This window comes from Photorhabdus kleinii (genome assembly GCF_025384885.1).
GTDB lineage: Bacteria > Pseudomonadota > Gammaproteobacteria > Enterobacterales > Enterobacteriaceae > Photorhabdus > Photorhabdus kayaii.
The window spans coordinates 1-57671 of the sequence record NZ_JAJAFY010000013.1 but is presented as its reverse complement, the minus strand read 5'-3'; the positions used below and the strand labels follow the sequence as shown (position 1 = coordinate 57671).

The 57671-nt window shown below is 43.7% G+C and carries 36 protein-coding genes and 4 pseudogenes; 27 read left to right on the top strand and 13 right to left on the bottom strand.

Annotated features, from left to right (window positions below; translation table 11 throughout):
- Positions 1–893: 893 nt before the first annotated feature.
- From flhD to cheZ, 12 genes are all read left to right on the top strand, one after another.
- Entirely contained in the window at positions 894–1244 is a 351-nt protein-coding gene (gene flhD, locus LG003_RS09060) for a flagellar transcriptional regulator FlhD (protein WP_112877894.1), read from the top strand.
- A gap of 3 nt (positions 1245–1247) precedes the next feature.
- On the top strand, positions 1248–1829 hold the full coding sequence (gene flhC, locus LG003_RS09055; protein ID WP_262980573.1) for a flagellar transcriptional regulator FlhC: 582 nt from the start codon (positions 1248–1250) through the stop codon (positions 1827–1829).
- A gap of 135 nt (positions 1830–1964) precedes the next feature.
- Entirely contained in the window at positions 1965–2852 is an 888-nt protein-coding gene (gene motA / locus LG003_RS09050) for a flagellar motor stator protein MotA (protein ID WP_112877918.1), read from the top strand.
- Complete coding sequence (motB, locus tag LG003_RS09045; protein WP_112877896.1) at positions 2849–3850, top strand: flagellar motor protein MotB; 1002 nt, start codon at positions 2849–2851, stop codon at positions 3848–3850. Before motA ends, motB begins: the two co-directional genes overlap by 4 nt.
- 2 nt (positions 3851–3852) lie before the next feature.
- Positions 3853–5898, top strand: coding sequence for a chemotaxis protein CheA (cheA, locus tag LG003_RS09040; RefSeq protein ID WP_112877897.1), 2046 nt, complete (start codon positions 3853–3855; stop codon positions 5896–5898).
- Positions 5899–5949: 51 nt separating this feature from the next.
- Positions 5950–6447 carry a chemotaxis protein CheW gene (gene cheW, locus LG003_RS09035; protein ID WP_011146122.1) on the top strand — a complete coding sequence of 166 codons (498 nt, stop codon included), beginning with the start codon at positions 5950–5952 and terminating at the stop codon, positions 6445–6447.
- Positions 6448–6617: 170 nt separating this feature from the next.
- A complete protein-coding gene (locus tag LG003_RS09030) occupies positions 6618–8312 on the top strand; it encodes a methyl-accepting chemotaxis protein (protein ID WP_262980572.1) in 1695 nt (564 codons plus the stop codon).
- A gap of 53 nt (positions 8313–8365) precedes the next feature.
- Positions 8366–10000 (top strand): methyl-accepting chemotaxis protein, encoded by a 1635-nt coding sequence (locus LG003_RS09025; protein WP_262980571.1) that lies wholly within the window; start codon positions 8366–8368, stop codon positions 9998–10000.
- Between the two features lie 6 nt (positions 10001–10006).
- Positions 10007–10894, top strand: coding sequence for a protein-glutamate O-methyltransferase CheR (gene cheR / locus LG003_RS09020; protein ID WP_262980570.1), 888 nt, complete (start codon positions 10007–10009; stop codon positions 10892–10894).
- Positions 10887–11939 (top strand): protein-glutamate methylesterase/protein-glutamine glutaminase, encoded by a 1053-nt coding sequence (locus LG003_RS09015; protein ID WP_262980569.1) that lies wholly within the window; start codon positions 10887–10889, stop codon positions 11937–11939. Before cheR ends, LG003_RS09015 begins: the two co-directional genes overlap by 8 nt.
- A 194-nt stretch (positions 11940–12133) precedes the next feature.
- Positions 12134–12523: a chemotaxis response regulator CheY gene (gene cheY / locus LG003_RS09010; RefSeq protein ID WP_011146127.1), complete on the top strand. Its 390-nt coding sequence runs from the start codon at positions 12134–12136 to the stop codon at positions 12521–12523.
- A 9-nt stretch (positions 12524–12532) separates the two neighbouring features.
- Positions 12533–13183, top strand: a complete 651-nt coding sequence (cheZ, locus tag LG003_RS09005) for a protein phosphatase CheZ (RefSeq protein ID WP_112877902.1) — start codon at positions 12533–12535, stop codon at positions 13181–13183.
- Positions 13184–13497: 314 nt separating this feature from the next.
- On the opposite strand, the gene LG003_RS09000 is transcribed toward cheZ, so the two are convergent.
- The 5 genes from LG003_RS09000 to LG003_RS08980 all read right to left on the bottom strand — a co-directional run bounded on the left by LG003_RS09000 (position 13498) and on the right by LG003_RS08980 (position 31779).
- A complete protein-coding gene (locus tag LG003_RS09000; RefSeq protein ID WP_112877903.1) occupies positions 13498–13857 on the bottom strand; it encodes a nuclear transport factor 2 family protein in 360 nt (119 codons plus the stop codon).
- A gap of 51 nt (positions 13858–13908) precedes the next feature.
- Entirely contained in the window at positions 13909–17106 is a 3198-nt protein-coding gene (locus tag LG003_RS08995) for an amino acid adenylation domain-containing protein (protein WP_262980568.1), read from the bottom strand.
- A 28-nt stretch (positions 17107–17134) separates the two neighbouring features.
- Entirely contained in the window at positions 17135–18400 is a 1266-nt protein-coding gene (locus LG003_RS08990; RefSeq protein ID WP_262980567.1) for an MFS transporter, read from the bottom strand.
- The gene (locus LG003_RS08985) at positions 18397–30867 is read right to left on the bottom strand and encodes a hybrid non-ribosomal peptide synthetase/type I polyketide synthase (RefSeq protein ID WP_262980566.1); all 12471 of its coding nucleotides are present in this window, start codon (positions 30865–30867) and stop codon (positions 18397–18399) included. The genes LG003_RS08990 and LG003_RS08985 overlap by 4 nt, the downstream gene beginning before the upstream one ends.
- A 93-nt stretch (positions 30868–30960) precedes the next feature.
- Complete coding sequence (locus tag LG003_RS08980) at positions 30961–31779, bottom strand: 2OG-Fe dioxygenase family protein (protein WP_112877906.1); 819 nt, start codon at positions 31777–31779, stop codon at positions 30961–30963.
- A gap of 1300 nt (positions 31780–33079) precedes the next feature.
- Here LG003_RS08980 and LG003_RS23625 point away from each other — a divergent pair.
- A pseudogene (locus LG003_RS23625) lies at positions 33080–33281 on the top strand (transposase); the annotation flags it as partial.
- Positions 33282–33356: 75 nt separating this feature from the next.
- On the opposite strand, the gene LG003_RS08975 reads toward LG003_RS23625, so the two are convergent.
- Positions 33357–33656, bottom strand: coding sequence for a helix-turn-helix domain-containing protein (locus tag LG003_RS08975; RefSeq protein ID WP_112877908.1), 300 nt, complete (start codon positions 33654–33656; stop codon positions 33357–33359).
- Positions 33657–33755: 99 nt separating this feature from the next.
- A complete protein-coding gene (locus LG003_RS08970; RefSeq protein WP_262980565.1) occupies positions 33756–35162 on the bottom strand; it encodes a carbohydrate porin in 1407 nt (468 codons plus the stop codon).
- A gap of 1502 nt (positions 35163–36664) precedes the next feature.
- On the opposite strand from LG003_RS08970, the gene LG003_RS08965 reads away from it, so the two are divergent.
- From LG003_RS08965 to LG003_RS08950, 4 genes are all read left to right on the top strand, one after another.
- A complete protein-coding gene (locus tag LG003_RS08965) occupies positions 36665–38662 on the top strand; it encodes a dehydrogenase E1 component subunit alpha/beta (protein ID WP_228900291.1) in 1998 nt (665 codons plus the stop codon).
- 9 nt (positions 38663–38671) lie between these two features.
- Positions 38672–40219 carry a biotin/lipoyl-containing protein gene (locus tag LG003_RS08960; RefSeq protein ID WP_112877912.1) on the top strand — a complete coding sequence of 516 codons (1548 nt, stop codon included), beginning with the start codon at positions 38672–38674 and terminating at the stop codon, positions 40217–40219.
- Positions 40212–42062 (top strand): type I polyketide synthase, encoded by a 1851-nt coding sequence (locus LG003_RS08955; protein WP_262980564.1) that lies wholly within the window; start codon positions 40212–40214, stop codon positions 42060–42062. The genes LG003_RS08960 and LG003_RS08955 overlap by 8 nt, the downstream gene beginning before the upstream one ends.
- A gap of 805 nt (positions 42063–42867) precedes the next feature.
- Positions 42868–43290: a cupin domain-containing protein gene (locus tag LG003_RS08950; protein WP_112879201.1), complete on the top strand. Its 423-nt coding sequence runs from the start codon at positions 42868–42870 to the stop codon at positions 43288–43290.
- 391 nt (positions 43291–43681) lie between these two features.
- Here the strand turns inward: LG003_RS08950 and LG003_RS08945 are convergent.
- Positions 43682–43853 (bottom strand): annotated as a pseudogene (locus LG003_RS08945) (IS982 family transposase); the annotation flags it as partial.
- A 107-nt stretch (positions 43854–43960) separates the two neighbouring features.
- Here LG003_RS08945 and LG003_RS08940 point away from each other — a divergent pair.
- On the top strand, positions 43961–44164 hold the full coding sequence (locus LG003_RS08940; protein ID WP_205068666.1) for a DUF4160 domain-containing protein: 204 nt from the start codon (positions 43961–43963) through the stop codon (positions 44162–44164).
- Between the two features lie 84 nt (positions 44165–44248).
- Positions 44249–44500 (top strand): DUF2442 domain-containing protein, encoded by a 252-nt coding sequence (locus LG003_RS08935; RefSeq protein ID WP_262980563.1) that lies wholly within the window; start codon positions 44249–44251, stop codon positions 44498–44500.
- 261 nt (positions 44501–44761) lie between these two features.
- Here LG003_RS08935 and LG003_RS08930 read toward each other — a convergent pair whose 3' ends face one another.
- The 5 genes and pseudogenes from LG003_RS08930 to LG003_RS08910 form a co-directional block, all read right to left on the bottom strand.
- Complete coding sequence (locus tag LG003_RS08930) at positions 44762–45229, bottom strand: DUF6392 family protein (RefSeq protein ID WP_112879199.1); 468 nt, start codon at positions 45227–45229, stop codon at positions 44762–44764.
- A 107-nt stretch (positions 45230–45336) separates the two neighbouring features.
- Complete coding sequence (locus LG003_RS08925) at positions 45337–45804, bottom strand: DUF6392 family protein (RefSeq protein ID WP_262980562.1); 468 nt, start codon at positions 45802–45804, stop codon at positions 45337–45339.
- 106 nt (positions 45805–45910) lie between these two features.
- The gene (locus LG003_RS08920) at positions 45911–46378 is read right to left on the bottom strand and encodes a DUF6392 family protein (RefSeq protein ID WP_262980561.1); all 468 of its coding nucleotides are present in this window, start codon (positions 46376–46378) and stop codon (positions 45911–45913) included.
- Between the two features lie 356 nt (positions 46379–46734).
- The gene (locus tag LG003_RS08915; protein WP_262980560.1) at positions 46735–46923 is read right to left on the bottom strand and encodes a CPCC family cysteine-rich protein; all 189 of its coding nucleotides are present in this window, start codon (positions 46921–46923) and stop codon (positions 46735–46737) included.
- Positions 46920–47660: pseudogene (locus LG003_RS08910) on the bottom strand (S-type pyocin domain-containing protein); the annotation flags it as partial. The gene LG003_RS08915 and the pseudogene LG003_RS08910, both read right to left, overlap by 4 nt.
- Before the next feature lie 215 nt (positions 47661–47875).
- On the opposite strand from LG003_RS08910, the gene flhB reads away from it, so the two are divergent.
- From flhB to LG003_RS08870, 8 genes and pseudogenes are all read left to right on the top strand, one after another.
- On the top strand, positions 47876–49027 hold the full coding sequence (gene flhB, locus LG003_RS08905; RefSeq protein WP_262980559.1) for a flagellar biosynthesis protein FlhB: 1152 nt from the start codon (positions 47876–47878) through the stop codon (positions 49025–49027).
- Positions 49020–51101, top strand: a complete 2082-nt coding sequence (gene flhA, locus LG003_RS08900) for a flagellar biosynthesis protein FlhA (protein ID WP_262980558.1) — start codon at positions 49020–49022, stop codon at positions 51099–51101. The genes flhB and flhA overlap by 8 nt, the downstream gene beginning before the upstream one ends.
- Positions 51102–51609: 508 nt before the next feature.
- Complete coding sequence (locus LG003_RS08895; RefSeq protein ID WP_262980557.1) at positions 51610–52029, top strand: hypothetical protein; 420 nt, start codon at positions 51610–51612, stop codon at positions 52027–52029.
- 863 nt (positions 52030–52892) lie between these two features.
- A complete protein-coding gene (locus tag LG003_RS08890) occupies positions 52893–53336 on the top strand; it encodes a hypothetical protein (RefSeq protein ID WP_112879191.1) in 444 nt (147 codons plus the stop codon).
- A 179-nt stretch (positions 53337–53515) separates the two neighbouring features.
- The gene (locus tag LG003_RS08885; RefSeq protein ID WP_112879190.1) at positions 53516–55087 is read left to right on the top strand and encodes a hypothetical protein; all 1572 of its coding nucleotides are present in this window, start codon (positions 53516–53518) and stop codon (positions 55085–55087) included.
- A gap of 18 nt (positions 55088–55105) precedes the next feature.
- Positions 55106–55528 carry a hypothetical protein gene (locus LG003_RS08880; protein WP_112879189.1) on the top strand — a complete coding sequence of 141 codons (423 nt, stop codon included), beginning with the start codon at positions 55106–55108 and terminating at the stop codon, positions 55526–55528.
- 35 nt (positions 55529–55563) lie between these two features.
- Entirely contained in the window at positions 55564–57078 is a 1515-nt protein-coding gene (locus LG003_RS08875) for a hypothetical protein (RefSeq protein ID WP_112879188.1), read from the top strand.
- 91 nt (positions 57079–57169) lie between these two features.
- Positions 57170–57671, top strand: a pseudogene (locus tag LG003_RS08870) (hypothetical protein); the annotation flags it as partial.

Sequence of the window (57671 nt, the reverse complement as noted above, 5' to 3'; positions counted from 1 at the left end):
TTTGGGTTGTCAGGAGTCGAAATAGACCGATTTTTCTGGCTATCTCTGTGCTGGATATTGATTGTTATGCAATCAATAAAATGTTGTTATAGTTGTTTTTTTATTCATTATCTTACTGTATTTTATGCTATTTTTGTATGGTTAGTGTTATCTGTGCATTGAGGTATGCATTTTTAGTTAAACCTTTTGGTTAAAGAAAGTACAAATCTAAACGAAAAGTGATCATACCAGTATCTTTTTTACAACCAAATTTTACATAAACCCAATCTGTTTTATCGTACAAATGGAGATTCTGGATCTCAGAATAAGATTATTGTTTACACTTATTACTCAGGGATAAAACTGTCTTTTTTAGTGTTAGTTTGACTCAGGATAGGATTTTTTATCGTTATTTTAAATTTATAAGTTTAATAGATCGTATAAAATCAAAAAATATATCTAATATTTTTATTTAGATAATTTAACTTATTAAAATTGAGAATTCGGATTTTATTTAATTGTTTGAATAGTTAATGAGCAATTCATCGATTAAATGCATATTAAAAGCCCTTGTTTTTGTGAGTTATGTCACATAGTATTTAAAATTGCGCCCTCTTTCCGTTGTATAAGTTGATGATTCAGGAGTAAAGTTGTTCTGCATTAAGAATATTCTTAATCGCTAATGAAAAATGTTATATCAGGTAACGCAATAATACTTTTGCAGCTCACTACCGCAATATTTTTGAAGTTGGATGAATCAAAAGTAATACAAAGGATGGTTACTGCTCTGACTAAGCCTGTATATTTTAGTTATGTAAGAGATTATTAATCCCTAAGCTATTTTAGGAATTTTGTCACGAGTGGTTTTTCGAACACTTAACTGATTTTTTAATGTAATCGGACGGGATAGAGAAATGAGTACGGTTGAATTGCTCAAACATATTTATGACATAAATTTATCGTATTTGCTTTTAGCTCAGCGATTAATTAACCATGAAAAAGCGTCAGCGATGTTCCGTTTAGGTATTAGCGATTCTATGGCTGATACGTTGTCTGAATTGTCATTACCTCAGTTGGTCAAGCTCGCTGAGACTAATCAATTAGTCTGTAATTTCCGGTTCGAAGACAGTGAGACTATTCAGCAGCTTACTAGGGAATCTCGAGTGGATGATTTACAACAAATACATACAGGCATTTTGTTATCTACTCATTTATTTCAGAAGTTATCTTCGAAAGACGATACGTCAGTGAAAAAAAGAGCATAAGAGATGGTCGAGAAAAGTATAGTTCAAGAAGCTAAGGATATACAGTTGGCGATGGAACTCATCACTTTGGGGGCACGGTTACAAATGCTTGAAAGTGAAACGCAATTGAGCAGAGGGCGACTAATTAAACTTTATAAAGAATTGAGGGGGAGTCCTCCGCCAAAGGGGATGCTGCCTTTTTCAACAGATTGGTTTATGACGTGGGAACAGAATATTCATTCATCGATGTTCTATAATGCCTATCGTTTTTTACTCAAGAGTGGTTATTGTGAAGGTGTAGAGGCTGTTGTTAAAGCGTATCGACTCTATCTTGAACAATGTCCTCCTGTTGAAGGGGACGCACCGGTTTTGGCGTTGACTCGTGCCTGGACGTTGGTACGTTTTGTGGACAGTGGCATGTTGCAACCTTCACAATGTCGGACCTGTGGTGGAACTTTTATTACTCATGCTCATCAACCTGTGAATAGCTTTGTTTGTAGCCTTTGCCAACCGCCATCACGTGCAGTAAAAAAACGTAAACTTTCCTCTGAGTCTGCCGATACTAATTCACAACTGCTGGATGGACTTGCTCAGCACGCAGTGTGAATTTAAATGGGAAAATTATTCCTACAGGTTACAGATTTTACTTTTTCTCCTGTAACCTGTATTGAAACCACAACCATTCTGGATTCAAACTGCTCAACTTCCCATCCGCTCACCAACTTAGCTAAAGGATATCGCGTGTTAGTACTTTTAGGATATATCGTAGTTTTTGGTGCGGTAATCGGTGGTTACCTGATTGTAGGTGGTCATTTGGGCGCACTTTATCAACCCGCTGAATTTTTAATTATCACTGGTGCTGGTATCGGTGCTTTCATTGTTGGTAACAACGGAAAAGCGATTAAGGCAACATTACGTGTTTTGCCAAAGGTAATGCGTAGATCTAAATATAACAAGGTGATGTATATGGATCTGATGGCGTTGCTTTTTCGATTGTTAGCAAAATCTCGCATGCAGGGTCTCTTAGCATTAGAGCGAGATATCGAACATCCTCAGCAGAGCGATATTTTCACCCAGTATCCGCGTTTGCTTAAGGATAAGCATTTGATGGATTTTATCACTGACTACATGCGATTGATTGTCAGCGGCAATATGAATCCCCATGAAATTGAAGCTTTGATGGATGAAGAAATTGAAACTTATGAGCAGGAAAGCGAGATTCCGGCAACTAGCTTGATGATGGTTGGAGATTCTCTTCCTGCTTTTGGTATTGTCGCTGCTGTTATGGGGGTTGTTAATGCTTTGGGTTCGGCAGATCGCCCGGCAGGAGAACTTGGCGTGCTGATTGCTCATGCAATGGTTGGGACATTCCTCGGTATTTTGCTGGCATATGGTTTTATCTCGCCATTGGCAACATTGTTACGTCAGCGCAGCGGTGAACATCTTAAAATGATGCAATGCATTAAAGTGACATTATTATCCAGCCTGAATGGTTATGCTCCGCAAATTGCGGTTGAATTTGGCCGTAAGACACTGTATCTCACAGATCGCCCTTCTTTCACTGAGTTGGAAGAACATGTTCGCCGGGTAAAATCACCTGTTCAACAAGAAACTGAAGAACAGGCATGAAGGCGCGTAACGTCTCTGTCATTAGGGTAAAAAGACGTAAAAGGAATGGCATCAAACATCATGGTGGTTCATGGAAAATTGCTTATGCTGATTTTATGACCGCCATGATGGCATTTTTTCTGGTTATGTGGTTGTTGGCAATTTCCAGCCCACAAGAATTGACCCGAATTGCAGAATATTTTCGTACCCCGTTACAAGTTGCAATCAATAAAGGGGAGCGTAGCAGTGATAGCTCGAATCCTATTCCCGGAGGGGGGGAAGATGTGCTTCATCAGGAAGGCGATATTTTGCGTCAGGTTGAAGTCGTTGAAGCTAATGATGAGGCTCGCAAGTTAAATAGGCTGCGTGAGCAACTCGATCAGTTGATCATTACTGATCCTCGCCTTAAAGCATTACGTCCACATCTGTTGATTGACATGATGGATGAAGGGTTACGTATCCAGATTATTGACCGGGAAAACCGGCCAATGTTTATGGTTGGCAGTGCAAAAGTTGAAAGTTACATGAGTGACATTTTGCGGGCTATTGCACCAATCTTGAACGATATTCCCAATAAAATCAGCCTATCAGGTCATACTGATGACTTGAAATATGCTAATGGTGAGCGTGGTTACAGTAACTGGGAACTCTCCGCAGATCGGGCGAATGCATCAAGGAGAGAGCTGTTGATAGGTGGGCTGGATGAAGTAAAGATATTGCGGGTGGTTGGTATGGCTTCAACGGTTCGTCTGAAACAGGAAGATGCCAGCGCACCGGTTAACCGTCGCATCAGTATTTTAGTGCTCAATAAACAAGCGGAAGAGCGGATTGAACAGCAAAACACCGGCAGCGATTCCTTGATTATTAATGATAGTAAGGAAATTCACGAGGTGATTGGAAAGGATTCAGCTGAAAGTAGGCCAACACAACAGTCCAATGAAATCACAGTATTGGCCCAGCCAGCACCAGCGTCGTTGAGTGCTGAGCCTAATCGTGTACCGACCAAGGTGACAAAGTAACGATGGATATTACCGCGTTTTATCAGACTTTTTTTGATGAAGCAGACGAATTGCTGGAGGATATGGAGCAGCATCTATTGCAGCTCGATCCTGATGCGCCAGATCAGGAGCAATTGAATGCTATTTTTCGTAGTGCTCACTCAATAAAAGGTGGCGCTGCGACTTTTGGTTTTATCAAACTACAGCAAACCACGCATGTTCTGGAAAATTTGCTGGACAGTGCCAGACGAGATGAAATGAGTCTGACGACTGATATTATCAACCTGTTTTTAGAAGCGAAAGATATTATGCAGCAACAGTTGGATGCCTATAAAAGTTCTCAGGAGCCGGATGAAAGTGCGTTTACCTACATCTGTGAGACTTTGCGCCAGCTTGCATTGGAAGTACAGAGAGAGAATGAAGGCGGGGTTGAGTCTGTCATAGATGCGGTGATGCCAGAGGTGACTGAATCTGAACCAGAATTAAAATCGGAGCCTGTTGCGACTGAAAATCAGCAAGGTAGAGTTCGGGTTCATCTTTCTGGTCTGAAAGAGCGTGAAGTTTCTCTGATGCTTGATGAGCTGAGTAATCTGGGGGAGGTTTATGATGCTGAACAGACTAGGGATAGTGTTGAAGCATCATTGGTAACATCAGCCACAGAGGATGATATCACGGCAGTTCTCTGTTTTGTTATTGAACCGGAACAGATCACTTTCTTGCCGGTAGCTGAACCCAAAGACAAAGTTAAAAATAAAGATACAGCTAAAGTCGTTAAAACAACTACGCCGGAGAAAGGTTCCACACCGCCTGCCGGGCGTCCTGCGCCGATACCACCGGCTGGATCGCCACGTCAACGGGCAGAATCTTCCAGTATTCGGGTTGCGGTTGAGAAGGTTGATCAACTGATAAATCTGGTTGGTGAACTGGTTATTACTCAATCTATGTTGGCTCAGCACTGTAACGCTCTTGAACCGACTTTGCATGGCGATTTGCTAAATTGCATGGTTCAGTTACAGAGAAATTCCAGAGATTTGCAAGAATCTGTGATGTCTATCCGTATGATGCCGATGGAATATGTGTTCAGCCGTTACCCGCGTTTAGTCAGGGATCTTGCTAGCAAGCTGAATAAAAAAGTGGATCTCACTTTGGTTGGCAGTTCCACAGAATTGGATAAGAGTTTAATCGAGCGCATTATTGATCCGCTGACTCATCTAGTCCGTAACAGTCTAGATCATGGTATTGAAGAACCAGAAGCTCGGCTTGCTGTGGGTAAACCTGAAACGGGCAACTTGACACTTTCTGCTGAACATCAGGGCGGGAATATTTGTATTGAAGTTGTAGATGATGGCGCCGGGTTGAACCGTGAAAAGATTCTGGCCAAAGCGACATCACAAGGGCTTTCAGTCAGTGAAAACATGAGTAACGAAGAGGTTGCGATGTTGATTTTCGCGCCTGGTTTTTCCACGGCTGAAGTTGTAACAGATGTATCTGGCCGCGGTGTAGGAATGGACGTAGTTAAGCGAAATATTCAGGAAATGGGAGGGCAAATCCAAATTAACTTCCAGGCAGGTAAAGGGACAGTGACGCGGATTTTGTTACCTCTGACACTGGCAATCCTTGATGGTATGTCAGTGAAAGTGAATGACGAAGTGTTTATTTTGCCGTTAAGTGCAGTAGTAAGTTCTCTTCAACCGCAGGAAGAAGATATTTATCCCTTGGCGGGAGATGAAAAATTATTGCATGTCAGAGGAGAATACTTGCCACTCATTAAGTTATATCGAGTTTTTGATATTCCTGATGCAAAGACAGATCCGACGAAAGGGATTATTGTGATTGTACAAAGTGCCGGCCGTCGTTATGCCTTGCTGGTTGATCAATTAGTTGGGCAGCATCAAGTGGTTGTGAAAAATATCGAAAGTAACTATCGCAAGGTACCCGGGATCTCCGCTGCCACAATTATGGGTGATGGCAGTGTGGCGTTGATTATTGATATTTCTGCCTTGCAGCAACTCAATCATGACCAATTGGCACTCAACAAAGCTGAGTTATTAGCAAAAAATAAGCACTGAATGGGGGGATCCCCATGAAAAATCGTCAATCTCACAGTAAAAGGTAAGATCATGTCGGCCATAGAAGCGTTTAATAAATTGTCAGGAGAAACTGCCGGGGAAGGATATTTAGTTTTTACCCTAGGTGATGAAGAGTATGGTATCGAAATACTGAAAGTACAGGAGATACGGGGCTATGATCAGGTTACCCGTATTGCAAATACGCCGGCATTCATTAAAGGGATAACCAATCTGCGTGGCGTTATTGTGCCTATCATTGACCTGAGAATTAAATTTGCTCAGGAAACGGTTACCTATAATGATAATACCGTTGTTATTGTTTTGAATCTGTTAAACCGGGTGGTAGGTATTGTAGTTGATGGTGTTTCGGATGTTTTATCGCTCAAAGCTGAGCAAATCTGTCCGGCGCCTGAATTTGCAGTAACATTATCTACCGAATATCTAACAGGATTGGGTTCACTTGATGATCGCATGCTGATTTTGGTGGATATTGAGAAGTTGCTTAACAGTGAAGAGATGGCTCTGGTAGATTCAGTAGCTAAAAGTTAATCATTAAATATCACTGCCATCATCGACATCGACAGATGGCAGCTACTTTTTGTCTATCCCTCGTTAATTTCGTCAGAAAAAATATTCAAATTTCTTTTATACGACCAGTAAAGTTTCCTTTGATGATGCCGATAACAGAGCCATGCTGATCTATTGTAAAAAGGGAAAACATGTTTAACCGAATGAAAATAGTGACCGGACTGATGGCGGTCATCATATTATTTGGTGCTCTGCAATTTATATCTGGAGGGCTTTTCTTCCATGAGTTGAAAAGTAACAAGGAAAATCTAGAAATACTGGATAAAATGCGGGAACAGCAGACATTTTTGAATGACACTTGGGTTAATTTGTTACAGGCCCGTAACAACTTGAACCGTGCTGGCATTCGTTACATGATGAAAAAAGATGAGGGAGTCGATAATTACTACACATTGGAGCAGTTACTGACAGATGCCAGAAGTAACCTCTCTATCGCAGAGCAGCGTTTTGAACAATACGAACAGACCGCTAAATTGCCTATTCATGAATCAGAAAGTCTTAATCGCCTTAAAAAAGCCTATGATGTTTATATTTCAGCGCTTCATGAGCTTATTGTTCTGCTTGAACATGATCGGGCGGTAGAATTTTTCAACCAGCCAACGGGCAAATATCAGAGTGCTTTTGAGGAAGAATATAACTTCTATTTGACCCAAAACGATCATCTCTATTCTGATGTGGTATTTGATGCAAGTATCTCTTACAGAAATGCGGTGATTATGTTGGGTATTATCATGCTGATTCTGGTTTCAGCCATGATTTTTAGTTGGGTTAGCATTAAACATAGTTTGCTGAATCCGTTAAACAAATTATTGGAGAATATTAAGGCACTTTCTACCGGTGATTTAACACAAAATGTGACTGTTTCAGGCAGAAATGAGATGAGTACGCTGGCTGTTGGCTTGAAGCATATGCAAAAAGAATTTATCACTACTGTCAGTAGTGTTCGTCAAAGCAGTGAAAGTATTTATAACGGAACCAGTGAAATTGCTGCTGGAAATAATGATCTTTCTTCTCGCACTGAGGAACAAGTTGCTTCTTTGGAAGAAACCGCCGCCAGTATGGAGCAATTGACAGCAACTGTACGCCAAAATGCGGAAAATGCTCGTCAGGCAAGTAACTTAGCTGATAGTGCTTCTGAAGTTGCACGCCAGGGTGGAAAAGTCGTGGCGAATGTTGTACAGACAATGCGTGAAATTGCCGGTAGTTCTCAGAAGATTTCCGATATTACCAGTGTTATTGATGCTATTGCGTTCCAGACTAACATTTTGGCGTTGAATGCCGCAGTGGAAGCAGCACGTGCCGGTGAACATGGGCGAGGTTTTGCTGTTGTGGCAGGAGAAGTGCGTAACCTTGCACAGCGTAGTGCTGAGGCGGCAAAAGAGATCAAAGCATTAATAGAAGATTCAGTAAGCCGCGCAGATACCGGTTCTGTCTTGGTTGAAAGCGCTGGTGAAACCATGAATAACATTGTCAGTTCAGTCACCCGTGTCACTGACATTATGGGTGAAATTGCATCTGCATCCGATGAACAAAGCAGAGGGATAACTCAGGTTGGCCTGGCTATCTCCGAAATGGATCGTGTAACACAGCAAAATGCTGCTTTAGTTGAGCAATCCGCGGCAGCAGCGGCTGCACTGGAAGATCAAGCTGCTGGATTGAAGAAACTAGTTTCTCTGTTCCAATTGCCGAATCTTGACGATAAATCTCAACCCGAAATGAAAATTGAGCATTTACCTGTGGCTAAGACTCCTCCTGCTAAATTGAATCCACTGGTGTTGAAGAAAGCGAACAATGTGGAAGAACAAGCTAATTGGGAAACATTTTAAAACACTAAGCGATAACTACGGCTGCACATGCAGCCGTTAACAGAGGTGATTACATGTTAGGCAGGCTTCGTATATCAACCAGTTTATATCTGTTACTGATGATGTTTTGTGTAATGCAGATAATCTCAAGTGGTTTATCACTTGGAATCATTCACGCAGATCAGTCTTATATTGAACGGATTGATCTGGGAACACAGAAGAGGGATACCTTAGGGTTGAGCTGGGCAGCTCTGCTGCAATCGCGTAATACACTTAATCGAATCGCTGTAGGGAAAACGCTGCAACAATCTGAGGATCATATTGGCAGTATGGTTGCTAATGTTAAGGAGACCTTAGATAGGGCTGAGATGCATTTTGCTGAGTTTATTGCGCTGCCTAAATTGAATGACGAGGATGGTAGTAGTGTATTGCTGGCCTCGGTAGAAACCAGTTATAAGGAATATATCAAAGCGCTTAGAGAACTCTCGGCTTTTTTAGAAAGTGGTAATTATGATGCATTCTTAGACCAGCCGACAGAAAAGTATCAGCAGCAACTTGAATCTGATTTCAATCATTATATGCAATATATCGGTGAGGAGATTACCACCGCCGTTCAAGATGGTCGTCTTTATTACCAAATTTCAGTTGCCATGTTTGCAGGTGCGATATTAATGGTACTGGTTGTTGCCTGGGCGGCTCATTGGTGGTTGAAAAAGAATCTGCTCAGACCTTTTGCCAATATGCGTAGCCACTTCCAGAATGTTGCGGAAGGAAAACTCAATAAAGAAGTTTCTGTTTTCACTCAAGATGAAATTGGTGAAGTGTTCCTAAAATTACGTGAAATGCAACGTTCACTGGTTAATTCCATTACTTTGGTAAAAGAGAATACTAACTTGATGTATAACGGTATTCAGGAAATTACTCAGGGTAATACCGATCTCTCTTCCCGCACTGAAGAGCAAGCTGCATCACTGGAAGAAACGGCAGCCAGTATGGAACAACTGACTGCAACTGTACGTCAGAATGCGGAAAATGCTCGCCAGGCCAGTGAATTGGCGGTATCTGCATCGAAAACAGCCTCTAAAGGGGGCGAACTGACAGTTGATGTTGTGGAAACAATGGATGCAATTGCCAATAGCTCACAGAAAATCAGTGCCATTATCAGCGTCATTGATGGTATTGCATTTCAGACCAACATTTTGGCATTGAATGCGGCAGTAGAAGCCGCACGGGCAGGTGAACAAGGCCGAGGTTTCTCTGTTGTTGCTGGTGAAGTGAGGGATCTCGCTCAGCGAAGTGCCGAAGCAGCGAAAGAGATTAAGACATTAATTAGTGAATCCGTTCAGCGGGTAAGCCAAGGTTCCGAGTTGGTTAGTCATGCAGGGAAGACCATGAATGAATTGGTCGTTTCTGTAAACCAGGTTACGGATCTGATGGCTGAAATTGCTGCGGCATCTGATGAACAAAGTCGGGGAATTCATCAAGTAGCACAAGCTGTTACACAGATGGATCAGGTTACTCAGCAGAACGCGGCATTGGTTGAACAGTCAGCGGCGGCGGCGGCGGCACTTGAAGACCAGGCCGATATTTTGGTGCAAATAGTGGCACAATTTGAGTTACCCAATAATTCAGAAAATAAGCTTGAAAATGAACTTTCACTGACGCTGAAGTCTGCGGATAGCGAATGGGCAGTCAATCAGACTCGCTGAGGCCAGATGAAATCAAATTTAATTGCTTCAGTGACAAGTTTGCCATCTTCACCACTGCATCACATGATTCAGCGTTACACCATGTCAGATGCGCATTTTGAGCGCATTTGCCAGCTCATATATCAACGTGCGGGTATTGTGCTGGCTGCACATAAACGGGAGATGGTTTACAACCGTTTAATTCGGCGTTTGCGTACCCTTGAAATACGTGATTTTGGGCAATACCTGTTCGTTCTTGAAAATGACATGAATAGTGAGGAGTGGCAGGAATTTATCAATGCATTGACAACTAACCTGACGGCGTTTTTCAGGGAAGCTCATCATTTTCCTCTGTTAGCTAAACATGCAAGTAAAAAAAATGGATCGTACCGGGTATGGAGTGCAGCGGCATCGACAGGAGAAGAGCCATATTCGATTGCAATGACGCTAAGTGATGTCTTAGGGGAGCATTTTCACCGGGCAAAAATTATTGCCAGTGATATTGATACCCATGTATTGGAAAAAGCACGCAAAGGGGTTTATCGACTGGATGAGTTGCGTCAACTGACCGATCAACAGAGAAAACGTTACTTTTTTAAAGGTATTGGATCTTATGAGGGTTATGCTCGTGTCCGGCCCCAACTTGCTGACATGGTGACATTCCAGCATCTAAACCTGTTAGATCCCAATTGGCCGTTTGAAGAGAAGTTTGATGCCATCTTTTGCCGTAATGTTATGATTTATTTTGATAAAAAGACGCAGGAACGGATACTGCGCCATTTTGTTGCTTTGTTAAAACCCGATGGATTGCTCTTTGCAGGGCATTCTGAAAATGTCACTCAAATAAGCCGGGAATTCTACTTGCAAGGACAGACCGTTTACGGTGTAGGCCGGGCAAGGAGAGGTCATGAATAAAATAACTGTTCTTTGTGTCGATGATTCAGCGCTTATGCGTCAAATCATGCGAGAGATCATCAATAGTCACCCGGATATGGAGGTAGTGGCTTGTGCGCCAGATCCACTGGTAGCACGTGATCTGATTAAAAAGCATAATCCACAAGTGCTCACACTGGATGTTGAAATGCCACGCATGGATGGTATTGATTTTCTGGAAAAATTAATGCGCTTACGGCCAATGCCGGTGGTTATGATCTCTTCTCTAACAGCCAAAGGTTCTGAAATCACATTAAGGGCATTGGAACTTGGTGCTGTTGACTTTGTAACCAAACCTCAATTGGGTATTCGTGAAGGCATGCTGGCTTACAGTGAACTTATCGCGGAGAAAATACGGACAGCAGCACAGGCTAAATTATCTGTACCAATAATCACACCCGTAAGTTCTGCTCCTTTAAGTTTTAAACCTTTGTTATCCAGTGAAAAACTGATAGCAGTAGGCGCTTCTACTGGAGGAACGGAAGCAATAAAGAATTTGTTGCAACCGTTACCTGTCACTAGCCCGGCACTACTTATTACCCAACATATGCCACCTGGTTTTACCCGTTCTTTTGCTGAACGGCTGAATAAACTTAGCCAAATTACTGTAAAAGAGGCTGAAAATGGTGAACGGATTTTGCCGGGGCATGCTTACATTGCTCCGGGTGATCGTCATATGGAACTATGTCGTAATGGTGCTGATTACCAGGTTCTGATCTCCGATGCACCGGCTGTTAATCGTCATCGTCCGTCTGTAGATGTGTTGTTTCGATCAATTGCTAAATTTGCCGGGAAGAATGCTGTCGGAGTGTTACTGACCGGCATGGGCAGTGATGGCGCAGCGGGTTTACTAGAGATGAAGCAAGCGGGAGCGTACACATTGGCGCAGGATGAAGCAAGTTGTGTGGTATTTGGTATGCCAAGAGCGGCAATACAAATGGGGGCGGTGGATGAGGTCATGGATATACTCAAAATGAGCAAGAGCATGCTGGCAAAAATAAGCTCGGGGCAAGCTGTCCGTATTTAACGGCTATCGGATATACCCTATGGATTTCAAGGTGCATCGCGACGGCAAGGGAGCGAATCCCCGGGAGCATAGATAACTATGTGACCGGGGTGAGTGAGCGCAGCCAACAAAGAGGCAACTTGAAAGATGACGGGTATAAATTTAATTTTTTAAGCGGCTCTGCGCTGACTGGTAAATAATTTCAAGGAGTTTTTATGGCGAATAAGGATCTGAGATTTTTGGTGGTTGATGATTTTTCAACCATGCGTCGCATCGTTCGTAACCTTTTAAAAGAATTGGGCTTTAATAATGTAGAAGAAGCTCAAGATGGGGCAGAAGCTCTGGCTAAGATTCGTGCATCGCAATTTGACTTTATCATCTCTGATTGGAATATGCCCAATATGGATGGTTTAGAGTTGCTAAAAATCATTCGTGAAGATGCCCAATTGGCTAAGATACCGGTTTTGATGGTGACCGCAGAAGCGAAGAAAGAAAATATCATTGCAGCCGCACAAGCCGGGGCCAGTGGCTATGTTGTTAAACCTTTTACCGCAGCTACTCTGGAAGAAAAGCTCAACAAAATATTTGAAAAACTGGGCCTCTAAGGAGACATAATGAGTGTAAATCCAGTCATGCCAAGGGATGAGACCATTAGTGCCAGTGAAATTATCAGCCGTATTGGCCAGCTTACGCGTATGTTGCGTGATAGTTTACGTGAATTGGGATTGGATCAAACCATTGCCCAAGCTGCTGAGGCAATACCCGATGCGAGAGAACGCCTGGACTATGTTGTGCAGATGACAGCGCAGGCGGCGGAAAGGGCGCTTAATTGCGTTGAAGCGGCGCAACCTCGTCAGAATGAGTTAGAGTCATCGGCAATATCACTGAAAAAACGTTGGGATGAGTGGTTTGAAAACCCAGTTGAGATGCCTGTGGCACGCTCGTTGGTTATGGATACCCGGAATTACCTCAATTCGGTACCTGAACATACTGCTTTCACTAACGCTCAACTGCTGGAGATCATGATGGCACAAGACTTTCAGGATCTTACCGGTCAAGTTATCAAGCGGATGATGGATGTTATTCAGGAAATAGAAAAACAGTTGGTGATGGTATTAATGGAAAACATGCCGGCTGATCAGATAGCGAAAACTAAGAAAGAGGCTGACAGCTTACTAAATGGTCCGCAGGTGAACCAAAACGGCGTGGGTGTTATTGCTAATCAGGCTCAGGTTGATGATCTACTGGATAGCTTAGGTTTCTGAATAAACGTGGCAGGGGTAAACCTGCCACTCAGGATTAAAGATTTTCCGGAAATATGATTGATGGTATTAATCTTATTCTCTTCACCTTCTCCTTGGAAGCCAGACTAATAAAGCAAGAGCGTAGCGATAATATCTATACCCTTCATCTTTCAAGCTGCTGCTTTGTTGGCTACTTTCACTCACCCCAGTCACATAGTTATCTATGCTCCTAGGGATTCGTTCACTTGCCGCTGCGCTGCAACTCGAAATCTATTAGGTATAAACCAAATACAACATCCAGAGAACACTAAATTTTTATTACAGCGATATCCTACTTAATGAGGCACTGCAAATTTAAAGTAATCGCTGAGGAGAACTATTTTATCGTCCATAATTTCGATTAATGTCACGCCCATATTGCTATAAATATCACTATTTTTACGGCGCCCTTCATTTTCCCAAATAACGCAAGCCTGGTTATTACTAGCAATGAAACCAGTTTGCCTAAAATGTAAATATTCAAAATTTGAGAAAAGCTTCTTGAGAAAAATAATCGACATCTTTTTACCTACCATTGGAGGAAGGCCCGGATAATAAAGTGAAATATCTTCAGAAAAAATATTATCCAGTCGTTTAAGGTCATACTGATTCATTGAGCTAAGAAGTTCTGCGGTTAACTCATCTATTCGGTTCATTATGTTTTGTCCTCTGTTTTATTTACTTGCCAGCATGATCGCGTTAAAAATTTAGGTCTGGCTGATTACTTCATTTTCCTGCTGCAAAACGTTTAATCGTTGCGCCAGTTGTCTAACCCTCGGTGCGTTAAATAGATCGCGTAACGTTATTTCAACGCCGAAGTCACTACGCACTCTTGCTATTACCCGCATTGCAACTAAAGATTCGCCGCCGAGCTCAAAGAAATTATCCTCTGGAGAGATATTTTCTAATCCCAACAACTCGGCAAACAGACGACAAAGCGAGAGTTCCTGTGGGCTGGAGGTGCCACTTTCATTGACTACTACACTGTTCCACGTGGGTTTCGGTAACGCTTTACGATCTAACTTTCCGTTAATGGTCAACGGGAAGTGATCAAGCTGCACTATTGCTGCTGGAATCATCGCTTCCGGCAAGCATGTGGTCAGACTGGACCGTATTAACTGTGATTCAAGCGTAATACCCTTATGAGCAATGACATAACCCACCAACCGCTTCTGTTGACCTTCATCTTCACGCACAATGACCTCAGACTGCACGATATCAGGGTGCGCATTTAACGCTGCCGCCACCTCGCCCAATTCAATACGGAAACCGCGGATTTTAACTTGATCGTCAGTGCGGCCAAGGAAGTCCAGTACTCCATCCCGACGCAATCTTGCCAGGTCACCCGTGCGATACATGCGTGCATCTGTGCCGATAAAAGGATCAGCAATAAAGCGTTCAGCAGTGAGTTCAGGACGATTCAGATAACCACGCGCTACCCCTGCACCTCCCACATATATCTCACCCACAAAACCTACCGGAACCGGGTGCTGAGCCTCATCAAGAATATAAATACCGAGATCATCAATAGGTTCACCAATAAGACTTGAAGCAGGCTGAGCAACGACTTCACGTGAAAGAGGGAAATAGGTCACATGTACAGTGGTTTCAGTAATACCATACATGTTGATCAACTGAGGTGCGTTGTCATCGTGCCTTTGATACCACTCCTCCAGAATATGCGCATTCAGCGCTTCTCCGCCAAAAATCACCGTGCGTAGCACCAAACTCTGCCCAAGCTTAGGGGCTTCGCGATCAGCATGGATCAGCGCCTGAAACGCTGAAGGTGTCTGATTTAACACCGTCACTTTTTCGCTAACTAAAAGCTGCAAAAAATCTGTAGGTGAACGGCTGACTTCCCAGGGAACAATCACCAATCTTCCGCCATTCAACAATGCTCCCCAACACTCCCAGACAGCAAAATCAAAAGCATAAGAGTGAAACATTGTCCAACAATCAGTTTCAGAGAAATTAAACCAGCGCTGAGTACTTTGTAGCAAACGCATCACATTATGATGAGTCACTACCACGCCCTTGGGCACACCGGTGGAGCCAGAAGTGTAAATGATATAAGCAGGATGCGCTGACATCAGCGGTTGCAAGCGCTCTTTGTCAGACAGATCAGCAACACTTTGCATTTCCAGATGGGTGATCAATTCGGGATCATCTAGCAATACCATGGGGGTATTGGTTGTCAGGCGTTGCGCAATTTCACTGCTGGTGATCACACAAGCAGGTTCAGCATCGTCAATCATAAAATTAAGACGACTTTGCGGATAATCCGCCTCCACTGGCACGTAAGCAGCACCAGCCTTGATGATAGCCAGCAGTGTCACCATCATCTCAATAGAACGAGGTAAGCAGACCATAACACGCTGTTCCGGGCCTATTTGCCGTGATACCAGATAGCGCGCCAGTTGGTTAGCACGTTGGTTCAATACCGTATAACTAATATTCTCCTGCTGATAAGTCAGCGCCACACTATCTGGCATTGCAATTGTTTGTTGTTCAAAGCGCGAGGTCAGAGTTTCCTCATTTAATACTGTGCGCCGTGCAGGTAATAGGCTGCCTCCTATGTGCCAACCTGGCAATGTCAGTTCACCAATGGGGCGTGATATATCCGCCAGCAATTCAGTGATGAAATGCTGAAAAAGAGGTTTTTGAAGGTTAATATCGTGGGGAGTGTAGAGGTTATCATTGGTATCGAGCGTAAACTGCAAACTGTCGCCTTCGCCATGATAATAAATGGTCACAGTGAGGTCCTCTACCGGTCCACTGGACAAATTTTTGGTACGCCCCAAATTACCCGCAAAGCTCACATTGCTGTTAAACAGCATCACATTGATATTCTGTGCAAACAAGCGGGGGGCAGAACCATTTCGCTGTAAATCACGATAGATATCTTCAGAACGATACTGCTGATGTTTGAGTAACTGGCGGATTTCCTGGCTGACCTGCTTACTAATGTCACCTATGGAATGAGCAGGATCTATTGTCAAACGCAGAGGTAATACATTGGATACCATACCTGGAATACTACGTAACATACGCCCTGAACGCGCAGTTACTGGCATACCCAAAGTAATATCCTGCTTATCGGTCATACGAGAAATCCAGGAAGCAACGATTGCAATAATAATTTGAGCCATACTACTTCCACTCTCTTCACTCAGAGTACGCAGAATATCATTGACCTTTGCCGGGATTTTACACTGGGTGCAACTGAACGAACCCAAATCGGCGAATTGACCAGGTTTCGCCCCTACGGCAAGGCTCTGTGGCTCACTTCGGCCTGCCATATACTGTGACCACCACTGACGGTCATGTTGAAAATTTTCCGAGCGGCGGTATTCTTCGTCAAAAGCCAACAGATCGCTAAGAGGCCTGAAAGGATTTTCCAGTTCAGCAGCGCCAGTCAATTTCTGGGTATACAGTTCAGCAAGCCGCTGAATCAGCAATGTAGTGCCAAAAGCATCACTAGCCAGATGATGGACACGGATAAACAAAAAATAGTGGTCATCACTGATTTTTAGCAGCGCAAAACCAAACAACGGCCCCTGTGTTAACTCCATCGGCCGCACCAATTCAGCTTTCATCCAGATTTCAGCTTCTGTTAACGCATCCGCATGGTTAGATAAATCAATAAGCGGACATTTCCATTGCGGAGAGGTAACAATCTGTTGTTGTAGTCCTTGTGGGTGCGGTACAACCACCACTCGTAAACATTCAGCTTCATCTATCAACTGGGACAATGCCGAGTTAAGTGTCTCAATATCGATAGCGCCTGAAATATCGATATAACAACCCGTGTTATAAATTCCTGCGCTTACATTTAATTGTTCAGCCAGCCAAATTTCCTGCTGTGCTGCGGTCAGGGGGTAATAGCTCCCTTGATGTTGTTTCATAATTAATCCTCACAGGCTGGTGATATTTTTATTTATATAAATTGCGTAATGTGATGTCTGCCTGAGAACCACGTAGCAAAATCAATATGGCGCAGAAGCAAACAACGACAGCAATAACAAAGGGAAACCCTTGAAAATAGAGAGATTGTCCTTGGCTAGATGAAAAATGCAGCAATAATGCTCCCAACAGCGGTGAAGCAGTGATAGCCAGACCCAACATACAGTTCTGTGCTCCCAGATATTCCCCTTGTCGCTCATTACCGGCACGCAATGAAATCAAAGCACGAAGCGTTGAATCGCTGATCAACGCCAGTGCATGCAAAGCAATTGCACCAGCAACAATAAGTGGTGATACCGCCAGGCTATAAGCGATAAACGCCAACATATAGAGTCCGTAACCGATGATCGCTGTGCGGTATTCGTTACAGTGCGCTACGAACATTTTTAGCAACCAAGTTTGCGTTATGATGATCCCGACGCCGAGCCCGGTGAGAGCCAGACCGTTTTCACGTGGTCCCCAGCCCAAACGCATTTCATTGAGTAAGACAAAACAGGCCAGAAAAATGCCATAAGCCACCATGCCAAGAGCTGAAGCATAAACCAGTCGTCTCAATACCCCATCCGTCGCCAGTAGTTTCAGGCTGCCCAAAGGGTTGGCACGGCGCCAGTCGAACGAACGCCGGTTCTCTTTGGTCAGACTTTCGTTCAGAACGAACATAGCGGCAATAGCGTTCACGGCTGCCAGTGAGCCAGCAATCACAAACGGAAGGCGCGGTGCAATCATGCCCAATAACCCTCCGAAGGCTGGCCCGGCAACCATGCCGAAGCCAAGAACACCACTGACCAGACCGAAACGCGCTGCCCGCTGTGCTTCTGGTGTCACATCTGCTACGTAAGCTGATGCAGCGGAAGTACTGGCGGCAGTGGAGCCTGAAAGAAATATACCGGCTACCAGCCATCCTAATGACGGTGTTGTCGCCACCAGCGTATAGCTCAGCGCTGTGCCAAACAGTGTTGAAAGTAATACCGGCCGCCTTCCCCAAGCGTCGCTAAGCGCCCCTAACAATGGGGCGAAAAGGAACTGTGCAAAAGCATATAGTGAGACAAATAACCCGATTAACGGCACACCCGCTTCCGGTGGTTGAGGGGCAACCTCCCGCAACAGATCGGGTAAAACCGGGAGTACAATCCCGATACCCAAAGCATCCACAGCCAATGTCATTAGGATCACGGCCAATCGGCGTTTATGCTGGCGGTTTTCAGGAAGGTGAACCGTTGGGGAAGAATCATTCATACCTGTCCTCCTTTTATTATTGACGGAAAGTGATGGATTATCGCCCGCGATACATGTGCTACGTGCTCTTCCATCAGGCAGCTATAGTGATTCCCCGGCACTTCTGCGATACGAATGGGAAGGCTGGAGAACTTCTCCCAACCCCAGGCATTGGTCTCGCGGATCTCCGGCACAACAACCCCTTTCGGTAGTGGTTCCACCGCTTTTACTAACAGCATAGGAATTGGCAACTGTACGGGTATTGGACGATATTTCGGTGACATATCCGACGCAGCCCGATAGACATTGAACAATCCGTTAATTGAGCCCATATCATTCTGCGCCTGAATCAACGAGAAACGTTTTAGCTGCTCTTTGATATAGCTTAGTAACGCCTCGCGGGGTAATGCACGCATTTCGTCGTCATCCAAGCTGTCGATCATTTCCAGTCGGTCAGTGTAGTAGGCAAAAATACCAAGAATAACTTTGGCAATATCAGCATCTTCCTGATACGGAACCGGTGCATAGGGTGGCGCGGCAGAGTCGAGTAGCACCAGAGAACCGATGCTTTCTCCCTCAGTATGAAGCTGCCGTGCTATTTCATAAGCCACTTTGCCGCCCAATGAATGACCGCCGATATGATATGGCCCCTGTTTTTGAGCCGAGCGCAAACAGGCAATATAATGTGTTGCTATCTCTTCCACCGATTGGTGCGGCGCAGTTTTTCCATCAAGCCCCAAATATTGCATACCGATAAATGGCAGTTCTCGTGGTAATGCCGCGGCTAGGGGCATAAATTGGGTAACATTGCCTCCCATACCCGGCACACAAAAGAAAGGTGAATAATTACCATTACCGCCGTGATTAATTGGTACCAGGCAGTAGCGGATATGAGCATTTTCAGGAGCCAGGCTCTTTTTATCGTCAGATAGTGAACGGACAACACGTGCCATCGTCGGCTGTTCGAGAAACTCCGCCAGCGTCAGACAGTGCTGGAAATGGTCACGCAAACGGGAGATCATCTGCGTTGCCAACAGCGAATGACCGCCCAGCTCGAAGAAATCATCTTCCAGGTTAATCGTCTCTTCACCCAGTAGCTCATACCACAATTGACGAACTGCTTCCTCTGGGCTGGCAGAATCAGATATCGCCGATGAATTCTGCAATTGTACGCGCCGAACAGGAGTAAATTTACTGACAACGACCTGTGCTTCCCTTCCGGCAATAGCCAGATCGAAAATAGCGCAGCCTTCTTGATTACTGAGACCAATCACACTTTCTTGACGGCGTGCAGCATAATCCACGGCCATACCCACTTCTGCCCAGGTATCCCAGTTAACTGACGTTACCGGTATAGTCTGCTGTCGCCAGTAGTGTGCCACAGCATCAAGATAACGGTTCGCCGCCGCATAGTCTGCCTGACCCATTCCACCTACCAATGAGGCAAGTGAAGAGCACAACAGAACAAAGTCGAGAGAGTCCTGACTCATCGCCGTCATCAATTGCTGTGTACCACTGACTTTTGCCGCCATCACATGCCGCCAATCCTGCGACGTGCCATGCTCCAGCAATCCACTGGCTTCAATACCCGCTGAATGAATCACACCGTTGATAGCACCAAATCTTGCTCTCATCTGTGCCAATGCTTCATTTAATGCCACACCGTCAGCAACATCAGCGCACAGCATCATGATTTCAGCACCAGATTTCCGTAACACATCGAGTAAAGCTTCACTTGCCGCATTAGTTCCCCGGCGGCTCAAAATACCGAGTTTAACCTTACTGCATTTATTGCTGATGTGACGCGCCAGTGACTGACCGATACCTCCCAGCCCACCAGTAATTAGATAAACACCGCCATCACGCAGAATTTGCCGGTGCGGGATCTCATCAAGCTCAGTAAATGTCTGCAATTCACGCTCACCCTGCTTAAGCGTAATGCTGGTAACCGGTATTCCTTCTGTTGCTTCTTCCGGTTGCATATCCGTATACAGTTCCGCAATCAGCGATTGATATGTAGCAATAGTGTCATCATCCAGATCGATATGACGTGCAGAACACCCTGGGTACTCGGCCGCCAATATTCCGATCAAACCAAGCGCGGGTGCGGCATTACAGGCTTCCAGCACCTTGGCTGCCTGTAACCCACGGGAAATTAGGGTAATATTAAAAACCCTGTGATGACCGGTAAGCGCTTTAATTGCAGCCGCCAGTTGTTCAAATGCAGCCTCTGGTTGAGAAATTCCTGCCGCAGTCCAGCACCAGATAATACGTTCTGGTAGCATTTGTTGCTGTATCAGACAATCTATCAGTCGTTGATAATCTTCGGGCTGATCCTTACGCAAACGAAAGCGGTAGGTACTCTGTTGCAGAAATTCATCAGCATCTTCAACAACGATACTGCCGGGCGCCGCCGCTTCCCATAAATCACTCAGCTCAGCGGCTTGGGCACCAAAAATCAACCACGGCGCATGATTCTGTTTTGCTTCGCCTAGAGGCTTCGGCAACCATCGAGGGTAACGACACCACCGTACTACATTCGACTCGCTTGCTGGCTGGAATGGTAAAGAATTGAACTGCCGTAAATTGTAACCGTGGATTTCAACCAGCACCTGCTTGCAATTCTGGCTCTCATCCCAACTAAATAGCGTTATGTCATAAGTCCGTGGAGCCGTTTCAACCGCCAGACTGTAAAATTCGGCGCATAATGGCTGGTGCAGCGTCAGCGAACCATAATGGAACGGTATTGAAGCATCACCCGGCAACAGACAGGCATGTAAGAACACCGTGCCTAAGTCGAGCAAAGCCGGATGTAATGCAATATCAGGCAAATCATCGATAAATGCCTGATTGAGTCGCAACTGTGCCAACGCACAGCGATCACCCATCCACACACCTGCAATGCATTGCCAGCGCGGTCCATAGTCAGCAAATGCCTGATTGAACCGCTCCGGCGCCTCTGCAACTGCTTCAAGCTGCAAATTCCGACGTAACTCATAAGGTGAAGCAATCTCTGCTGGTGGAGAGCATACGGCAGTAACGTTGCCGTTTGCATGAAGTTGCCACATATCATTACCATCATCGCGAGACTCCAGCGTAAAGGCAAAGCTACGATCAATGGTGGTCAAGCTGATGCGTATCTGACGTTCAACACCTGACGATAGTACCAACGGTGAGGGGAAGTAAACTTCACTGAAAGTAGCTGTGCCCCCGGGTTGCAATTCGTGAAAAGCACGGCGCACTAATTCCAGGCAACCTGTGCCCGGTAATACACCTTTCCCTGCGAAAATGCGATGTTCATCAATAAACCAGACATTATCATCTAGCTTACAAATAAACTGTGTGACTCCCTCTCTATCTGATAACTGTGTGAAAGCCGGTAGTGTATTCATTACTGCGGCTGATGTAGTGACAGGAGGTGCCAGCCAGAGATGTTGGCGTTGGAAGGGATACACAGGCAGTATAACCCGATGTAATTTGTGTGAATGACCAAATGCAGCCCAATCGATAGCGACTCCTTGCTGCCATAATTGCCCGATGGTATTGAACAGTACCTCTTCATCCAGTTTCTGCTGGTGAGTATGGCGCATCGTGGTTAGTGTCTGAGCCTGGCCTTTCTGCTGTAGATCTTTCAGCATGCTGGTCAGTGCACGCCCTGGACCGACTTCAAGCAGGATTGGATTGTCAAAATGGTTCAGCAACGTAAGAATACCATCATAAAAGCGTACCGGCCGACGCAGATGATCTCCCCAATAACCAGAATTATCGCGATCTTGTTCACTGAACCAACTGCCACTGATATTGGATATCATCGGAATGGTACTGGATTGTAGCGTGAAGCCTGCGCTGAATTCCCGCATCTGTTGCGCGGCAGCATCCATCAATGAACTATGAAATGCATGTGATGTCGTTAGTCGCCGGCAAGAAATATCTGCCTTGTTGCATTGCTCTTCCAGTACCGCAATATTGTCATGGCTGCCAGTTATCACGCACTGTTCAGGCCCGTTGAGCGCTGCAAATTCACACTCTGGTGCCAGCGAAACCATACGTTCAGATGATGCCTGTACCGCCAGCATTGCCCCTGTGGGCTGGCGCTGCATAATTGCAGCTCGATTTGCTACCAATGCCAGTGCATCTTCCAGCTCAAGCATACCCCCTACACAGGCCGCAACCAGTTCACCGAGGCTATGACCAATCATTGCTTGGGGGGTAATACCCCAAGCTTGTAGCTGGCGGGCCAGCGCATACTCAACAGTGAACAGCGCAGGCTGAGTATAACGTGTAGCATTTAACCGGCTGACAGCATTGTCGCGTTCCGATTGCGGATAAATTAACTGCCTGATATCCAGTTTGATGTGTGGCTGTAGCAGTTCGGCACAGCGATCAAATTGCTGGCGGAATACACCATTACGTAGATAGAGCGATTGACCCATTTCAATAGACTGACTGCCTTGTCCCGGAAACATAAAAATCACCGATCGAGGCTGTTGTTTGCGACTCATAGTCTTAGTCTGTGGTGATAGTCGGCGTAGTTGATTGATTAATTGCTCCCGATCTCTTCCCACAACAAAAGCACGCTCACTGAAAGCGCTGCGTCCTTGTTGCAAAGTCCCGGCAATATCCGCCAATGGCTCATTACCGGTAGTCAGTGCGACTGCCAAGCGTTCCCCTTGCTGAATTAGCGCTTGTGGCGTTTTCGCTGAAATCGGCAGCAGATGCCAGCACTCGTTATCTAATATACGGACATCTTGCTGACGCGGAGCTTCCTCCAGAATAAGGTGCGCATTAGTGCCGCCAATGCCGAAAGAACTTACACCGGCACGACGTGGCTTACTTGTTTGCGGCCAAGGGCATGCTGTATTGATTACAGAAAACGGGGTCTGTTCGAAGTGGATCGCAGGATTGGCTTGATGATAGTGAATACTTGGTGGCAAAGTCTGGTGACGCAGCGCCAACACGGTTTTGATTACACCGGCTATACCGGCAGCAGCATCAATATGTCCTATATTTCCTTTCACAGAGCCTATTGCACAACTCCCTACAGGTAACACTTCACCATCAGATTGTTCCAGGAAAGCCTGAGTCAGCGCACGTATTTCTACTGGATCGCCTAAAGAGGTCGCCGTACCATGTGCTTCGATATAACTGATGCTGGCAGGCGATACCCCGGCATTACGTAGTGCGTCTTTGATCACTGAAGATTGGCCGTCAATACTTGGTGCCGTGTAACTCACCTTTTGTGCACCATCATTATTGACAGCAGAACCTTTAATTACCGCATGGATGGTATCGCCATCTTCTAAAGCAGCGGACAGACGTTTTAGTAATATCATCCCACCGCCACTGCCGCTGGCTGTACCGTTGGCCGCCGCATCAAATGGTCGGCAAAGGCCATCTGGAGACATAATTCCACCACTGACATGGACAAAGCCAACCTGTTGCGGGTCCAGCGCTACAGCACCTGACAATGCCATGTCACATTCACCGCGTCGTAAGCTTTCGCAGGCAAAGTGAATAGCGGTGAGTGATGACGAACAAGCGGTGCCAATACTGACAGCCGGTCCGCTAAGGTTCAGCTTGTAAGCAGTACGTGTAGCGATAAAATCCTTGTCATTACCTATTTGCCACTGACCGGGGTCGAGGTGCATCCGGTCTTTATTTGGCATGACGTTTTCCAGCAGGTAATAATTGAAGCCACTGCTACCAAAGACAGCTACTGAACGCGGTGTACTATCATTGCCGTAGCCAGATAGTTCCAGCGTTTCCCATGCCATTTCAAGAAACAACCGCTGTTGCGGGTCCATCACCTGCGCTTCACGTGATGAATAACCAAAGAAACGTGCATCAAACTCCGCACAACCCTCCAGCAAACGTGCGCGTTTGACAAACTGTGGGTGACTTAACAGCGTTGGATCGACACCACGTTGTAACAATTCCTCGTCAGACAACTCCACACTGGCATCGTAACCTGCCAACAACTGCTGCCAAAAAGTGTCGAGATCTAGCGCTTGTGGGAAGCGGCCAGTCATACCAATGATCGCAATGGCATTGCTATCCTGAGTCGAAACATCCAACGTTGGTCTTGCTCTCTTTTCAGTGACTATCAGCGGTGTGACTGCGACTGCAACAGGTGTTTTTTGCTGCGATAGCGTGTCCAGTAGTTGAGCCTGTTGTCGAATGGTGGGATGAGCGAAAATATCGGTCACAGACAAGCCTCCACCAAACGCCTCATTCAATTGCTGGAATAGCGCCATAACCCGTAGTGAGTGGCCGCCAGCATCGAAAAAGTTTTCGTCATAACCGATCTCATCCCTCTCCAGCAGTTCACGCCAGATAGCCTCAACGCGACTGAGTGATGACACAACTTTGGCTGGCAAAGGAGAAGATTGATGCTGACCGGCACGTGTCAGTTTCATTTCAGCCAACGCTTTCAGATCGACTTTTCCCGTAATACCGGTAGGCAGGGCATCAAGGAAGAACAGCGCTGTTGGCACCATCACTTCATTAACCTGTTGGCGTAATTCGCTCAGGATCTCACTGCGGCTGGTTTCGCCGACAATGTATCCCGCCAACTCTTTATTCCCTTGGCTATCGGTGATCGCCAGCGCTTCGGCCTGACGTACACCCGGTAACGCACTTAGGGCGGCACGCACAGCATTCAGTTCAATTCGATGACCACGGATTTTTACCTGACGGTCAACCCGACCAACAAACTCCAGTGCGCCATCCATGCGTTGGCGCACCATGTCGCCGGTACGGTACATACGAGCCTTTAATTGTGGTGCAAAGCTATCGGGTAAAAACACCTCAGCGGTTTTTTCATCCATACCCAAATAGCCCTGTGCAACACAGGTTCCCGCTAAATAAAGTTCACCCATTTCCCCCGGTGCCACGGGCTTTCTCTGTTCATCAAGCAGATGGAAGCGGACATTGCCCATTGGACGCAGCACTAGATTTTGTCCTTCGGCATGATAATCGGTAAGGGATACCACAATCGCACATTCAGTAGGGCCGTATCCATTCATCAGCCTGCGCCCTACAGACCAACGTTGGGCGACTTCGGGCATACAAGGTTCACCGGTTACGATAAGCATCTGGAGATTAGGCAGCGGTACTAACGGCACTATCGCCAACGCGGAAGGTACAATCCACATATGCGTAATCTGTTTATGTGCCAGCCACTCTGTTAGATCACTGCCAGGCAACAGTTGCTGTTTCTTACCGAAGACCACGCAAGCACCCGCTACAAGCGCTGGAAAAATTTCTCCCAACATCACATCAAACACGGGCGAGGAGTACTGCACTATGCGAGAAGAAGGTTCAAGCCTCAGCTCATCGCGGATTGCCAGAATGTTATGGCAGACACTGCGGTGGGTGACAGCAACACCTTTCGGTTTACCCGTTGAGCCAGAAGTGTAAATAACGTAAGCACAATCATCCGGCTGACAGATCGCCTCCATAGTCATATAGGGTGCATTGGCTATATCTAACTCATCGATATTAATTGCCGCCAGACCAAGACGCTGGCACAGAGGCGCTGTTTCATTTCGGCACAATATCGCTTTTATTTCCGCATTATTAATCACATACCGATTTGCTGGTTCGGCGTTATCAGGAGCCAGCGGCACAAACACCGCACCGATCCGGTTAATTGCCAGCATCGCCGTGACATTATGTGGATGGTGCCCCATCAGAATGCCAACTCGATCACCACGGCCTACACCTGCTTGTTGTAGTCGCTGCGCCACATATGCCGTCAATGTATCAAGCTGCTGATAACTCAGACTTAATTCATCACTTTCCAGCGCCACATGTTCACTATACCGGGACAGGTTCTGCTGAAATAACTGAAACAGCCCCTGTGGTTTATCAACAGCGAGTTCTGGTTGAGCAATATCGCCAGAATTAATCGCCAACAAATCAGCCAATGCAGTATCTGGTTTTTCAATGATTTGTGGCAACATAGCCAGCAAATGCTTACTCATCCGTCCCAGAGTAACGGCAGATAACACCCCCGGCATTGCCATAAAGTGAGCGTAAACCTGACCATTTACCCGGTTAATAGCCAGTTCCAAATCAATTTTGGCGCGATAGTCCCCCAACTCGACGTCTGAAACCTTCATGTCCCCCAATGTTGCATCGTTTGATTGATCCAATTCACAGGAAAAAATAGTTTGGAAAACAGGATTTTTACCTGCCATACGAGGCAAATTGAGTGTTTTTACCAAATAATCGAACGGCAAATCACGATTTTCAAGGATGTCGAGACTAACCCGTCGCGTATGCATCAAGAGTTGCTGAAAAGTTTGCAACTTACCGCTATTGATACGTACCGGCAAAGTATTAGCAAAGTAGCCAATCAGTGCATCCCATGCAGGTATGGTGCGCAGTGACACCGGTGTTCCGACTATAAGATCCTGCTCACCACTTTGCTGGCGCAACAGGAGTGCAAATAAACTCAACCAGACCATAAACGGTGTACAGTTTTGCTCGCGAGCCAGTTTCTCTACACCTTCAACATACACCTGGGGAACAACACAACTTATTGCAGCCGCTTCGTCAGTTGGCGCAGCCATCTCATTCAGTATCAGAGTAGCTGGCGCATCCGCCAATTGTTGACGCCAGAAATGAATCTGTTGCTGTACCGCTGGTTCAGTCAGTCGAGTGCGCTGCCAGGTAATGAAATGCCCATAGTTTGCTTCCAACACGGGTAGTGTGGGGACCTTACCGACCAGACGTGCCTGATAGCAGTGCCGTAACTCATCAAAAAGTATTGCCAGCGAACGGCCATCGGAAATAATGTGGTGCAGAGTAATACAAAGCACATGCTCTTGCGGGGATAACGTAAACAGTACTGCACGGATGAGTGGCCCATTGGCGAGATCGAAACTTGCCATCACTTCTTCCCGCAACTTCGGTGCCAGCGCTGACTCATCGCCGGCGATATTTTGCTGGCGCAGGGTTAGCGTTAATGCAGACGCAACCTGATAACTGGGTTCAAAACTGGATGTTCCATCCGGCCCGCTTACTTTGCTGACTTGGCTAGAGAATGTGGTACGCAATACATCATGACGTTGCATGACGTCATTCAGCGCTTGCATTAATGCACTAAAATGCAGATTACCATGCAGTCGCAATGTGAAAGGCAAGTTGTAACTGCAATCATCCGGCCGTTGCATGGCAATCAACCACAAACTGCGCTGACCGAATGAGAGTAAATCACTGACCTGCGAAACGTGTTGCACAGTAATACTCTGTTTCGCACCGCTCTTTTTAACGCTGTCCTTTTCAATACTGTCCAGTAACGAGGCTAACCCGACGATAGTCGGATGATTGAAAATAGTGGAAAGCTTAAGCTGAACATTAAATGTCTTATTGATCTGTGTAATCAGATTGGCAGCAATTAATGAATTGCCACCACAATAGAAGAAATTATCTTCCGTACCGATGACCTGAACCCCTAATGCTGTTCTCCATAATGCCAGCAATTGTTCTTCACAGGCGTTAGTCGGTTCTGCCATAGATTCCTGATTTTCTGGTAGCGAAAAATCTGGAACTTGCAAGCGCTTGCGATCAACCTTCCCGTTAGGGGTGGTTGGTAATTTATCGAGAAACACCAAAGCACGCGGCATCATATGGCTGGGTAGCCGCAGGGACAAATAACCACGTAACTTGTCAGTATCAGCCGATGACACAACATAGGCGACCAGCACTTTATTATTTGTACTGTCATTACAGGCGACAACCGCACACTGGCGCACATCTGCGTGTTCCAGTAATGCACTCTCCACCTCGCCTAACTCGACGCGAAAACCGCGAATTTTAACCTGATGATCACTGCGTCCCATGAAATCAATAGTGCCGTCAGCCAGGAAACAGCAAATGTCTGAGGTACGATAGAATCGCGTACTGCTATTATTGTTATTGTCTGCCACAAAACGGCCTTGGCTATCGAATTTGCCGGTAATAAATTTCTCTGCCGTGAGTTGAGGATTATTGAGATATCCTTTTGCTACGGTAACACCCGCAATCAATAATTCACCACTAACGCCAATCGGCACTTGTTGCAGGTGTTTATCAACAATGAATAGCTCACAGCTAGCCAGCGGCCTACCTAATGGAATTACTCGCCCGGCTTCCAATGGATGTGTTTCTGGATCAAAAACAGTGCTATCAATGGTTGCTTCAGTTACACCGTAAGAACCCAGAATACGCGCGTCTGGGCGGCACAGCGCTTGTGCTGCATGCATCTCATGACCGAACCAGACATCAGCTCCACATACCAGTGTTGATAATCCATCCAGACGTTTCCCATTATCCTGACAGAACTGAATTAATTGACGCAGTACCACAGGAGGAAAATCACCGAAGGTCACGCCTTCGCTCATCATTAAGCGGTGCATTTCAGGGGCATCTAGCAACCACTCACGCGGACACATAACCAAGCATCCACCACAGCCCAGAGTACGACTGAAATCCCCTATACTGAGATCGAAAATAGGTGCAGCAAGTTGTAGTGATACCGGCTCACCGGGTTGGGTGAAACGATAGTCATGGCACCAGGCATGGAACGATGCATGCAGACTACCGTGGCTTACCTCTACTCCTTTTGGATTACCGGTTGAACCAGAAGTGTAAATAACATAGGCTGAATCACTCTCCTGAACTGACCAGATTGGTTGCACATCCGGCGGCGCTGGTTGACGAAACAGCCCATCAACTTCCAGCACAATGGCACGAAAATCAAGCAAATTAACAGCATCCTGTTCACTGGTGAGGATCAGTACTGGCTGTGCATCATTTATCTTATCGGCGAAGCGAGGATCAGAGGGGGACAACGGCACATAAACCGCACCGGCAGAGAGAATAGCGTAAAAAGAGATGACAATTTCTGGCCGGTAGCTCATCAATACTGCAACCCGGTTACCCGGCCCAACGCCACACTGGCGCATCTTCGCGAGCAGGCATTGCGCGTACTCGTCCAGTTGAGCATAGGTGAAACGTTGATCACGCCAAACAATCGCTCGTGCATCTGGATTATTACGCACCTGTGACTTGATGCGTTCAGCTACCGAAATAAATTCCAATATAGGTAGAGGTTCTGCCGGCCGAGAGAAGCGAGCCAGTGTTTCCAGCTCTTCTGGCGGCAACATGCTACATGTGGCGACAGAACGTTCAGGTTCACTTAACAAGGAATCCAACAATTTCTCATAGTGATTCACCATGCGAGTAATGGTGAGGTTATCAAACAAATCGGTATCAAATTCAACCAGACAGAGTAGTGAGGTCGGGGATTCTTCTATCGATAACGTCAAATCATATTTAGCAGTATCAGAATGGATAAATTGTATTTCTGCTTCTAATCCACCCAGTTGCAATGCTTGTCCCGGACTCTTCAAATAATCAAACATAATCTGAAAAACAGGGGGATGGCTCAGAGAACGCAGGGGCTGTACCACATCGACAATCTCATCAAACGGCAAATCAGCATTTTCATATGCATCAAGCAATATATCGCGCGCTTGGACCAATAGATCACTGAAACTTATCCCTTTATTAAAGCGAAAACGCAGTGGTAACAAATTGATAAAAAAGCCAAGACGGACATGTTCATCAATACTGTGACGATTCGCAAATGGGCTGCCAATAACGATGTCGTCATCGTGTGAATAACGATTCAGTAATACTGCAAAAGCGGAAATCGCCACCATATAAGGTGTTAATCCATAACGTTGGCAGATTTTAGAAATACGTCCAACGAAAGATAGAGGAAGTGACGTCTGATATACTGCGCCACATCCCCGTTGTTCCAATAGCCGCGGCCGATCTGTGGGTAATTTATGTAATTCAGGCAATTCCGCGAGCTGTTTTCCCCAATAGCTGCGTAAGCGTTGCCGACGGGCGCTATTCATATGAATATCTGTTACAGAGTCACTGACATGCGGGTAGGTAATTGCTGCCAACTTAGGTTGTTGACCGATTTTATACTGGTTATAGGCATGGCTAAAATCATTAAGAAAAACGTGAGTAGACCAATCATCAAATACAATATGGTGAAGCGTAAATATCAACTGATGATCGTTTTCTTGCCGACGAAGCAATAAACAACGAAAAGGCAAATCGTTACTGAGATTAAAACAATATCTGGCTTCGTTATTATAGATTGACTTTATTTTGGTTTCGCATTCTTCCGGGGAGTAATAGCTGAGATCACTGATACGTAATTCAGGCCACTGCGGATGCAACGTTATCTGCAATTCTCCATTGAGAACATGAAATTGTGAACGCAACACGGGGTGACGCTCAATCATAAAAATAATAGTTTGTTCAAGCGCTTTCCTATCTAACGTACCACGCAAACGTAACGAAAATGGCACGTTATATAATGCTGAGTCCATATTTCCTTGGCTAATAAGCCATAGCCTGCGTTGAGCAGGTGTTGGCAATAAGAACGGAACATTTGATGAGGTGTTTGAATGATTACTCACAACATTTTTCCTAAGATAAAAGGGTTCTTGAAGCTTAGTGATTGCCGTAAAAACTATCGTTCCTGGTTGTCGGCCGTTTTCGTGACAAAAGCGCTACTGGGAACACGTGTCACTCTGTTCTAGCGGGGTGAAATCAATCAGAATGATAGTACGGACTCCAACGCTGGAGTTTTCATCGCAAGTTACGGGATTGATGTAATGACAAATCGCTGCATCGTCGATGATGTAGCTATCAAGGGGATCATTAAGGGTAAAGCGAGTTATCTTATGAGCAGGGACTTCTTCAAGCTGGCAATTTGCATAAAAAGGCGGCGCGATATGCGTTGCACCGCCTTCGACATTGTAACGTTCAATCAAATGTACAGCGGTGAACGGCTGACCATCACGATGGAAACAGTTAGGCGTAATTTTTGCCGGTTTACCAGGTAGTGCTTGCATTCGGATCAAATGTACACCACACAGCAAACGGGAATAATGCTCTGCCATGCCGGTTAGACTCAGATCGTGCCAAATGAGTTTATTAAGCAGCCCTTTATTCAGTATTTCATCAGGCATGCGCAGGAATTTACGTACCACGCCACCAAATTCAGGTTGATATTCACTTCCCTGATGATAATCAATCTCTATACTACCATCTGGCTGCTGATGACCTGTTTTCCAATCAATAGTTTCTGTTTCACGGCTCCACACTCCTTCACAATAACTGCGGTGACGACCATCTTCACCAAATCGATCTAACGGCAGTGACTTAGATAATTCACACAGAGAGATAAGATCGATTTTTTCACTGTCAGAAAGGTCAAGATCGGTGGCATTGAAAGTGGCAAACCCTTGTTGATGCAAGCTGTTGCGGATATGTGCGGTAGTAAGACGGTAACTATCTGGTGCGTTAATAAATATATTCCAGCCCATTGTAATATCTCTTTATTAGGGTGAACTACGATGACATCGTATTAAATTAATTACGATATCTTAGGAAAAACCAGTTAATACTAATTAACTTAAAAGATTATTTAGTTATATTTAATGATTTAAAAAAACACCTATAAATAAGAATATCTCGATTTCGCATAGTAAGTACAACAACATTGCCATGCTTTTTGTCGATCTACAAAATCAATCAATCAATTTCTGACAAGTCAGATAGTAAAGAATATTGCTAGATAAATGAGAGAGATAGTTTTAAATCAATAGGCCATTAGACAAATCTACTATAGTATAACAACCGTTTTTTGAGTGAATTAATCACCTCAATAGCATTGCCTTTCTTGCTGGGTGAAACAATAGCGTCCTCCGACAATACTTTGACATCCATCTTTCCTTTATCATCCCTGGCTAGCAGCGCATAAGGATTAGTAAAGTCAATTTTTTTATCTAAATTCTTCACTGATCATTTCATGACTCGAAAATCCTAACTCATTATTAAATATCATTATTTTAACCCTTTTTTAATGGGTGAAGCGCCTTTGCTGTAACTTCCGCCAATCATATAAACAGCCTAACAATAAAAATATTTTCATTAAAATTTAATTAGAAAATAGATCGCAGAATATACAATGTCAACTTGGGTTTTTATTTTTTATTTGTCAAAAAAAATTTACATATAAAGGGGTGTTAGAATATTATATTATTTTTAATTGATTTTAAATCTGGTATATCATCAACTCAAGAAATTAATGGACTATCTAGTGCCAGTTTAGCTAGTAAAGGCTTGTCAGTAATAAAATTCTGCCATTTATATTTTTTGAATATAAATAGATTGCCAATTTTTCAAATATCCATCAATTCTTACTATCTTCGGAAGAAAACGTGGATTTAATTTTTCATGCTAATCTTTTATTAATACGATCTTTGTCTGATTATTCCTTGTAGGAACGGCACTATACTCATTAAATTCTATCTTCCATTTATCTGTTTTACGGATTTTAGTATTAATACTGGTACTCAACATGGATTAAAATAGATCTTTAAACCATATGAATAATTGGGGAATTATAATAAAATTGGGGTAATGGTACTGAACGTGGTGTGTTTAATGGTAACTAATATGCTTTAAAAGTACTTATAATATAATTATTAATTTTTTCAATAAGTTAATTTAATAGGAGATATATTTCTACGTTATTTGTTTTTATTTTTTTTAGATTAAATATAATGCTAAAATACATAATCAAGGTGAAGAATGTAATATATTATTGATGTGTCTTTATCTCTCAGGGATAAACTTTTGATAGAACCAGTCGTGGACCAACTCAAGAAATATTTCTCAGATAGAGCATTTAAGACACTGTAATCAGATCGGTTTTTTATTGGAAATCGTCGCTGGACTAATTGCTTATACATTCCAACCTAAAAAACCGAGCTTGAGTTTACGGGATTGTGATATCGCTATTTTTAAACGAAACCGAGATTAATTAAACCAAAGTGCCGGATAAAAAACAGCACGTTGTCAATGATCTGAAGAAAGTCCGCTCTGCGGACTTTCTTCCTTAAAGGTGGAAAGCTATGCGCTTACCTGTTGGAAGAGTCACCTCAAGGCTCAATTCACCGCCCAATGCTTTCACATAGCGCTTAAGTGTTGATAGCCTTGGATCATTGTCAGCTTGTTCCATCCGAGCAACGGAAGGCTGTTTAACCCCTATAACAGCGGCCAATTCTGTTTGTGAAATTTTTAACTCATCACGCAGTTGGCTAAGGGCGATCTGGATACTGGCTTCTTCGACCCGTTCCGCGACTCGTGCCTGCATTTCAGGACTTTCTTTAGCCAACAGTTCTCTGTAAGTAGCCATGATTATTTTTCCAGTTTCGCAAGATGTTTTATGAACCCAACCGTAGTGGATAGTTGGAGACATTGCTCGTCTTGGTCCTGCACACCCATTAGTTTGCAATTAGAAGAAATATTTAAATCTGGCGCGTGCGCCGTAGCGTCGGTCATTATTACTGTTGGCAATTTTGTTGTTGGCATTTGCTTCCAGCATAGAGACGTAGGCGCCAAGATAGAGATTAAAGTTTTTCATATTCATAATATTAGGAATCTGATATGACATATGGATGGTATTTATATCGTATTTACCCGGCTCATTGAATGGGTGATTAATATATGCGGTTGTATCGTCAGTATTGAACGTTTTGATATTGTTATGGGCATAGATATAACCCAGTTCGAAACGATGCCACATCACATTAATTCCGGTAGTGAAATTATGTTCATCTGAGGCATCCAGATAGGCGGTATTCAGATTAGCAATAATGCCATCATCAGGATCGGCCTCCAGACCGTTCCAATTTAATGTCATGCCGTAACCATTGCGTCTGGATTGATCGACCCATTGCCCTTGATTATTCTGGTAGCCATAGGCGTTATTGACGACATTACTCTCCATCGCCATGGCTGCACTAAACTGATCTTTTTTCCAGGCTGCTACCGGGCGCAAATAAGCGACATTTTTTTTATTTTCCAATGTATTACCGTGGTAGATGTTATCTCGGAATAGCGAAGTGCCATCTTCGAGTAGAGTATTGAGTTCGAAATACCAGTTGCCAGCGTATTTGCTCAGCATCAAGTTGCCCCCGCTGTTACTGCGGCCACGTCCTTCTTTCATCATGTAGATATAGCCGAAACCATCGGCATACAAATCATTGGCGGTATTACCAGAATACTGAATAAAAGTATCTTGGTTGAGTGGGAACATATCGTAAGCTTCAAAACGCCCGATTTTTACCTGCCAGTTTTTCTCATTGCCGAAGAAAAAAGCGGCGTCGTCGAGATTCATTTTGCCAGTCATGTCTGCTAATGGTTGCACTCTAAAGCCGGCAAAGTTGTTGTTTTGATCACGGCGGTAACCGTCCAGCCCGATCAAAATGCGGCCATTAACATTCCAACGCTCTTTGTCGCCAGGTTTCCAGTCTTTATTATCGCTGGTTTTAAGTGAAGTAAGCTGACCGGTTCGGCTGGCGCTATCGAGATTGAATTCTACATCGCCGTACAATTTTAGATCGCCAAAATCATTCAATTTCAAGTTGCTGGTTGATGAAGCACTGTTTTCCAGCGGAGTGGTGCTTTGTGCTATTTGTATGGTCTGTTGTTTGGTTTCGATAGCGCGCTGTTCTAGTTGCTGTGCGCGTTGCTCGGCGGCAGTGGCTCGTGCTTCTGCTTGGGCAGCTCGCTGTTCTGCTTGTTGCAGTCGCTGCTCCAGTGCATCCAGGCGTGCCTCGATGCTATTGGTGGGTGAAGCAAGGGCAGAGGCTGAAAATATTAATCCTGGTATGACAATCAGATAGTGAAGGTTTTTCATGATATGCTATCCTTTTGGGATATGAGTTATTATATCGTAGTTAAATTATCAAGCTGGTTTTTGGGCTAAAAGATAATTGAGTTGATTAGCAGATCGCAATCAACTCTACTAACCAGATAAAGCTATTGTGATCGAATACTCAAATTCGGCATGAAAGATAAGTAACGGTGGAATGGATTTCCACCACCGAGTGGTCAAGGTTGCGTTTTCAAGATCAACAGGAATGATTGGCATGGTACGAAAGTGCTGGAATTGTTTGTCAATGTTAAACAAAGGGGGCTGTCAAAGTTGTTGTTATTTGAAATGAGAAAGAGTATCTGAAGTAGAAATAATTGCATGAATTAATCATTTTTCGAAGTGTGAAAATGATACATTTGATTCTATTATTTATAGAGATAAATTCATTAAAATCAATCTGTTGGGAATTATATTTTATCTTATCATTTTTTAAATTTACTATTTGAATGATTGGTAATATATTCAAAAGGTTATGAAATATATTTTTATATGTTGATATCCTACTGATTGCATTATAATATCAGCGCTGTTTGGGATGATAACTTCATAATAATCATATAGTTAAATTTTTTGCTACCCTTTTTGTGATCATTCCCGCATTACTACAGTTTTTTTTATGATAAAACATAAGAGATAATAAGCTAAATTTTTATAAAATATCAGGATTGATGCTGGATGATGTCGTCAATTCAGCTTTATCTATTGTTTGATATGAGGAGGTCATTATTGATATTCATCACAAAACATAATGAATTCTAATGTGAGCATAAAGGCTCAAGTTCGATTGATATAATACGTGTTATTATTGAGGCTATGTCTTGGTTAAACATAAAAATACCTAATGAAAAGCTTGTCGAAAAAATCTGATTATCAAAATAATTTAGCAAAGTAATGAATTATTCCTATGTCTTATCATTGCAGAGCTCAAAGATATAGGTAAGAACCTATTTTTTAATTGTATTGTGATTATATTGTATTGTAATCATGGAAATGCCGGTGCTTGTTGGCCCTACTCTTAACGAATGGCGGTTGTTCATCGGTTGGAGTTTTTTAAATGGTGTCACATTATGTTCAGGACAATGATAAAAATTTAGGGAATACCATGACGACCGAAACCATTTCTGGTTATGGAGATAATTTTTCCCCCCATGTTAGGTGTATATACCCAATGGATTTCAAGATGCATCGCGACGGCAAGGGAGCGAATCCCCGGGAGCATAGCGAACTATGTGACCGGGGTGAGTGAGTGCAGCCAACAAAGAGGCAACTTGAAAGATGACGGGTATAAACGTAATTAAAAATTGTGACCGTATATCTCTGTCTTTTGCAATTCGTGTAGGCAATAGCCCTACATTCACTTCTTATATCGGGATCTATAGTCTCTCAAGTAATCATGAACGGGACTACCCCGTATTCGCTTTTTTATCAAGCATTAAGCGCAATAACGACAACTACCACGTTAACTATTTGTGAGGAAAAAGAGAGTGATAGACGTACAGATCAATGAAGTACCTCTTAAGGAACACAGCCCTTCAATTAATGATTGTTTGGATGAGCAAAAGTTACTTTATGACATGCTGCTGTCACGGGAATTTGATAATCGTAGTGCGATAGTCACACGACAAGGTCGAGCTTGGTTCCATGTGTCGGCTGCTGGACATGAAGGGTTGGCTGTGTTGCCTCAGCTTATGGAAAAGAATGATGTACTGGTTCCTTACTATCGTGATCGGGCATTAGTATTAGCGCGTGGTATGTCTATTGTTGAAATGACAAGGGAACTTATGGGTAAGGCCACTTCTCACTCGGCCGGCCGAACCATGTCGAATCATTTCTGCTCCAAAGAGCATAATATCTTCTCGGTAGTCAGCTTGACCGGAACCCAATGTATTCCCGCGGCTGGAGCCGCCTGGGCAAGCGTGTTGGACAATAAAAATGGGCTTGTCGTGTGTGGTGTCGGCGATGCGGCGACTCGGCAGGGAGAATTTTATGAAGCGGTCAGCTTTGCAGTTGAAAGGCGTTTGCCGGTAGTCTTTGTGGTTTCCGATAATAAATTGGGTATTAGTACCTCAACGGAGAAGATGGCTCCGTATCGGTTGGGAATATTTAACGAGTGTTTGATTCGCCGTGTTGATGCCCGCAAACCGGAAACTTTGTTTCCTGTTGCACAGGAGGTATTCAATAAGGCGAGATTTGAGCGGACTCCCTGCATATTGGTTTGTCGTATGGATCGGTTAGATTCTCATTCCAATTCAGATTCTCACAAACTGTACCGTACCCCGGATGAACTGGAGGTACTACAGGATCCTATTGAAAATTATGTCGCTTATTTAAAGGAAAAAGGAGCGATTACCGAGCAAGCTCTGGCTGAACAAAAAGAGCGCATTAAAGCGGATGTCGCGGAAATATTTGAGCGTGTTTACCACGAAGAAGAGCCGGATCCTGCAAGTGTCAGTACCTATTTATGCAATCGTGAAGGAACGCCTACCGTACATGTTGAGATGGAAGCCGAAGAGACACAGGTCAAAGCGGTAAATCAGGTTTTGGACGAGGCATTGAGTCAGCATCCGAATGTGCTGCTATTTGGTGAGGATATTGAAGATCCTAAAGGTGGTGTTTTTGGTTTCACCCGTGGCTTATCCACTCGCTATCCTGATCGTGTTATTAATGCTCCCCTTTCAGAAGCCACAATTATTGGTTCGTCTGTTGGATTGTCCGCCTGTGGTTGGCGTCCGATTGTTGAACTGCAATTTATTGACTTTGTTGGGCTAGGTCTCAATCAGTTACAGTCACAACTTGGCACTTTAAGTTGGAGAACGGTAGGAAAATGGCGCTGTCCGGTAGTGATATATGCTCCTTATGGCGCTTATCTCCCTGGCGGCGGTATATGGCACAGCCAAAGCTCGGACGGTATCCTGGCGCATATTCCCGGTATTAACGTTCTTGTTCCAACGACACCGGCTGATACCGTCGCATTGTTCCGTACCGCGTTAAGTCTGGATATGCCGAGTCTGATCCTGATCCCTAAACACCTTATGAGAGAGCGCCATGAGCGTCGGTTGGTGAGTCCGGTGTCGCTTGGGCAGGCAAATATCGTCAGGGCAGGAAAAGATATTACACTGGTTGCTTGGGGAAATACGATTCAACTTGCGACTATGGCAGCTCTTCAGGCGGAAAAAGACAATATTGACATTGAAGTGATTGAATTACGTAGTCTGGTACCTTGGGATAAACAACGGATTGCGGAATCTTTACGCAAAACCGGGCGGCTTATCGTTGTACAGGAGGATACCCGGACGGCCAGTGTTGGTGCATCCATTATTGCTGATATTTTGGATGAGAATGACAATTTCTTCTCTTTATTGGCACCTCCGCGCTTGGTGACGCGTGAAGATATTCATATTCCTTTTAATCCTTGTTTAGAGAAAGCTGTTTTACCCGGCACGGATGACATTTTGGCCTCCGTCTATGCGGTAATGAGCTAAGGAGAACTTATGGCACAGTTGCTTATTCCCCCGATGGGAGAAGGAACCACTGAAGTCGTCATCATCCAGTTACTTAAGCAGGTGGGGGATCATGTCAAGCGTGATGAACCTGTTTATGAAATGGAGACGGATAAGGCCGCCTTTACTATTGAGTCTGATGTTGAGGGGATCTTGGAAAAATGGTTGGCGGCGGAAAATGATATTATCCCTGTTGGATCGCCTATTGCAGTCATCAGAGCTGTTGGAGAGATGGCAGAGCCTTCCTCTGTCAGTGAAGAGTTAACGCCTCCGCCGGAGAAAATGGAGAGAGTGGCGGAGGAAGTAGAAAAAATAGAGAAAGTGGAGGCGGCTCCAGAAGTATCCGCTCCTCCTGCGCGTATTCCGCCAAAAACCCGTCAGTACGCACAAGAACACCAAATTGAGCCGCACATTCTTAGCCAACTGGCGGAAAAACATGGGACATTATTGCCTGGTCATATAGATGATTACCTCCAGCAGTACCGTGAAACTAAGCCGTCAGAAAAGAGCAATGCAGAAAATGACAATGTGGGTTTTCTGTCCAGAGATCAGCAGCGTCTTAATCGTGCAATACGGTTAAATAGTGCTACGGTACAACCTTGTTGGGCAGCTAAACCACTACCGATTGAGCTTGTTGATAACGCCATTCATCATTTAACGGAAACCTCCGGGCAACAGGAATGGATAACGCCATTTCAGGTCATCACTTATGCGATTTCTCAGGCATTGAAAAAATTCCCGATGTTGCGTTCGAGAGCGCTGGATCAAGAGCGTTATCACACTTATACGGATATCAACTTGGGTATTGCTTTTCTGGATGAAAAAGGCGATTTGAGCTCGTTAAAAGTACCGGAAACGCAGACCATGAGCTTTTTTGAGTTCAGGCAACACTTGAATGGTGTTCTTGATCCCGATGTGGAAAAACTGCCCGTTGATATTGATGTTCCTATGATGATCTCGTATACCGGCAACGATGGTGCTACCTTTGCTGTACCTGTTATTGTGCCGCCATCTCAGTCAACATTGTTCATCGGTGCGCCTCACAACAAAGAGATGAACCTCGTTCTGGCATTTAATCACTATCTGCTCAATGGGGTAGAGGCGTCTGAATTTATTACCGAGATTATTACTCAGGTTCGTGTTCTGTCTGGGCCACGATCTACCGCGCATCAGATAGAAGGTAAATCAGGTAAATCGGTTTCCGGGCAATTACGCACGCTGCTGGCGGATTTCCTGAATTGGGACGAAGATTTTACTGAATCAATGATGCAGCGCACTTGGGCTGATTTGGGCATTGATTCGCTCAAGGCAGTAAAACTTGCAGAGTTGATGTCGGCGCATTTTCGTCGAAAATTATCGCCGACGCTGTTCTGGCGTTATAGCTCGCCGCATCGATTGATTGAATATCTGGACGTTTCCAAAACTGAACTGACTGAGAATAAACATTCCTTAGATGACTTTATTAATGCGATGCGTAGTCTTGATGGCGAAGCAGCATTAAGGTTACAGCGCCTCATAGAAGGAGGAAAGCATGGATAATCTGTATCACATATATCATTCGCTTAGTCCGGATGAACAACGGATAGCTAAATCTGCCTTGTTGGAGCATTTAAGTTCCATGACTTCCTCAGTAAGTAGTGCGGGTGATACGAAACAGATGCCTATTGCTATTGTGGGCATGGCTTTCCGACTTCCTGGGGCGGAAGATTCTCCAGAGCAGATGTGGGAGATCTTAAGATCTGGACGCAGTGTGATAGAAGAGATTCCAGAGCAGCGGTTTGCATCCGGAAAACCTTACGTCATTCCGTTACCTAAAAAAGCCCTGAAAGCGGGCTTACTCAATAGTATTGATGGTTTTGATGCGCCATTCTTTGGTATTTCTCCGCGAGTTGCGGCCATGATGGATCCGCAACAGAGAATGCTATTAGAGCTGACCTGGCAAGCGATCGAAGATAGTGGCGCCAATCCGCTTGGCTATTCAGGATCAAAGACGGGTGTTTTTATTGGTTCGTGCAGTAATGATTATCGTGAACTTGTTGCGGCCGATATGGCGATGGCAAATGCTTATGCAACGACAGGGACACTGAATTGCCTTCTGGCTAATAGATTGTCATTTTATTACAACTTTATTGGTCCAAGTTTGCAAATTGATACCGCGTGTTCAAGTGGATTGACGGCACTGACTCAAGCGGTGAATTCATTGCGTTCAGGGGAATGCCAACAGGCGATAGTTGGCAGCGTTAACCTATTGAGCAACACATTCAACATGGCTGCTTATTACCGGGCGGGAATGTTATCTAAAGATGGCTGTTGTAGGGTTTTTGACGCGGATGCTAATGGTTTTGTCCGTGGTGAAGGGGCTGTCTGTCTATTCTTGAAAACGCAAAAACAGGCCTTAGAGGATCGGGATCCGATTTATGGATACGTTCGGGCATCGGCAGTCAATCATGGCGGACGTGCTAATTCATTGACTTCACCTAATCCTGAGCAGCAAATTGCGTTGGTTAAAGATTGCTTGCTACAGGCTGGAATTTCTGCGGAACAAATCAGTTACCTTGAAGCACATGGAACGGGAACCTCGTTGGGTGATCCCATAGAATTTAATGCGCTTAATGAAGTCTTTAACCATGACAATTCAGGGGAGATGCCACAACCTTGCTATATTGGTTCAGTAAAAGCCAACATTGGGCATTTAGAAGGCGCTGCGGGGTTAGCTGGCATCGTTAAAGTTTTATTAATGTTGCAGCATAAATCTATTGTACCTAGCGCCGCGTTTCAGCGTTTGAATCCTGAAATTGATAGTGTGGGTTCGCGTTTACAACTGGCTACAGAGGAAAATCCTTGGCAGGTTGGGGTAGGGCAAAAACGTTTCGCTGGACTTAGCTCTTTTGGATTGGGTGGCAGCAATTCACATGTCATTCTGGAAGAGGCGCCAACTCAAGTGCAGCAACAGATTAAAGCCAATTTAGAGGGGTATTATTATCCCATCTCGGCTAATAGCCAGGCATCGTTACAAAAAATGGTGGCTATGCTAGGGGATTTTATTGAGAACGATGAAGGCATTGAACTGCCAGCGGTTAGCTGGACATTACAGTTTGGTAGGGCAGCGTTATCTTATCGGGCATTATTTGTTGCAACATCACGGCAGGATCTTCTGAAGCAGCTACGGGACTTTGCTTCGTCTGCTTCAACTAAAGAAGATCAATGGCTTCATATGGCAGAGGATGACTCTCGATTTTTATGGTTACGAGGTCAGGATATAGATTGGCGTACCTGCTGGCCTTCCGGGCAGAAACCGTTGCGTATTCGATTACCCAAATATGCTTTTGAACATCGGCGTTACTGGTTACCTCACAATGAATCCGTGGTTGCAAAACAGTAGGCAGTGAAGCGAGACAGGAAAACCAGAGAGCATGATGAAATAATTGTAGAAACCCCACAATCTCGGCAGAGGTTGTGGGGTTTCTTTTGTTTTTGTCTTATGCTTCCGTTTGTATTGAAAGAAGGTCCTCGGCGGATTTGGCTAAGAAAGTAGTATTTAATTAAAACGATGCTTGAGCAGTTAAAGGGTATTTCTCTAATGAGTATGTTAGCTGCTGTAGCATAATAAGATTTTTATTGAGAGTAGTAGGATTAATTTTATATATTTCTTGGTTAAAATAAAAAATTTGTATTTATACCCGTCATCTTTCAAGTTGCCTCTTTGTTGGCTGCACTCGCTCACCCCGGTCACATAGTTATCTATGCTCCCGGGGATTCGCTCCCTTGCCGTCGCGATCCATCTTGAAATCCATAGGGTATATACATCTTTGAAATAGTTATTTTTAGTGAGGATTAAGGCCAGTTTGGTTAATGTTATTATTGTCCTGATTTAATAATATAATTAACCTAATTTTTGGATAATATCATTTTAAACTGAGGTTATCTTCTACAAAGATATTTAAAATAAGCGTTTTACAGTGATTGTTATCACAAAGTGAATATTTGTAAAATACTACTATGGAATTACATATTTCTGTTTGATATATTGTTAGTAACCAGTTAGTTTATTTGTCTATATAATTTGTGATGATTAAATTTTACTGGGAAATATTATTTACTTGATAGAGAGATAGTATTATTTCAATTAATAAAGAGAGATGATAGTTACTTTAAAATTTTATTTATAGAGATAAAAGGAAGGTAATATGGAATTTATTAAAAATAGGTTTTGTCACTGGAATGGTGAACATCTCGTTGTCGATACAATGGCTAGAAGTCATAAAATGGTTAACAGTATGGGAACGGGTGAGGGATTAGTTTCGTTTGATGGCTTTGGTGCTGATCTAATTCGTTTCAGCAAAGATGAAGGGATGCAGAATCATACTCACTTAGGGCATCATATCTTATTTGTGCTCGCAGGAACGGGTTATGTTATTTATGCGGGTGAAAAGCATGAAATAGAGCCTGGAGTTTGTTATTTTGTGAATGGACAAATAGATCACGCGATTAAAGCAACTAGCGATTTGGTCATGGTTGTTGTCGGTAATAATCATTGTGCGGTTGATTCGCAAGATAGGACGACGTTGGTGCCATATAGAGAGGGAACCCCAGAAGAATTAAAGGTTTAACTTGGGATAAATTGAATTAAACATGTGCTAGTGCTTGGTGAATTGCGAGAATGCCATGATATTCTGCCAGAGATAAAGTATCTAACATTATATTCATGAAGATAATTATAAATCAGGAGAAGTAATTGGAGTGATAAAAGGATGATATAAGATTTTTTCAATCAATATATATGAGCATCTCATGAAGGGGATCAGGTACTAGCCGATGAAACATTAGATTTACTGTAAATAAAATGGAGAAATATATTAGAGATAATATTCTATTGTAATGATAAAGGTGGAAATGACTATTGAAATTATTTTAATCTAATATTTAAATTGGAAAATAATTTCAATGGGTGGTGGTAATGAGTTTCCGGATGGAAATTAACTTAAATAACCTGAGTTCTGGTTAAGCCGTTACTAACATATCCATTTCTAAGCAGGAAATATTCAGTGACTTTGTTCTCTTTGTGACAATAAGCTATCTGTCCCTCTAACACATTTAACATTAATCCTTGCACACTACAGTGTCGTGAATGTTCTATCTGAGAAATATTGGGTATTCGTATTTGGGGATTGATGAACCAACTAAAGGATTCCTTTTCTCGATATTTATATCTCGTATTTAATGGTTGAGTAGTGTCAATCTTAGTGCTACTTTGAATAGCATTATGTGATTGGTGAAACATTGTTTCTCAGGCCATTACAAATGCCAACTATCAGTGAGTTTTTTGGCATCCTGATCCGGATGTACTACGACGACCATAATCCGCCTCATTTCCATGCTTACTACGGTGAACATGAGGCTATTATCTCAATTGAAACCTTGGAGGTCATGGAAGGCTCATTGCCCAAACGAGCAAAAGGCTATGGTCATCGAATGGGCGGTTGAGCACAGGCAGGATCTGCTGAATGACTGGCAACTGGCTGAGCAGCATCAGCCTCTCAACAAGATTGAACCGCTGGAGTGATTATCATGCGCAGAGTAACGAAAGTGGAAATAAAGCCAGAATACACCTTGGCGGTGACGTTCGATGATGGTACCTATGGAGAGGTGTGCATCGCGGATCGGTTGTTCGGACCCATGTTCGAGCCACTGAAAGAGCAGAAATTCTTTGCCCAAGCGCGTGTTGATGAGTGTGGCGCAGTGTGCTGGCCGAATGATGCTGATCTGGCGCCCGACGCACTCTACAAAAAGCTCAAATCCCGCTTAAGGGGTAATATATGATTGAACTGTTTGCATTGCTTGCGTTTGGATATTGGTAAAGGCGAGCGTTTTAGTCATTTTCTAGAAGGTTATTGATGGACTGACTAAAATACAATTTACGGATGAAAAATGGCGAGCATGGTTTGAGGGTGCTTTTTTTTGCCTAAAATTCAATTAATTATTCCATTTTTGATTGAGTCAATTCAAATTCATTTTCAGTTTAATTTTTTAAACTACTGATTAATAAACTGGTTCTTAAGAAAAATCTTCTCTTTATGTTGACTACCAACGTACTTCTGAGGTGGGTAAGAATGTTATGTATTCTACACGGTCAAGTAAATCATAGGAGATCTGCATATTTGTCGGAATACGGAAATCAAGTAATGTATATAAGTCCTTACGACCAAACTGGTGCTTCATAATCATCTCAGGTGGATGCGACTTTTCAGGTTCTCCAAACTGTTCATGAACCCATTGACGAGACATCATCGAAATTAGGGGAGATGGCAACTCGTTGGAAAATTGATATGATGGCTTATCTCGATCAATTAAGGTAATTGTCACAACAAATAAAATCTTATTCTCTCTTTTAAATGCCAAATACACACTTTCTCTAACCATATTCAATGATACATAATCACACCCTAAGTCACCTTTAAGCTTTGTTTTATAAGGAATTAACCCTTTACTATAAATTTCCTGATAAGTTCTACCTAAGTGATTAATTAACACTTCAATGTTAATCGTCATTATTTATATAACCTCTTTTCTCAACTAAGCCAATTAATTCATCTTCAATTTAACCTTTTAAGCTGTTGATTAATGAATTGGCTCTTAAGAAAAAACTCTTTTATTGACTACCAACGAACTTCTGAGGTGGGTAGAAAAGTCACTTCTTTAACGTGCTCTGATGAATCGTAATCAACTTGCATGTTAGTTGGTATACGAAAATCTAGTATCGTGTACAAGTCAACCCATCCAAACTCTTGCTTCATTATCACTTTTGGCTCTTTTGACTTTTCAGGCAATCCGAATTGTTCATGGATCCACTGACGTGACATATGTGAGATCAGTGGTGATGGTAACTCATTTGGAAATGTGTATGATGGTTTATCACTATCCAATAGGGTAAGTGTCACATCAAATAAAACTTTGTTCTTCTTTTTAAAAGCAAGATAAACACCTTCTTTAACCATATCTAGAGATATATACTCAGTTCCAGAATTTCCTGTTGGCTTGGTTTTATAAGGAATTAACCCTTCACTATAAATTTCCTGATAAGTTCTACCTAAGTGATTAATTAACGCTTCAATGTTAATCGTCATTATTTATATAACTCTTTTCTCAATTAAGCCAATTCATTTTCAGCTTAGCTTTGCAAGCTGTTGATTAATGAATTGGCTCTTAAGAAAAATCTTCTCTTTATATTAATTACCAACGTACTTCTGAGGTGGGTAAGAATGTCACTTTTTTGACACGCTCAGATAGATCGTAATCAATTTGCATACTGGTTGGTATCCGAAAATCCAACAGCGTATATAGTTCCGTCCAGCCAACATCTTTTGTGAGAAATTTTCTTGGTGGAAGGGATTTTTCCGGCTTACCAAACTGCTCGTGAACCCATTTCCTAGACATCAAGGGCTTCAAGGGAGAAGGTAATTCATTAGGGAATTGGTAGGAAGGTTTCTTCTGATCAAGCAGAAAAAGTTCTATAGCAAATAAAATTTTGCTATCTCTTTTAAAAGCTAAATGCATGCCCTCTTTAGCCATATTCAGAGCAATAAATGAAGCTCCAGGATATCCTATTGGCTTAGTTTTATAAGGAATTAACCCTTCATTAAAAATTTCCTGATGAGACCTACCCAAACTGTTTATTAATGCCTCTACATTGACTGTCATTTGTATAACCCTTTTTGCCTCCTGCTAGCTACCACCCTAGTTGATTCCGGTGGATAGTAGTTTAACACCTGAACCGACTGGAAATACCAAAATATTGTTATTCCTCTGTACCTTCATTCGATATTATTCTTGAAGTCAGCTTTTGTTTTTTAATTCCATCTTACATACTCTTTCATTCTTACAGAGTTTATTATAGTTATGACTGAACTCTGCTGGTTGCAGAGCTCAGTCCTTATAAGCCACTATTTTTTATTGATAATATTATGCGAATAATTCATTTGATAGTAATTTCACCTAAATATTAATCACTTACAATAAAAGCAATGAAATACTACAAAGAATATTTAACTCTAAAATCAATCTTTCTTTGAAAGATAGAGTTTCTTCGCATCTTCTAAACTCATAGAATTAGCTCCTCCTGAAAAATGTGGGTCTGCTGATTGAACAGGATCATCCTCCCAATTACATATCGGACATATTTCATATTCCCCTAAACGCTCAATTGTCCGTTTACCGCAACACGGACAAGTATTATATTCCATCATTGTCTGTTCCAATATTCTATTCCTCTTTCCGGTTTAAACATTGTCCTGGGAATACCATCTTTGCTCTTTGACGCAAATGTGTTTGAAAGTGGGTGATAAAAAATTTCATCACCGTTTGCTCTCTTTTTCCTTAAGGTTCCACTAGGAGGATTATTAACAAAGTCATGAGTAGCATCAACATATTCTTTAGAGTTTTTAAGCTCAGGAAATTCATGCTTATGTTTTTCCCAATGATTATATGCATTTGATACAGGTAGTAATTTCTTTGTTTCAGTCCAAATCTGAGTGTCTTTATTTTTACTCAAATACACATACACCGGCGGCATATTCGGGATGGGGAATATCAGAATATAATCGCGAAAATCCTTCTCTTCCGGCATTGGCAACGATTCAATATCGCTGCCTACCTTATCCGGGATCGGCAATACGGTTATCTGCGATGGAATAAACGGCTGTTCCTCATTCCCGGTATGGGGTGGAACTTTGAATTCCTGTTCGTTTGGTGTCCATAAAATCGTCGGCCGGTATTCTCCCGGTTCCCAGAACTCATAATTACCGGTGACCGGAGTCCGTTTCATCATACGAACCGGCACTTTCTCCATACCGCTTTCCGGGCTGACGTGATAGCCCTGAACCGTCATCCTGCCGCTTTTTTCATCTCTGATCCAGCGAAAACGAACGCGAGTCGGTGCTTTACCGAACTGTTCAGCAATTTCACTAAGATGATATTGGTTTAAGTAAAGTACAACGTCGTTGGTTCTTACATTAATCGCATTTGCTGCCAGTCATTTGGTTATCTTGGATTGCTCATACTATTGAACTTGATCCCGCAAATACCCGGTCAAATTTCCCATTGTTCCAGCCATCGGATTTTTTCTCTTTTGTCATGCTAACAGCCATTTGATTCCATATTTTCTGACCGACAATGTTTTAAACGCTGACAAGGAAATCCGTGGCTGAAGATAGCGATCTTGAGAAAACAGAAGAACCCACTCCCCATAAGCGGGAAAAAGCCCGCAAAGAGGGGCAGATAGCCCGCTCCAGAGAGCTGAGTTCTATATTGATGTTGACCAGTGGTTTAAGTTTGCTCTGGATAAGTGGTCAGTCAATGACGCATGAATTGTCGTTGATGGTGTTTGAAGGGTTTAGCTTTGATCACAATGTAGTCAGCAATGATAAACAGATGGTTCAACAGATTGGCAGATTGCTCCAGCAAGCTGTTTTGGCTTTGTTGCCGGTTTTTGCCGGATTAGTGTTAGTAGCATTAAGTGCTCCGGCGCTATTGGGTGGATTAGTGTTCAGTACCAAATCCATCAAATTTGATCCGAAAAAATTGAATCCCATTTCTGGCCTGAAACGTATTTTTTCAATGAATGCGTTGGCGGAATTATTCAAAGCACTACTTAAAGCAGGATTTGTCGGTATTGGCGCCGCTTTGTTCCTTTGGATGAACTGGCCTGCCATGTTACGGCTCATAGCTCAACCGCCACTGTTGGCACTGGATGATGCTATGCAAATGCTGATATTCGCCGGTTATGTGGTGGTTTTCATGTTGATACCGATGGTGGCTTTCGATGTTGTTTACCAGATATACAGCCATTTGAAAAAACTGAGAATGACCCGGCAGGAAATAAAGGATGAATTTAAAGAACAAGAGGGGGACCCACATGTTAAAGCGCGTATCCGTCAGCAACAACGGGCGGCTGCCCGTCAGCGTATGATGGCGGATGTACCTAAAGTGGATGTCATTGTCACCAACCCGACTCACTATGCTGTTGCGCTGAAATATGATGAAAAAGCGATGGGTGCGCCGAAAGTATTGGCGAAAGGGGCGGGGATTATTGCATTACGGATTAAAGAAATAGGTACAGAAAATCGCATTCCATTACTTGAGGCGCCGCCACTTGCCAGGGCGCTTTATCGCCATAGTGAAGTTGGCGGGCAAATCCCCGCGACACTTTATGCAGCCGTCGCGGAAGTTCTGGCTTGGGTCTACCAATTGAAACGTTGGAAACGGGAAGGCGGCTTGAAGCCGAAGAAACCTGAAAATCTGCCAGTGCCGCCAGCACTGGATTTTGCTGGAGAAAATAATCGTCATGGCTAATCTGGCCTCTATACTTCGTTTACCGGGCAATATGAAAGGCTCGCAGTGGCAAATGCTTGCCGGGCCGGTATTGATCCTCTTGATTTTGTCGATGATGGTATTGCCATTGCCGCCATTCATGCTTGATTTGCTGTTTACGTTTAACATAGCGCTATCAATCATGGTGTTGCTGGTGGCGATGTTTACCCGGCGTACGCTAGATTTTGCCGCATTTCCGACCATCTTGCTGTTCTCCACGTTATTGCGCTTATCTCTTAATGTAGCTTCAACCCGTATCATTTTATTGGAAGGGCATACGGGTTCTGCGGCAGCGGGGCACGTTGTAGAGGCATTTGGCCATTTTCTGGTTGGTGGCAACTTTGCTATCGGTATTGTGGTATTTATCATCTTGGTATTGATTAACTTTATGGTCATTACTAAAGGTGCAGGGCGGATTGCCGAAGTGGGCGCCCGTTTTGTGTTGGATGGCATGCCAGGTAAACAGATGGCAATTGATGCCGATTTAAATGCCGGATTAATTGGTGAAGAAGAAGCGAAGAAACGCCGTGCTGAAGTGACACAAGAATCGGATTTTTATGGTTCGATGGATGGCGCCAGTAAGTTTGTGCGCGGCGACGCGATTGCGGGATTGATGATCTTAGTTATCAACGTCGTTGGCGGCTTAATTGTTGGTGTGGCCCAACATGGTATGAGTTTGGGGGATGCGGGAGAAGCGTATACCCTGTTAACCATTGGTGATGGTTTGGTTGCACAGTTACCTGCTCTCATTATTTCTACTGCGGCGGGTGTTATTGTTACCCGTGTAGCAACGGATCAGGACGTTGGTCAGCAGATGGTAACTCAACTGTTCAACAATCCCAGAGTGATGATGTTGAGCGCGGGTGTTCTCGGATTGTTGGGCATGGTACCGGGAATGCCCAATTTTGTTTTCCTGTTATTTACCGCGGCATTAGCTGGTCTTGGCTGGTATCTGTATCGCCGTACTGATGCGCCGGCAATAAATACAGAAAAACCAAAAATAGAAGAGCAGCAACAGACATCAGAAGCTTCATGGTCCGATGTTCAGCTTGAAGATCCTTTGGGTATGGAAGTGGGATATCGCCTGATCCCGATGGTTGATTTTCGCCAGAATGGTGAGTTATTGGGTAGAATCAGCGGCATTCGTAAGAAATTTGCCCAAGAGATGGGATACTTACCGCCAGTTGTTCATATCCGGGATAACCTTGAACTGGCCCCAGCGGGCTACCGTATTCTGATGAAAGGGGTAGAAATTGGTCGTGGTGAAGCGCATCCGGGGCGCTGGCTGGCGATTAATCCCGGTGGCGCCGTGGGGGAATTGCCAGGTGATATCACGAAAGATCCCGCTTTTGGCCTGTCTGCGGTTTGGATTGATGATAGCCTCAGAGAGCAAGCTCAGGTTCAGGGGTACACGGTGGTTGCCGCCAGTACGGTGGTTGCGACCCATATGAATCATCTGTTGACGCAATATGCCAATGAACTGTTTGGTCGTCAGGAAGCCCAGCAACTGTTTGAGCGAGTCAGCCAAGAGATGCCTAAACTGACCGAGGACTTTATTCCTGATGTTGTTAATCTGACAACCTTGCACAAGGTGCTTCAAAATCTGTTGTCCGAACAAGTGCCGATTCGAGACATGCGGACAATTATTGAAACCTTGGCTGAACATGCGCCTGGACAAACTGATCCTTATGAATTGACATCTTTGGTTAGAATTGCGCTTGGTCGGGCAATTGCTCAACAGTGGTTCCCCGGAGCGCAGGAAATTCAGGTCATCGGATTGGATGCGGGCCTTGAGCGCTTGTTAATTCAGGCGTTACAAAATGGCGGTGGTTTGGAACCCGGATTGGCGGATAACTTGCAACGGCAGGCAACGGAAGCACTACAACGTCAGGAAATGTTGGGCGCGCCTCCGGTACTGTTGGTTAATCATGCATTACGCCCGCTGTTATCGCGTTTCTTGCGTAGGGCTTTGCCTCAATTAGTGGTTTTATCTAATCTTGAAATCAGTGATAACCGTCAGATTCGTATGACCGCGACCATTGGTGGTAACGGATAGCGGTATCAATAGCATTTTTTTACAAGTATCACCGAAGTGATTTCTATTCACTTCGGTTTTTTCATTATTAAATAATAATTGCTAATGTACTTATAGGTTAGTAACAATAATCTAATATCAAAAAATAAGTGAATTATTTTTAAGTTAATTTAGATTCTTAAAAAATAAATTTTATATTTAATATTTGTGCGCTCATATAATAAGTGAACTTTTTTATGTGAAAATAATTCATTGGGTGTTTTGTGCCTAAATGTATTACGTGAACGATTATTAAGTTTATTCATGACGAATATTATGTCCGTAGCTGATATTAAAAAATTCTCGAAATAGATTAAAAATAGATCAAGTCATACTGAGTGAGAATAATAAATAACGGGTTAAACAGTCAAATGCTGAATAAAAGAGTGATAAAGGAAAGATAAAAAATAATACACAAAATTGGGTGACGAAAAAAGAAAATTCAGTAATATCTGATTCCCTACACAATTCAAAAGGATGAGAGTTAAATATGTATAAAAATATGTTAAATCCCGTAACATTAAGAAAAACAGAAAACGGACCTCAACTAAAAGGAAATGAGGACACATATGACACATCAATATTAAAAGGCAGTCCTGTAGGACGAAGGGATATTGGGAATTATGCACCACTACCCGCTCAAGCAGAAGTTTTTCAAACAGTTGTTGACGAAAAAATAGCAAACTTCAAAACAAAGGGAAATCCAATATCAATCGTTGTCTGGCGCAATAGCCAGACGGGGTTTACTCACATCATGGATGGTCAGCATCGGTTTATTGCTGCATGCATACTTGGAGTGCCTGTTAAATTAACGTGGAAAAAATTCGGCATACCACCCAATCGGATAGACTGGAGTGGTACGAAATTCTCAGATGGAATACCAGCTAAAACTAAGATATTTGGGAAATAATCGATTAAGTTAATTTAATGTGTATTAGGTGCGACTCGTACTGATACAGAACCTTGAAAAATTGAGAGTTGCCGGTTTTTGTATAGATTTGAAATCTTAAACAAAACGCCAGGTAACTCTCATGTTCCATACTATCAACCCTATTATCAGATATAAAGCTGGCTGACGAATGCTTAGTTTTCTATTCTATTAAATCTGAAATTCCATATTAGAAATTTATATTTTGCATATTGTTAATTTTTTATTATTCGTTAATAAATCTCTTAATTTAAATGAATTGTCCGTCTGGTTTAATATTGTGAAAAATTAAAGAGATAATTGACATGGCTATTAACAATTTTTTTGCATATATTAACCATCTCCCTTTAACATTTTATCGGTTCTCCCCAGTTATGAATTATTTAATGTGGATAATTATAATTCTAGTGTTATTTAAGTGTACGCGATATTTTCTTAATTATTAAAGTAAAATTTTTATTATTTAGCAATGAAATAGCTTGGTGTAAATATGTAACATTTATAAGTGTCATTGATTATTATATTTTTCATAATAAAATTCTTGGTTGATTGATTTAAATCTAATAAAATGAATGGTTATTGCGGCACTAGTCGAATGTTATTTAAATAATATCTTTTTATATGAGATTTCTAAAAAAAAGCAATTAAATTTTCATCAAATAACTGGCAAAAACTCGCTTTTCTATAATGCTTAAATATAGCTGGTTGTGTCATACGAAAAACGAATAGCGTAGTCAAGTTAAATATTAGATAAGAATCATCGGGAGCGAGTCTTCCGAGGGCAGTATCAACTATCAACTATAACACATTAACCAAGGTCTGACTTTATTAATAGGGGGAACATTATGTCCACCGAACCGCCGCTACATCAAGAAGATATTGTCGTGATACATGTTGCCACACCCGATGATTTGGCGAAGTTTGCTGATCAATCACTCTTCTGGCATGAAGAAACCTATGAACAGATGAAAATTGCGGAAGTGTTGTTTACGCCAGCCGGAGAGATTCCACCTGGCTTGGGAATTAAATATGTCGCCACGCCCGGTGATTTGGTGAGGTTTGTCGATGAAGAAGGTTACTGGAGTGAGGAAACCTACGAGCAGATAGAATTTGTAAGGGTGTTGTTTATACCCGCAGAAAAAATACGCGGTGTGGGGATTAAACATGTTGCCACACCCGATGATTTGGCGAAGTTTGCCGATAAAGAATTCTTCTGGAGTAAGAAAGACTACGAACAGCTAAAAGCCGCAGAGGTGCTGTTTGTACCCAGAGAAGGAATGCCCGTTTAGGGGCTAAACATATCACCATGCCCGACGATTCGGTAAAGTTTACCGATAAAGCGGTCAATTAGAATAAAGAGAAGTATCAAGAGAGGGATAAAGCCAGAATATTGTTTATCCCGAAAATAAAAGAATAGAACGGCGTGTAATAACATCAACTTATCTGTCATTCTGAATTGGAGGTATTAATGGCTAACAGCAAGACATCTATTACATCCAGCGAGAATAATCCGTTGGATAAAGAGGAAGTCAAATCCTGGTTTAAATTATATTCCCTGCCGAAAAGTGAAAATTATGCTCAATTGGTGCAAATAGCGGCGGAAGGGCGGCGTTTGGCCGGGCTGGATGCTGATCAGGCCGATAATAATCCAGGAGCAGGATTGAACCGGGATCTGGATGAAGTGAATTTACTCTTAGTGAATCCCGGAGAAGGGGTGCATATCGGGGAAGACCGTGAAATTGCTGTCAATATTGATAAGAGCAGCGGCTTACAGTTCATTAATGGCGAATTGGGATTACGCCCCGACTTTAAATTGTCGCTGGCATTGTTTGAGAGTTTTACAGAGGAACAAAAAAGGGAGCTTTACCGTTGGCTGATTCATGCTGAGGAGATGGCAGCAAGTAAGGCGCAGTTGCCCGCGTTTGATTTGCCGACCAACGGTAACAATAAAAACCTTGGCGCTGTTGTCAGTGTCAGCGGCGATGGGAAAACTATCGCGCTTAGTGGGGCAGAGGCTAAGGAACCTGTATATCTATTTTCTTATACCGATAATGGTTGGCGGCAGCAATTCGCTGATTACGTTAGTGGTTATGGCGGCAGAGCGCTAAGTCTGAATCGAAACGGTAATATTCTCGCGGTGGGTATTGATAACCGAAACAGTGATGGCGGGCATGGTTCAGTGTTCGTTTATCACAGATTGGCAAATGGTGTGTGGGAGAAATCGGCCAAAATTTGGCTTAGTGAGGCGAACGTTCAGCAGCATTTCGGTTGCGCTGTGAGTTTGAGCGCTGATGGCACACTATTAGCGGTAGGTTCTTATGGCTGGAGATCGGGTTTATTGACTAACTGCGGCGCAGCGTATCTTTATCAGTATGACGGAAAGAAATGGTCACAGCTTGGTGAGCGTCTGACCTTAGCTTCTCCGGCACAGGGCGATATGTTTGGCGGCAAACTAAGTTTGAGTGCGGATGGTTCAACCTTGGCAGTGGCGGCAACGGGGCGTAATGGTAATGGTGAAGTGACGATATTTCATCGTCATGAGGAATACTGGCAGCCGCAACTGCCGCTCAATCCGTTGACTTCGCCTTTAACCATCAGCAAAGACGACTTTGGCGCTAGTCTCAGCCTGAGCGATAGCGGCAATATTCTGGCGGTGGGGTGTCCGGGAGAGAAGAACAATATTGGTGCGGTCTATCTGTACCAGCGTCACAGTAATGTATGGCAAGTTATGGGGATACTGAGAGAAGCGGTGAGTGCCGGGGAAAGGTTTGGCAGCGAACTCTCTTTGAGTAGTGACGGCCAGATACTGGTGGTGTCAACACCTGTTGGTAAAAATGACACAGGTGTGCAAACCGGGGCGGTGTGGTGGTTTAGCTATCAGAATGAACAGTGGATTATGCAGGGCAGGTTACTGGAGCTAGATGGGGAATCAAACCATAAATTTGGCGCCGGTGTTTGTTTTAGCGGTGACGCCAATACATTGGCGATTGGCGCCAGTGGCTGGAAAAGTGGCGAAGGGAAAGTTTACCTTTACGACTAGCTAAATGAGGAAAAGACGATGGCGAAAGAGATAACAGATGAAACGGTCAGTCAGCTTGGTACCCACTTCGCCCCTGGCAAGATCCCGACTGAGGCTGCATTTTATTCACTGATTGATTGGGCCACGTTGTGGCGACAGCTTTTTGGTTGGCAGGATGGTGATCAAGCTTATCATCCGGGGGTCGGATTGCAGATTATCGATAACCGCTTGGCGGTTAAGACTGGCAATGGCATCGCGGTGGAACCGGGAGGGCTTGCGTTAAGGCTACAGCCCAATGGGGGATTGATGTTGGATAAATCTGGGGCGTTGTCGGTGGATGGTACTGTAGCGGTTTCAGCACAAGCTTTTAAATTGCTTCCTGAGGAGACGAGGGAACAAATTGCCAAGTTGTTATTGAATGCTGGGACAGAAAGCAGAAAACAGCGAACAGAAAACAGATGACGGTGACTGCCTAATACGGCTTTTGAGGACATATTATGACTGATAAAGAAATGAGTTCTGTTGACTCATTGAAAGCGAGTTTTAAGTCTGGTGTTCCGCCCATGCCTGAAGCATTTTCCCATTTGATTGATGAGGCATATAAGGCATATGAAATCATTGATGGTGATAAGCGGGATGGCCCGACCGCAGGGCTGGAACGAGATGACAAAGGAAAACTGGCCCTCAACACTCACCATTCTGGCGGGTTAAACCTTGATCAGAGAACTTTGGCGCTGTCACTGAAGCCAGAAGGTGGACTCTCTTTTGATGGAGGAAAGCGTCTGAAATTGGATGCCGATCGGCAGGTTCAGTTTGCCGATTTCTTCAGTTTATCGCGGTGGGAGCGGATGGAGATCGCACAGTTGTTGGGTTTGAAACGCAGTACCAACACCAAGATGACGCGTATTGTTGCTCCTTCCCCTAAAGAGAATGAACGCTTTGGCACTTCTGTTAGCTTGAACGCGGCGGGAGATTGCTTAGTGGTTGGGATGGAGAAAGTGCTCTATTTGTATATGTGCCGGAAGGATGAGTGGTGGAATACAAGCACGCCCATTGTGTTTGAGGCTTATGGCGATAAATATCGCAGTGCTTCATGGAGTGTCGGTCTGGATGCGGAGGGAGATAACCTGGCAGTAGGATACTTAAGAGAAACCGATGTTTATAAAATGGATGCTTGTGTGTATATGCGCACGAATGGCGTCTGGGATACAAAAAATCCCATTGTGTTTCCAATCCAGCGTTCTTATAGCGGCTATGATGTAAATGTCAGCTTGAGCGCAGTAGGAGACTGTCTGGTGGTGGGGGGAGACAGATCTCAGCTCTATGTGTATACACGCACGAATGGGATCTGGGACAGAGAAAGCCCCATTAAGCTTTATTTTTCGGATTATGGTAACGAGGTTGCCATGATTTGTCTGAGTGCTTCGGGAAACTGTCTGGCGGTGCATGGTACCAATATTAATTATCCTTCTCCTGCAATAAACATGGTTTGTGTGTATACACGCACGAATGGGACTTGGGATGAAGGCTACATTAGGTTCAATCCCCCTGAAGATAGTTCACCCGGTTTTGGCAAGGTTTTTAGCCTGAATGCAGAGGGAGATCGTCTGGCGGTGGGGGCGGATGATGACTCACCCATTATTAATGGGAAGGTTTATCTGTATACGCGTACGAATGGGATCTGGGATACACAAAATCCCATTAAATTTTCGGCTCCTGCAAGTGGCGTAACGTATTTTGGCTGCACTATCAAACTGAATGATGCGGGAGACCGTCTGGCAGTGGGGGCGGCTTCCCGAGTGTATGTGTATACCCATCTGAATGGTAAATGGAATATGGAAACACCTATCGAGATTTTGGACCCTTCAGGCAATTTAGACAATGTAAATGGTTTTGGTAAGGCTGTCAGTTTGAATAAGTTAGGAACGAGTTTGGCGGTTGGTGCAGTTTTAACCAAGGTCGGTTCCGCGCCTGAAGCCGGTGCAGTCTATACCTTTGAGAATGTCAAATGAAGACAGAAGACAGAAGACAGAAGACAGAGGACAGAAAACGGAGAACAGAGAACAGGTGACGGTGACTGTCTAATACGGCTTTTGAGGACATATTATGACTGATAAAGAAATTAGTACTGTTGACTCATTGAAAGCGAGTTTTAAGTCTGGTGTTCGGCTCATGCCGGAAGCCTTTTCTCATGTGATTGATGAGGCATATAAGGCATATGAAATCATTGATGGCGCTCAGGGTGATGGCCCAACCACAGGGTTGAAACGAGATGACAAAGGAAAACTGGCCCTCAACACCCAGCATTCTGGCGGGTTAAACTTTGAACAGGGGGCTTTGGCGCTATCCTTGAAGCCAGAAGGTGGATTCTCTTTTGATGGGGGAGGGTATCTGAAATTGGATGCCGATCGGCAGGTTCAATTTGCGGATTTTTTCAGTTTATCGCGGTGGGAGCGGATGGAGATCACGCAGGTGTTAGGTTTGAAACGTACTATGATGACGCGTATTGTTTCTCCTTCTCCTAAAGCGAGGGAGTACTTTGGTACTTCTGTTAGCCTGAATGCCGCGGGAGACTGTTTAGCGGTTGGGATGATTAATAAAGTCT

Excerpts from the sequence above, each read along its gene's own strand:
- LG003_RS09030 (WP_262980572.1), top strand. The coding sequence starts at position 6,618 with ATGTTTAACCGAATGAAAATAGTGACCGGACTGATGGCGGTCATCATA.
- LG003_RS09015 (WP_262980569.1), top strand. The coding sequence starts at position 10,887 with ATGAATAAAATAACTGTTCTTTGTGTCGATGATTCAGCGCTTATGCGT.
- LG003_RS08915 (WP_262980560.1), bottom strand. The coding sequence starts at position 46,923 with ATGATGGAATATAATACTTGTCCGTGTTGCGGTAAACGGACAATTGAG.
- LG003_RS08935 (WP_262980563.1), top strand. The coding sequence starts at position 44,249 with ATGCGCAGAGTAACGAAAGTGGAAATAAAGCCAGAATACACCTTGGCG.
- LG003_RS08980 (WP_112877906.1), bottom strand. The coding sequence starts at position 31,779 with ATGGGCTGGAATATATTTATTAACGCACCAGATAGTTACCGTCTTACT.
- flhA (WP_262980558.1), top strand. The coding sequence starts at position 49,020 with ATGGCTAATCTGGCCTCTATACTTCGTTTACCGGGCAATATGAAAGGC.
- LG003_RS08925 (WP_262980562.1), bottom strand. The coding sequence starts at position 45,804 with ATGACGATTAACATTGAAGCGTTAATTAATCACTTAGGTAGAACTTAT.
- LG003_RS08895 (WP_262980557.1), top strand. The coding sequence starts at position 51,610 with ATGTATAAAAATATGTTAAATCCCGTAACATTAAGAAAAACAGAAAAC.
- LG003_RS08920 (WP_262980561.1), bottom strand. The coding sequence starts at position 46,378 with ATGACAGTCAATGTAGAGGCATTAATAAACAGTTTGGGTAGGTCTCAT.
- flhD (WP_112877894.1), top strand. The coding sequence starts at position 894 with ATGAGTACGGTTGAATTGCTCAAACATATTTATGACATAAATTTATCG.
- LG003_RS08885 (WP_112879190.1), top strand. The coding sequence starts at position 53,516 with ATGGCTAACAGCAAGACATCTATTACATCCAGCGAGAATAATCCGTTG.
- LG003_RS08995 (WP_262980568.1), bottom strand. The coding sequence starts at position 17,106 with ATGAAACAACATCAAGGGAGCTATTACCCCCTGACCGCAGCACAGCAG.
- LG003_RS08930 (WP_112879199.1), bottom strand. The coding sequence starts at position 45,229 with ATGACGATTAACATTGAAGTGTTAATTAATCACTTAGGTAGAACTTAT.
- LG003_RS08990 (WP_262980567.1), bottom strand. The coding sequence starts at position 18,400 with ATGAATGATTCTTCCCCAACGGTTCACCTTCCTGAAAACCGCCAGCAT.
- LG003_RS08955 (WP_262980564.1), top strand. The coding sequence starts at position 40,212 with ATGGATAATCTGTATCACATATATCATTCGCTTAGTCCGGATGAACAA.
- flhC (WP_262980573.1), top strand. The coding sequence starts at position 1,248 with ATGGTCGAGAAAAGTATAGTTCAAGAAGCTAAGGATATACAGTTGGCG.
- motB (WP_112877896.1), top strand. The coding sequence starts at position 2,849 with ATGAAGGCGCGTAACGTCTCTGTCATTAGGGTAAAAAGACGTAAAAGG.
- cheY (WP_011146127.1), top strand. The coding sequence starts at position 12,134 with ATGGCGAATAAGGATCTGAGATTTTTGGTGGTTGATGATTTTTCAACC.
- LG003_RS08960 (WP_112877912.1), top strand. The coding sequence starts at position 38,672 with ATGGCACAGTTGCTTATTCCCCCGATGGGAGAAGGAACCACTGAAGTC.
- LG003_RS08890 (WP_112879191.1), top strand. The coding sequence starts at position 52,893 with ATGTCCACCGAACCGCCGCTACATCAAGAAGATATTGTCGTGATACAT.
- LG003_RS08970 (WP_262980565.1), bottom strand. The coding sequence starts at position 35,162 with ATGAAAAACCTTCACTATCTGATTGTCATACCAGGATTAATATTTTCA.
- LG003_RS08880 (WP_112879189.1), top strand. The coding sequence starts at position 55,106 with ATGGCGAAAGAGATAACAGATGAAACGGTCAGTCAGCTTGGTACCCAC.
- cheA (WP_112877897.1), top strand. The coding sequence starts at position 3,853 with ATGGATATTACCGCGTTTTATCAGACTTTTTTTGATGAAGCAGACGAA.
- cheZ (WP_112877902.1), top strand. The coding sequence starts at position 12,533 with ATGAGTGTAAATCCAGTCATGCCAAGGGATGAGACCATTAGTGCCAGT.
- cheR (WP_262980570.1), top strand. The coding sequence starts at position 10,007 with ATGAAATCAAATTTAATTGCTTCAGTGACAAGTTTGCCATCTTCACCA.
- cheW (WP_011146122.1), top strand. The coding sequence starts at position 5,950 with ATGTCGGCCATAGAAGCGTTTAATAAATTGTCAGGAGAAACTGCCGGG.
- LG003_RS08950 (WP_112879201.1), top strand. The coding sequence starts at position 42,868 with ATGGAATTTATTAAAAATAGGTTTTGTCACTGGAATGGTGAACATCTC.
- LG003_RS08875 (WP_112879188.1), top strand. The coding sequence starts at position 55,564 with ATGACTGATAAAGAAATGAGTTCTGTTGACTCATTGAAAGCGAGTTTT.
- LG003_RS09025 (WP_262980571.1), top strand. The coding sequence starts at position 8,366 with ATGTTAGGCAGGCTTCGTATATCAACCAGTTTATATCTGTTACTGATG.
- LG003_RS08975 (WP_112877908.1), bottom strand. The coding sequence starts at position 33,656 with ATGGCTACTTACAGAGAACTGTTGGCTAAAGAAAGTCCTGAAATGCAG.
- LG003_RS09000 (WP_112877903.1), bottom strand. The coding sequence starts at position 13,857 with ATGAACCGAATAGATGAGTTAACCGCAGAACTTCTTAGCTCAATGAAT.